The sequence below is a fragment of the Duganella alba genome, from assembly GCF_009674495.1.
Classification (GTDB): Bacteria; Pseudomonadota; Gammaproteobacteria; order Burkholderiales; family Burkholderiaceae_D; genus Rugamonas; species Rugamonas alba.
Map to the genome: position 1 here is coordinate 1 of NZ_WKJN01000018.1, position 57004 is coordinate 57004.

Consider the following 57004-nt stretch of genomic DNA (forward strand, 5'->3'; position numbering starts at 1 on the left):
CGGCAGCCCAGCGTCCCGCACCCCCGGCGCCTGCGCCGCAAGCCCGCCCGTCCGCGCGTGCGGCCGCCGCAGACGACGTTGCCGCGCCCGATGAAGAATCGACCGCCTGGTTCGACGACGCCCCGGCGCCATCGCGTCCCGCACCGGTCAGCGACGAAGCCATCGCCACCATGGACTGGACCGCCCTGAAGGCCGCCGTTTCCAGTTGCACCCGCTGCACGCTCTGCGAAACCCGCCGCGCCGCCGTCAACGGCCGTGGCGCCGACAACGCCACCTGGATCGCCATCGGCGCCGCCCCATCGCGCCTGGACGAAAAGGAAGTCCAAACCATCTCCGGCGAATCCGGCCAACTGCTGGACAACATGCTGAAGGCCATCGAACTCAAGCCGAAAGCCGACGTCTATGTCACCAGCCTGGTGAAGTGCCGCCCAGCCAATCCGGACGGCACCGACCGCGCGCCAACCGCCGAAGAATTCCTGGCCTGCCGTCCCTACCTGGACCGCGAGCTGGCGCTGACCGGCGCCAACATGGCCATGACCTTCGGCCAACTGGCCGCCAAAGGCCTGATGATGGGCCCGGCCGCACGCGGCAAGGTCATGCGCTACGGCGCCGCCAACCTGCCGGTGGTGGCGACTTATCATCCGGACGATCTGCTGCGCAAGCCGGAAGACAAGGCCAAAGCCTGGGGCGACCTGTGCCTGGCGAAAGCCAGCCATGGCTGACCAGCCGCCCGGCGCGCCAGCCACGCTGCCGCCGGGCGCTTCCTGCCAGGCCATTTTCGAAAGTCGCTGGCCGCACCTGCACAATCCGCACGTGCGTGCGCTGGCATGGCTGCTGGACGCGCCCGACCTGCTCGATCCCGCTGCGCCGCACTGGCAAGGCCGCATCGCCACGCTCGGCGCGCTGCCGCCAGCCACCGTCGCCTGGCTGGCCGCGCTGGAGCAAGATCCGTCGCCACTGGAGGCGGCACTCGGCGGCAAACACTATTCGCGCCTCGGCCTGTACGCTGAAAAGCTGATGGCGTTCTACTTCGCCGAGCGAGGCCAACTGGTCGCCCACGGCCTGCAAGTGCGCGCCGACCGCACCGACACCATCGGCGAATTCGACTTCCTGCTGCGCGAAGGCGAAGACCTGGTCCACATCGAATTCGCCACCAAGTTCTACCTGCTCGACGCGGGCAGCACCGGCGGCGACTTCAACGGTCTGATCGGCCCTAACCTGGCCGACACGCTGGGTGTCAAGATGCGCAAGATTTTCGACAAGCAGTTGTCGCTGTCGCAGCATCCGGCCGCACAGGCCTTGCTGCCGCAGCCGGTCGCGCGCGCGCAGGCGCTGGTCAAAGGCTGGCTGTTCTATCCGGACGGCGCACCGCCGATGCGGGGCATCTCGCAGCAGCACTGCCACGGCTTCTGGATGACGCAGGAACAGGCGCAAGACCTGCCGGCGCAGCGCTACGCCATCATGCCGCGCCTGCAATGGCTGGCGCCGCTGAAGACCGTCGACAGCATCGGCAAGGACGAACTTTTGGCCGCAGTGCAAGACGCCGCCGCGCCAGTCATGGTCGCGGCGCTGCGGGAAATGGGGGAGTGGCTGGTGGAAGAACGCCGGGGATTCATCGTCCCCGACAGCTGGCGCGCGCAAGCCGCGCAGCGCCGCCAGGACGGCGTGCTGCCGCCTTAGTGCTTGGCTTCGCCGATCAGCGCGACCGAGTCGAACTCGCGCTGATTGCGTTGATGGCGACGCAGGATGTACAGCATGGTGCCGGCCAGGAACAGGCCGAACAGCAGAATGATGATGTCCAGGTTCAGGTGGGCGCGCAGCATCAGCGAGTACACCGCCAGCATCGTCAGGATCGACAGGTTCTCATTGAAGTTCTGCACCGCGATGGAATGGCCGGCGCTCATCAGCACGTGGCCGCGATGTTGCAGCAGCGCGTTCATCGGCACCAGGAAGAAGCCGCCCAGCAGCCCCACCAGCACCAGCAGCGGATAGGCCAGCTTGACCGAGGTCACCATCGTCATGCTCATCACAATCACGCCCATGGCGATGCCGACCGGGATCACCGTCAGCGACTTGCGCAGCGAAACGAAGCGCGCCGAAATCACCGCACCCATGGCGACGCCGATGGCGACCACGCCAACCAGGCTGGTCGATTGCTCGTAAGTCAAATGCAGGGTGCGGTTGGCCCATTCCAGCACAATGAATTGCAGCGTCTGCGCGGCGCCCCAGAACAGCGTGGTGACGCCCAGCGAGATCTGGCCCAGCTTGTCCTTCCACAGCATGCCGAAGCAGTTGGCGAAGTCGGTGATCAGCTTGACCGGATTGCGCTCCTGGTGGCCGTACACACAGCCGGTGTCGGGAATACGCGTATTGAACAGCGCCGCCAGCATATAGATGCCGACCACCACGCACAGCGCGGCCTGGGTTGGCGTCTCGATGCCGGTGTCGATCAGCGGCATGTCAAAGCCCAGCAGCACCGACGACACGCGGTCGCCCACCAGCGCGCCGCCCATAACGGTGCCGAAGATGATAGAAATAACCGTCAAGCCTTCCACCCAGCCATTGGCCGCGACCAGTTTTTCCGCCGGCAGCAATTCCGTCAGGATGCCGTACTTGGCAGGCGAATACACCGCCGCGCCAAAACCGACGATGGCATAGGCCAATAATGGATGGACGTGGGCGAAAATCAGCAGGCAACCGCCAACCTTGATCAGGTTGGAGATGAACATAACCTTGCCTTTGGGCATCGAATCGGCAAAAGCGCCGACAAATGCAGCCAACAGCACGTAAAAAAGGGTGAACGACAGCTTCAGGAGTGGCGTGATCCACCCTGGAGATTTCATGTTGATTAACAGGTCGATCGCAACAAAGAGCAGCGCATTATCCGCCAGAGACGAAAAGAACTGCGCTGCCATGATGGTATAGAAACCACGATTCATTCTGGGATATGCCTGGAAAACTTATCTGGCTTGCTTTATACCATGCTTTGATCGTAACCCCCAAGAATTGAGCAGTGCGGCTACGGCCGCAGGCGTTAAAATAGCGGCTTCGTTTATTCCGCAGAAAAAGTCGTATGCCGAGGCCGATCTTAGCAACTATTCACGTTGATTCCATGAAGCAAAACTTGGCGCTCGCCAAGGCCAAATCACCGGGCGCCAGGGCGTGGGGCGTGCTGAAGGCAAATGGCTACGGTCACGGTCTGGAACGCGCGATGCGCGGTTTCGCCGACGCCGACGGCCTGGCGCTGATCGAATTCGACAACGCCATCAAGCTGCGCGAGCTGGGCTGGAAGAAGCCGATCCTGTTATTGGAGGGGTTCTTCGGCCCGGCCGATCTGCACACCATGGCCGGCTATGATCTGCAGGCGGCGGTGCACTGCAACGAGCAGCTGGAATGGCTGGAAGCGGCGGCGCCGCAACTGGCCGAGCGCCGCATCCGCTTCGACCTGCATCTCAAAATGAATACCGGCATGAACCGCCTCGGCTTTACGCCGGACGCGTTCGCGGCGGCGCATGCGCGCTTGAGCGCGATTGCCTGCGTCGGCAGCATCACGCTGATGACGCACTTTGCCAATGCCGACGACATCGACCATCCGCTGCTGCCGATCGGCGAGCAGATCCGCCGCTTCGAGCAGGGCGCGGCCGGCTTGCCGGGCCTGCGCAGCCTGTCCAATTCGGCCGGCGTGCTGCTGCACCAGGATCTGAAGAGCGACTGGGTGCGTCCCGGCATCATGTTGTACGGCGGCTCGCCGGGCGGCGGCACTGCCGATGCGTTCGGCCTGCAGCCGACCATGACCCTGACCAGCGAGATCATCGGCGTGCAGGACATCGCCGCCGGCGAAGCGGTCGGCTACGGCAGCCGTTTCCAGGCCGAAGGCCCGATGCGGGTGGGCGTGGTGGCGTGCGGCTATGCCGACGGTTATCCGCGGGTGGCGCCGGCCGGCACGCCGGTGCTGGTCGATGGCGTGCGCACCCGCCTGGTGGGCCGCGTGTCGATGGATATGCTGACCGTCGACCTGACCGACCTGCCGCAGGCGCGCCTTGGCAGCAAGGTCACGCTGTGGGGCCAGGGCTTGCCGATCGATGAGGTGGCCATTTCCGCCGGCACCATCGGCTACGAGCTGATGTGTGCGCTGGCGACGCGCGTGCCCGTGGTCGAGGGCTGAACGCATGGCCAAGGCTAAAACCAATTACACCTGCACCGAGTGCGGCGCCATTGCCAATAAATGGACCGGCCAGTGCACCTCCTGCCATCAATGGAACACGATGGTGGAGACGCTGGCGGAAACCGTCAGCAACAACCGATACTCGCAGCCGGCGCATCTGTCGCTGGCGCAGACCGCGCCGGTGCTGTCGCTGTCCGATATCGACGCCATCGATGTGCCGCGCTTCGGCACCGGCATCGAGGAGTTCGACCGCGTGCTGGGCGGCGGCCTGGTGGCCGGCGGCGTGGTGCTGATCGGCGGCGATCCCGGCATCGGCAAGTCGACGCTGCTGTTGCAGGCGCTGGCCAATGTGTCGCACCTGAAGAAGGTGCTGTACGTGTCCGGCGAGGAATCCGGCGCGCAGATCGCCTTGCGCGCCAAGCGGCTGCAGGTCGATGCCCGCGACCTGAAGTTGCAGGCCGAGATCCAGCTGGAGAAAATTCTCGGCACGCTGGCCGACCTGAAGCCGGAAGTGGCGGTGATCGACTCGATCCAGACCGTGTATTCGGACGCCTTGAGTTCGGCGCCCGGTTCGGTGGCGCAGGTGCGCGAGTGCGCGGCGCAGCTGACCCGCGTGGCCAAGCAGACCGGCATCACCATCATCCTGGTCGGCCACGTGACCAAGGAAGGCGCGCTGGCCGGCCCGCGCGTGCTGGAGCACATTGTCGATACCGTGCTGTATTTCGAGGGTGACAACCATTCCAGCTTCCGCCTGGTGCGGGCGATCAAGAACCGTTTCGGCGCGGTCAACGAGCTGGGCGTGTTTGCCATGACCGAGAAGGGCTTGAAGGGCGTGTCGAATCCGTCGGCCTTGTTCCTTTCGCAACATGACAACCAGGTGCCCGGTTCCTGCGTGATGGTGACGCAGGAGGGCACGCGGCCGCTGCTGGTGGAAATCCAGGCGCTGGTCGACGCCAGCCATCAACCGAACGCGCGCCGGTTGTCGGTGGGCCTGGAGCAGAACCGGCTGGCGATGCTGCTGGCGGTGCTGCACCGGCACGCGGGTATCGCGGCGTTCGATCAGGACGTGTTCATCAACGCGGTAGGCGGCGTGAAGATCACCGAACCGGCGGCCGATCTGGCGGTTTTGTTGGCAATTAATTCATCGATGCGTAACAAGCCGCTGCCGCGCGGCTTCGTGGTGTTCGGCGAGGTGGGCCTGGCGGGCGAGATCCGGCCGGCGCCGCGCGGGCAGGAGCGTCTGCGGGAGGCCGCCAAGCTGGGCTTCTCAACGGCGATGATACCGACCTCGAACGCGCCCAAGCAGCCGATTGAGGGCATGACCATCATCGGTGTTGACCGAATCGATGATGCGTTCAATAAGCTGCGCGAAATCCAATAACGTTGTATTGTTACGTGTTGTAATCGGTAATAGTATAAATTGTGTAACTAGAAGGAAGAGAAAGTGTTAGTCGATCAAAGGTCAGGGGCGCGCAAGATCGTGCGTTCGAAGGCAGTCGTGGTGATGGATGGCATGCCGCCCATGCAGGGGCGCACGCTCGACATCAACGGAAGTGGCCTGTCGCTCACGTTTGACCACAAACTGGCGGCCGGGGACGTTGGCATGGTGTCGTTTGAGCTGTTCGTCGAGGGCAAGGCCCAGGTGCTGAGCTGCCGCTCGCGGGTGAATTACTGCATTTTCAGCGGTGACCACTTCAAGATCGGATTCCAGTTCATGAATCCAGACATGGCCACCATGGCCACCATCAATAAATTCCTGCGTTAAAAACCAAACCGGGGTCAGAGCCGACATTCGGACACGAGCACAACCGTAGCGACCGCTACGGTTGTGCTCGTGTCCGAATGTCGGCTCTGACCCCGGTTGCGGGCCCGGTGTAGCGGGCGCGTGGCCGGATCAGGCGGTTGGCTTGCACTTGCTCCAGGGCGTGTGCCAGCCAGCCGACGCAGCGACCTGCAGCAAATAATACAAACGGTGCATCGGAGGGCAGGCCGCAGGCGGCGGTCAGGACGGCCAGCGCGTAATCGATGCTGGGCAGTTCGCCGGCCTGTTGTTCTGCTGCGACAGCCAGTTGTTCATGTGGTTGAACTTTCGGTAGCAGCTTGAGCAGGGCCTTGGCGCGTGGGTCGCCGTCCGGGTAGAGCGGATGGCCGAAGGCGGGCAGGGTTCGCTGGCTGGCCAGCCAGTGGCGGACGGCGTCGTCGGCGTTGCTGGCCCTTGCCTGAGCGACCAGTTCGGCGAAGGCGTTGGCGGCGCCGCCGTGCAAGGGGCCGGTCAGCGTGGTGAAGCCGGCCAGCACGCCGGCCGCCAGCGAGGCGCCGGTGGAAATGGCGACGCGGGTGGCGAAGGTGGAGGCGTTCAGCTCGTGATCGGCCATCAGCACCAGCGTGCGGCGGATCAGGTCTAGGTGCGCTTCGGCATGCCAGGCGCGGGCCAGGCGGGTGCTGACGGGCGCGTCCCGGCCAGCGGCGGACGACTTGCCGACCATGGCATCCACCAGCGTGGCAAGCACCTCTGCCGCTTCGGCCCGCAACGCGGCCGCAGGACGGCCTAGCGACGGCGCATCGACAGCGCTGCGACGGGCAAGCGCAAACAGCCCGGCCGCCAGCGCGCCATCCACCAGCTCGCCGCCGCCCGCACCATTGCTGCTTGCCGCCGCTTTGCCCGTGTCCGTGCAGCCCGCTGCCGCATCGCCGACGGGCGCCGCCGTCACACCGCGACTCGCCGTGGCCACATCGTTGCCGGCGCTGGCGGGCCAGATGGCGGCGGCTTCGCCTGGCGCGCATTCCCAGAGCAGGGCGGCGATGTCTTCCAGGCTGGCGCTGTCGGCCAGCGCGGTGGCGTCGCGACCGCGATAAAACAGGCGGCCGTCGGCGACGGTGGAGATGGCGGACGGCAGCACCGGATCGCCATACTGCATCGCCTCGCTGGAGACAATCTCCACCTTGCGCCGCCCATTGGCCCGGCGCGCCATGCGCAGCACGTCGTCACGATGGTAAAGACTGCGCCGCACATCCACTTCATCCGGCTTGGCGCGGATCTTTCCCCGGCTGACGTTGGCGTACAGCGTCTGCGGACGGACGTTGAGCACATCCAAAGCCTCTGCGGCGGTCATCCAGGCCATCTGCGCTTCCTATGTTGACACTTCAAGTCAAGATTGACGCTGCCGGACCGGCAGTCCTAAGCTGGCGCCAAGGATAACTTACCCGGAGCCGATATGCCTGATTCCCTGCTGAACACCGCGTGGTCCGCACTGGACCTGCCCGTCGCATCGCTGGACGCCGTGCAACTGGCAGGCGAGGGCGACCTGGCGTCATACTTTCCGGTGACGGACCTGGCGGCCGCCTCGGTCGGCGTCGCCGCGCTGGCGATACGCCAGCTGATGACAGCACAGGGCGTCCCGGCGGGACCGGTAACGGTGGACCGGCGGCTGGCGTCGCTGTGGTTCGGCTGGTCGATCCATCCGATCGGCTGGGAGCGTCCGCCATTGTGGGATGCGGTGGCCGGCGACTACGCCACCGCCGACGGCTGGATACGCCTGCACACCAACGCGCCGCATCACCGCGCCGCAGCGCTGGCGGTGCTCGGTGGCGCCGAGGAGCGCGAGGCCGTCGCCCGCGCGGTGGCCGGCTGGCACGGCCTGGCGCTGGAGGAGGCCGTCGTCGCCCAGGGCGGCTGCGCGGCGATGATGCGCTCGATGGCCGAATGGCAGGCGCATCCGCAAGGCATCAGCGTTGCCAACGAACCGCTGATGGCGTTCGCGCAAGCGGAAACGGCTGGCCGCCGCGAGTGGGCCTGGGCCAGCGGCCGCCCGCTGGCCGGCCTCAAAGTGCTGGACCTCACGCGTGTGCTGGCCGGCCCGGTGGCGACGCGCTTCCTGGCCGGCTACGGCGCCGACGTCCTGCGCATCGATCCGCCTGGCTGGAACGAACCCGGCGTGATTCCCGAAGTCACCCCCGGCAAGCGCTGCGCCCCTCTGGACCTGAAGCAGCCAGCGGACCGCGCCATCTTCGAAAGCCTGCTGGCCGAAGCGGACGTGCTGGTCCACGGCTACCGCCCGCAAGCATTGGAACGGCTGGGCTTTGGCGAACAAGTCCGCCGCCAGCTGAATCCCGGCCTGATCGACGTATCGCTGGACGCCTACGGCTGGACCGGCCCGCTCGCCGGCCGGCGCGGCTTCGACAGCCTGGTGCAGATGAGCTGCGGCATCGCCGAATACGGCATGCGGATGCAAGGCGCCGGCAAGCCGGTGCCGTTGCCGGTGCAAGCGCTCGACCACGCCACCGGCTACCTGATGGCCGCCGCCGTGGTGCGCGCGCTGATCGCCCGCCTCGCCGAAGCGCGCACGCTGCACGCCTGGCTGTCACTCGCCCGCACCGCTTGCCTGCTGACCGAAGCGCCGGCCGCCAGCCTGCCCGGGCGCGCGCTGACGCCGCCCAACGACCACGACCTCGCGCCGCACCTGGAACAAACCGAATGGGGGCCGGCGCGCCGCTACCTGCCGCCGGTGACGATTGACGGCGCGGAGATGGCGTGGCAGCGGCCGGCCAGCAGCCTCGGCTCGTCCGCGGCACACTGGCGCCGGGATTAGGGGTAAAATCCCTGCTTATTCACTGCTTTGGTGCAAGCGCTCATGTTGCATACTATGTAACCACCAACATGGCGGACCCAACATGACTACTATCAGCAATACGACCAGCTCAACCAGCACCGGCGTAACGACCGACGTCTACAACCGCGTCGCGCAAACCATGGCCCCGGCAACCACTGCGGCCAACAAGATCAACGCGTCCATCACCAAGGACCAGACCAAGCTGTCCGCGCTGGGCCAATTGCAAAGTGCGCTGGCCAGCTTCCAGAAGATCGCCGCCGGTCTGACCGGCGCCGGCCTGAGCACCACGGCCGCCAGCTCGGCCAAGAACGTGCTGAGCGCCACCTCGACCGGCACCGCCAAGGCCGGCACCTACGCGCTCGACGTCAAGCAACTGGCCCAGGGCCAGTTCCTGACCAGCGAAGAATTCGCCACCGGCACCGACGGCAAGGTCGGCAGCGGCGCCACCACCACCGTCAAGATCGATTTCGGCACCACCGGCGGCGACAAGGGCTTCGTCACCGGCGCCGCCAGCGCCAGCGTCACCATCGACAGCAGCAACAACACGCCGGAAGGCATCGCCGCCGCGTTCAAGGCGGCTGGCGTGGATGTCAGCGTGGTCAAGGGCGACAACGGCAAGTATTCGCTGTCGATCGACGGCAAGGACGGCGCCGCCAACAGCATGCGCATCAGCGTCAGCGGCGACGCCGCACTGAAGAACCTGCTGACCTACGATCCGACCGGCACGCAGAAAATGAAGCAGACCACCGCCGCCCAGGACGCCATCCTGACCGTCGACGGCAAGCAGATCACCAGCGCGAGCAACACCATCAAGGACACCGCGATCGGCGGCGCCACGCTGAATCTGGTCGGCGCGGGCAAGAGCGACGTCACCATCGCCGCCGGCGCCAGCCAGATCGGCGACAACCTGAAATCCTTCGTCGCCGCCTACAACGACCTCAACGCCAAGATGCTCAAGCTGCAAAAGGGCGATCTGAAGTCCGACACCGCGATGAACCAGGCCGTCAGCCAGATGAGCATGCTGCTGAAAACCGGCGGCGGCACCGTCTCGGTGAGCAAGCTGGCCGCCGCCGGCATCACCCAGGACAAGGACGGCAATATGGTGCTGGACGACAAAAAGCTGCAAGCCGCGCTGACCACCGATTCCTCGGCCGTGGCTGGCCTGTTCACCACCACCGACGGCCGCGGCATTGCCGACCTGCTGTCGGCCAAGGCCAGTGCGCTGACCTCGTCGAGCAGCGTGCTGACCCGCGAAACCTCGCTGACCACCAACGAAATCACCAACCTGAACACCAAGAAAGCCAGCATGACCAAGGCCCTGACGGCCCAGGCCAACGCCCTGGCGGCCCTGTACACCGCCCAGGCCCAGACCGGCGCCGGCAGCGCGCTCAACGGCACCGGCAGCGGCACCCTGTTCGACATGCTGGGCTGATTTCTAACGAACTCCTTGCATCCGGACGGGCTATGCCCGATCATCACGGCTTGTGTATGAATCCCATCTCGGAGGTGTTATGGCAGGGAAGTTCGTTGGTGCGGTGCTGGTCGCGGCTGGCTTGATGGCTGGCGCAGGGCAGGTGGCCGCGCAGGAGGAAAAAGTCCTCAATATTTATAACTGGTCGGATTACATCGCCGACGACACAGTGAAGAATTTTGAGAAAGAGACCGGCATCAAGGTCCGCTATGATCTTTTCGATAACAACGAAATCCTGAACTCCAAACTCGTCGCCGGCAAGTCCGGCTACGACATCGTGGTGCCGACCGCGCAATGGGCGCGCCTGCAAATCGACGGCAAGCTGTTGCGCAAGCTCGACAAGTCCAAGCTGACCAACCTGAAGAACCTCGATCCGGCGATCCAGGCCAAGCTGGCCAACATCGATCCGGGCAACGATTACCTGGTCGACTGGCTGTGGGGCTATACCACCGTCGGCATCAACGTCAACAAGGTCAAGGCCGCGCTGGGCAATATGCCGATGCCGGACAACGCCTGGGAGCTGATCTTCAATCCGAAGTACGCGGCCAAGCTGAAATCGTGCGGCGTGTCCTTCCTTGATTCGCCGTCCGAGGTGCTGCCGGCCGCGCTGATGTACGCCGGCAAACCGGCCTACTCGAAAAACGCCGCCAACTACGCCGAGGCAGGCAAGGTGCTGCAGGCGATCCGTCCTTACGTCACACTGTTCAGCTCGTCCGGCTACATCAACGACATGGCCAACGGCGCCGTCTGCGTGGCGCTGGGCTGGTCGGGCGACATCAACATCGCCCGTCAACGTGCGATCGACGCCAAGAACGGCAATGTGATCGAGGTGCTGGTGCCGAAGACCTCGGCCGCGCTGGTGTTCGACACCATGGCGATTCCGGCCGACGCGCCGCACCCGAACAACGCGCACCTGTGGATCAACTACATCATGCGTCCGGAAGTGCACGCCAGCCTGACCAACAAGGTGTTCTACGCCAATCCGAATGCGGCCAGCGTCAAGTTCGTGCGCAAGGATATCGCCGGCAACAAGACGGTGTTCCTGTCGGACGACGACAAGAAGCGCATGGCGGCGCCTGAAGCGGTGCCGGCGGACATCCGCCGCAATATCACGCGCATCTACACCAAGTTCAAAACCGGCGTGTAAACGATGAACGGCGCGAGGGGCGGTGTCCTGGTAGGGCACGCCACTGGCGCCGTAGGCTTCCGTGAAGCGGATTGCTATTCGTGATAGCGGTCGATCAACCTGTCTTTACTGCCGCGCATTTCCTGTATCAGTTCGTATACCACCAGGGCAATCATGCCCCCGAACATCCCCATGGTGAGCAAGGTGAACATCATGATGGCCTCCCCCGAGAGTTGATGCAATTAAACTTTAGCAGATGCGGGGGGCTTTGCAAGGCTATTTCACCACCAGGTCGGCCGCCATCACGGCCTTCAGGTACACACTCATCGGATCGCCCGGATCGCGTTGCGCGAACCACCAGGCGCTGGCCTTGCGGATGTCCCATTCCAGGTCGTCGCCGGTCAGCAGCATCGAGGCGACCTGGCCCAAGGTCGGCTGATGGCCGACCACCAGCACCGAATCCTTGTTGCCCGGCCAGTTGACCGCCTTCAGGATGTCGGCCGGGTCGGCGCCCGGCGCCAGGTCGGTGTGGATCTTGAATTTGCGGCCCAGCGCCTCGACCGTCTGCAGCGTGCGTACCGCCGGGCTGGACAGGATGCGGCAGCTGTCCGGCAATTGCGAGTTGAGCCACTGGCCCATGCGCCGCGCCTGCTTCTGGCCCTTGACGGTCAAGGCCCGCTCCAGATCGGTCATGCCGGGCCCGGCATCCTCGGCCTCGGCGTGCCGCCATAAAATGAGATCCATGCTTTTCTCCTGAGTCACATTTGAAAACAGATCCCGGCCGCGCACCTCCCGGCGCGCGTGATGGTCATTCACCCAGATGCGCGTTGGGCGTGCCCAGCGTCTCCATCAAATGCTGCTGGGCGCTGAAGCTGGTCTGCTTGCCGCGCGCCTTGCGGCGCTGGTAGTGACCGTCCGCTTCCAGTTCCCAGGCGTTGATATTGTCCTTCAAGTACGGGTTCAGGCCTTCGGCCAGCACCCGGCGCTTGAGCGCCTTGTCCAGGATCGGGAAGGCGACTTCGATGCGGCGGAACAGGTTGCGGCTCATCCAGTCGGCGCTGGCCAGATAGGTGTCATGCGCCAGGTCGTTGCGGAAGTAATAGATACGGCTGTGTTCCAGGAAGCGGCCGATGATCGACCGCACCTTGATGTTTTCCGACAGGCCCGGCACGCCCGGCTTCAGGGTGCAGGCGCCGCGCACGATCAGGTCGATCTTGACGCCGTCCTTGGAGGCCGCGTACAAGGCGCGGATCACCGATTCGTCCACCAGCGCATTGATTTTAACAATAATCCGGCCCGGTCGCCCGGCGCGCGCGATGCGTGCCTCGTTGCGGATGGCCTTGATGATTTCGTTCTGCAGCGCGAACGGCGCCAGCCACAAATGGTTGAGGCGGTGCGGCTTGGTCAGGCTGGTCAGGTGGATGAACACCTCGTTGACTTCCTGCGCTAGGCCGGCGTGGCAGGTCAGCAGGCCGAAGTCGGTGTAGAACTTGGTCGTCGTCGGATGGTAGTTGCCGGTGCCGAGGTGGGCGTAGTAGCGCAGCTTGTTGTCTTCGCGGCGTATCACCAGCGCCACCTTGGCGTGGGTCTTCAGGCCGACCACGCCGTACACCACCTGCGCGCCGGCCTGTTCCAGCTTGTCGGCCCAGTTGATGTTGGCTTCCTCGTCGAAGCGCGCCTTCAGTTCGACGATGACGGTGACTTCCTTGCCGGCGCGCGCGGCGACGATCAGCGCTTCCATCAGGTCCGAGTTCATGCCGGTGCGGTAAATCGTCTGCTTGATGGCGACCACGGCCGGATCGAGCGCGGCGCTGCGGATGAAATCGATCACCGTCTGGAACGACTGGAACGGGTGGTGCAGCAGGATGTCGTTCTTGCGCAGCGCGCTGAAGATGTCCTGGCTGCCGGGTTTCTGCGCGAAACCGGGGAAGAAGGGCTGGAAGCGCAGCGCCGGATTGTCGACGTGGTCCATGATCTCGTTCAGGCGCACCAGGTTGACCGGGCCGTTGACCGCGTACAGCCGGCTCTGGTGCAGGCCGAACTGGTCGAGCAGGAACTGCGACAGCTCCGGCGGGCAGTTCATCGCCACCTCCAGCCGCACCGAGGCGCCGAACTGGCGGCCCAGCAGCTCGCCCTTCAAGGCCTGGCGCAGGTTCTTGACCTCGTCCTCGTCGACCCACAGGTCGCTGTCGCGGGTCACGCGGAACTGCGAATAGCCGATCACCTCGCGGCCGGCAAACAGGTCCGAGATGTGCGCATGGATCACCGACGACAGCAGGCAGAACGAAATGCCGCCGTTCTTCGACAGGTGGTCCGGCAGGCGGATCACGCGCGGCAGCACGCGCGGCGCCTTGACGATGGCGATCGCCGTGCCGCGCCCGAAGGCATCCTTGCCGGTCAGCGACACAATAAAATTGAGGCTCTTGTTAACCACCTGCGGGAACGGGTGCGCCGGATCGAGGCCGATCGGCGTCAGCAGCGGCCGCACCTCGTTGTCGAAGTATTCCTTGACCCAGGCGCGCTGCGCCTCGTTGCGCTCGTTGTGGCGCACCAGGTGGACGCCGTTGGCGGCCAGTTCGGGCAAGACTTCGTTGTTCAGGATTTCATATTGATGCGCGACCAGCAGGTGGCATTCATTGCTGATGCGCGACAGCGTGGCCACCAGGGCAGGGTGGGCGGCCAGCGAACCGTCGGCGGCGCCGGCCGCCAGCAGGCTGGCCACACGCACCTCGAAGAACTCGTCCAGATTGCTGCTGGCGATGCACAGGTAGCGCAGCCGCTCCAGCAGGGGAATGCTTTTGTCTTCCGCCTGCGCCAATACGCGGCGGTTGAACATCAGTTGCGACAGCTCCCTGTCGAGGAACGCCGAGTTCTTATTTACTTCCGCATGCAAGTCAGGCTTCATGTCTTTTTGATCACTTTGCAGGTTACCCCATTCTATCCTGTTTAAGGGGAGAATGATTGCAACAGTGTAAAGAAGAAATATGACAAGCCCGTGACAAATCATGTCATAAATGGCTGCCGATTATGACAAGCGGGCGTAACATAGAGTGGCAACGCGGCCTGTTTACAGAGGGAAGCGGGGTCCTGGCGAATATTTTTGAAATATTTTGGACATGTCATAAACATGTCATATTCGACCGTTAGACTGCGCAGCATCCTAACCTGTCATAACAAAGGACTTGAAATGCGACTGAAACAATTGATCTCTTCCCTGGTGGTTGGCGCAGCAGCTGTAATGGCTTTCTCGTCGGCTGCTCACGCCGCCGATATGACCGGCGCCGGCGCTACCTTCCCATACCCAATCTACGCCAAGTGGGCCGAGTCGTACAAAGCCGCCACCGGCAACGGCCTGAACTACCAGTCCGTCGGTTCGGGCGCTGGCATCAAGCAGATCAAAGCCAAGACCGTCGACTTCGGCGCGTCCGACATGCCGCTGACCGCTGCTGAACTGGACGCTGAAGGCCTGATGCAGTTCCCAGCCATCATGGGCGGCGTTGTGACCGTGGTTAACCTGGACGGCATCACCCCAGGCCAACTGAAACTGACCGGCCCGGTCGTGGCCGACATCTACCTGGGCAAGATCACCAAGTGGAACGATGCCGCGATCGCCGCACTGAACCCAGGCGTGAAACTGGCTGCCGAAGACATCACCGTGGTGCACCGCGCCGACGGTTCGGGCACCTCGTTCCTGTTCACCGACTTCCTGTCGAAAACCAGCCCTGAATTCAAAACCAAGATCGGCGCTTCGACCGCTGTGAAATGGATCGTCGGCGTGGGCGGCAAGGGCAACGAAGGCGTCGCCGCCAACGTGCAGCGCATCAAGGGTTCGATCGGCTACGTCGAGTGGGCCTTCGCCAAGAAAAACAAAATGCAGCACACCCAGCTGAAAAACAAGGACGGCAACTACCTGCAGCCTGACGACGAGTTCTTCAAGGCGGCTGCCGCCAATGCCGAGTGGACCAAGACCCCAGGCTTCGGCGTGGTGCTGACCGACCAGGCTGGCAAAAACTCGTGGCCGATCACCGGCGTGTCGTTCATCCTGATGCACAAGGCACAGGCTGACGCAGCCAAAGGCAAGGAAGTCGTCAAGTTCTTCGACTGGGCCTTCAAAAACGGTGGCGCCGCTGCTACCGAACTGGACTACGTTCCACTGCCAGCATCGGTGGTCAAGCTGGTCCAGGATTCCTGGAAAGCTAACCTGAAAGACGCTTCGGGCAAGGCAATCTACTAATCCCGACTGTCCCTTCGCCTCTCGCAGCACCGAGGCGAGGGGGTTAGCCTGCGCCGCCCAACCGGGCGCCGCAGGCTAGCTACCATCCACCGAGACAACAATATGAGCGCAGATATCACTTCCACGCCACTACCTAAACCGGAGCCGGCCATGCACATCAGCACCGCGCAAGCGACTGCTGCCGAGCAGGCCGCCATGCAAGCCATGCTGCGTACCATGCGCAAGCAGCGCATCCAGGATTTCTTCTTCCACAAGACCACCATGGTGTTCGCACTGTCCGTGCTGGCGGTGCTGCTGGGGATTATCATTTCGCTGATGGTCGGCGCCTGGCCGGCCTTCAAGGAGTTCGGCCCGGCCTTCATCACCACCGTCGAGTGGGACCCGGTCAACGACCAGTACGGCGCGCTGATCGCCATCGTCGGCGCCCTGGCCACCTCCGGCATCGCGCTGCTGATCGCCTTCCCGGTGTCGTTCGGCATCGCGCTGTTCCTGACCGAGATCTGCCCGGCCTCGCTGCGCCGCCCGCTGGGCACGGCGGTCGAGCTGCTGGCCGGCATCCCGTCCATCATCTACGGCATGTGGGGCCTGTTCGTGTTCGCGCCGCTGTTCGGCGACTACGTGCAGCCGTTCCTGAAAAACACCATCGGCCACGTGCCGCTGATCGGCCAGTTCTTCAGCGGCCCGACCATGGGCATCGGCGTGCTGACCGCCGCGCTGATCCTGGCCGTGATGATCATCCCGTTCATCTCCTCGGTGATGCGCGACGTGTTCGAGATCGTGCCGGCCGTGCTGAAGGAATCCGCATACGGCCTGGGCTGCACCCGCTGGGAAGTGGTGCGCAAGATCGTGCTGCCCTACACCAAGACCGGCGTGGTCGGCGGCGTCATGCTGGGCCTCGGCCGCGCGCTGGGCGAAACCATGGCCGTGACCTTCGTCATCGGCAACGCCAACAAGCTGTCGTGGTCGCTGTTCGCGGCGGGTAACTCGATCGCCTCGACGCTGGCCAATGAATTCGCCGAATCGGATACGCCGCTGCACACCTCGTCGCTGTTCGCGCTGGCGCTGATCCTGTTCGTGATCACCTTTATCGTTCTGTCCGCCGCCAAGCTGATGCTGGCCGGCATGTCTCGCAAGGAAGGCGTCAAATAATGAGCGCAACTCTGGAAAAAGCCGCGATGAACCCGGTGTACCGCAAGCGCCTGCTGATGCACCGCGTCGGCATCGCGCTGTCGGTGGCCGCCATGTCGGTTGGCCTGCTGGTGCTGGCCTGGATTCTGATCACCCTGATCATCAAGGGCTTCGGCGCGCTGAGCATCAACCTGTTCACGCAGACCACGCCGGCGCCGGGCAGCGAAGGCGGCGGCTTGCTGAACGCCATCTTCGGCAGCCTGATGATCGTCGGCCTGTCGACCGTGATCTCGACCCCGATCGGCATCCTGGCCGGCATGTACCTGGCCGAATACGGCGAGGACAACAAGGTCGCCAGCATCACCCGCTTCGTCACCGACATCATGCTGTCGGCACCATCGATCGTGATCGGCATGTTCGTCTGGGCCATGTACGTGGCCACCGCCAAGCACTATTCGGGCTACGCCGGTTCCGTGGCGCTGGCGCTGATCGCCGTGCCGGTGGTGGTGCGCACCACCGACAACATGCTGCGCCTGGTGCCGAACAGCCTGCTGGAAGCCGCGTTCGCCCTCGGCGCGCCGCGCTGGAAAGTGGCGATGATGGTGCGCCTGCGCGCCGTCAAGGCCGGCGTCATCACCGGCGTGCTGCTGGCCGTGGCCCGCGTCTCCGGCGAAACCGCGCCGCTGCTGTTCACCGCGCTGAACAACCAGTTCTTCAGCTCCGACATGAACGCGCCGATGGCCAACCTGCCGGTGGTGATCTACGGCTACGCCATGAGCCCGTATGACAACTGGCGTGAACTGGCCTGGGGTGGCGCGCTGCTGGTCACCTTCAGCGTGCTGGCGCTGAATGTTGTCTCGCGCACCCTGTTTGCCCAAAAAGCCCCGAACTAATTAAATAAAGCGAATCCATACAATGAATACGCAACTGAACCAGGAAAACGTCATCGCCATGAACGGCAAACGCAAAACCATCGAGATTTCGGGCCTGAATTTCTTCTACGGTAAAACCCAGAGCCTGCACAATGTCAGCCTGGACATCCACGAGAAACAGGTGACGGCCTTCATCGGTCCGTCTGGCTGCGGCAAATCGACGCTGCTGCGCACGCTCAACCGCATGTACGACCTGTACCCGGGCCAGCGCGCCGAAGGTTCGATCATGTACCGCGGCCGTAACATCCTCGAAGGCGGCCAGGATCTGAACATGCTGCGCGCCAAGGTCGGCATGGTGTTCCAGAAGCCGACGCCGTTCCCGATGTCGATCTACGACAACATCGCCTTCGGCGTGCGCCTGTACGAAGACCTGTCGAAAGGCGAGATGGACGAGCGCGTCGAATGGGCGCTGAAAAAGGCCGCGCTGTGGACTGAAGTGAAGGACAAGCTGAGCAAGAGCGGCCTGTCGCTGTCGGGCGGCCAGCAACAGCGCCTGTGCATCGCGCGCGGCGTCGCCGTGAAACCGGACGTGCTGCTGCTCGATGAGCCGACCTCGGCGCTGGACCCGATCTCGACCTCGAAAGTGGAAGAACTGATCTCCGAGCTCAAGCAGGACTACACCATCGCCATCGTGACCCACAACATGCAGCAGGCCGCGCGTTGCTCGGACTACACCGCCTATATGTACCTGGGCGAGCTGGTGGAATTCGGCGAGACCGACCAGATCTTCATGAATCCGGCCCGCAAGGAAACCCAGGATTACATCACCGGCCGCTTCGGCTGATCACCTTTATAATATTAGAATTGAATTGGAGAGCAGCATGATCGGTGAGCATTCATCCAAACAGTACGACAACGAACTCGAAGCCATCCGCAGCAAGGTGCTGCTGATGGGCGGCATCGTCGAGACCCAGTTCCTCGACGCCATGACCTGCTTCCGCATCGGTAACTCCGAGCGCGCCGACCGCGTGATGCGCGAAGACGACGCCGTCAACCAGCTGGAAGTGTCGCTGGACGACGCCTGCAGCCACCTGATCGTGCGCCGCCAGCCGGCCGCCAACGACCTGCGCACCATCATGGCGACCATCAAGGTCATCACCGACCTCGAGCGCATCGGCGACGAGGCGACCAAGATCGCCCGCGTGGCCAAGGCGCTGCACGGCCGTGGCGCGGTCACCGTCAACCATTACGAAATGGTGCGCGGCATCGCCAACAACACCAGCGACATGCTGCACGACGCGCTGGACGCGTTTGCCCGCAACGACGGCAAGCAGGCGCTGCAACTGATCGCCCAGGACGCCGTGATCGACCACGAGTTCCGCTCGATCATGCGCAACCTGATCACCTTCATGATGGAAGATCCGCGCACCATCTCGGCCGCGCTGGACACGCTGTGGGTGGCCAAGGCCATCGAGCGCATCGGCGACCACGCCAAGAACATCGCCGAGTACGTGATCTACGTGGTGGAAGGCAAGGACATCCGCCACACCAAAACCACCGCGCCGGTGCTGGAAGACGAGCCTGAGCAAGCTAAGTAATTACAAAAAATCTAATGGCATCTGATAAAACTACTGTATTGATCGTAGAAGACGAACCGGCGATTGTCGAACTGGTGACGTTTTCGCTGCGCGAAGCGGGCTGGAACTGCTGCGCGGTGCAAAGCGCCGGCGAGGCCTGGGACTTCATCCAGACCAAGACCCCGCAGCTGATCCTGCTGGACTGGATGCTGCCGGATTCGACCGGCCTGCGCCTGCTGGCGCGCATCCGCTCCGACCGCCAGTTCAACGAAATCCCGGTCATCATGCTGACCGCGAAGAGCATGGAAGAAGACAAGCTGGCCGGCCTGAACAGCGGCGCCGACGACTACGTCACCAAGCCGTTCTCGCCGCGCGAGCTGCTGGCCCGCGCCAAGGCGCTGCTGCGCCGCAAGGCGCCGGAGCACGCGCAGTCGACCATGCGCGCCGCCAACATCATGCTGGACCCGGTCAGCTGCACCGTCTCGATGGACGACCAGAAGATCGACATCGGCCATGCCGAATACAAGCTGTTGAAGTTCCTGCTGGCGCATCCGGAACGCGTGTTCTCGCGCAGCCAGCTGCTGGACAAGGTGTGGGGCGACCACGTGGTGATCGAAGAACGTACCGTCGACGTCCACGTGCTGCGCCTGCGCAAGGCCTTGAAAGAGGCCGAACACCTGATCAAAACCGTGCGTAGTGTAGGCTACATGCTGTCGGAAAAAAACTGAGTTTCAAATGAATCCAAAACTGGTGTTCTGGGTGCCTGCCGCGCTGCGCACCGCCATTATCCTGGCGGCCTGCGCGCTGGCCGGCTGGATGTTCGGCTGGAAGACCGGCCTGGTGCTGGCGCTGCTGGCGATGATCGCGCTGGTGTTCACCCAGCTGTCCTATCTGTACCAGTTGAGCAACTGGATGGACGATCCGCAGAGCGCCAAGCTGCCCGATGGCTGGGGCGAGTGGACCAACATCTTCGCGCGCCTGTACCGCATGCGCCGCGACGACGAAAAAAACCAGACCGAGCTGACCGAATGGCTGGCGCGCTTCCGCCAGGCCATGCACCTGCTGCCGGATGGCGTGGTGATCATGGACGACGTGCTGTTCCTGGAATGGTGCAATCCGGCCGCCGAACAGCATCTGGGCCTGAGCAACGACCGCGACAAGGGCATGCGCGTGACCAACCTGGTGCGCAACCCGGACTTCATGGATTACATCATCCTCGGCCGCTACGAGCAGCCGCTGACGATCAGCTTCCGCGAGCGCAAGCTGATCGTGCACATCATCCCGTTTGAAAACCGCCGCCAGATCCTGGTGACGCACGATGCGACCGAAACCGAGCGCATCGAGGAAATGCGCCGCGACTTCATCGCCAACGCCTCGCATGAGCTGCGCACGCCGCTGACGGTGATCGTCGGCTTCCTGGAAATCGCCGCGCAGGAGGGCCTGGACGCGGCCACCCGCGCCTCGCACCTGAAGCTGATGACCGAGCAGGGCCACCGCATGCAGCACCTGATCGAGGACATGCTGACCCTGTCGCGCCTGGAGTCGGTGGATTATCCGATGCGGCCGGAATCGGTCGACGTGCACCAGCTGATGGAGCAGGTGCTGCGCGATGCGCGCGCGCTGTCGGCCGGCAAGCACGAGATCACGATGTCGGTGAACGGCCCGAATGTGCTCGGGTCGTATGAAGAACTGCACAGCGCCTTCGGCAACCTGGCGTCCAACGCGGTACGCTACACGCCGGCGGGCGGCAAGATCCACCTGGTGTGGAAAGAGTACGACGGCGGCGTCAAGTTCATGGTGGAGGATACCGGCATCGGCATCAGCCCGGAACACATCTCGCGCCTGACCGAGCGCTTCTACCGCGTCGACAAGAGCCGCTCGCGCGAAACGCAGGGCACGGGCCTGGGCCTGGCCATCGTCAAGCACGTGCTGCTGCGCCACAGCGGCACGCTGCAGATCAAGTCGGAGGCAGGCAAAGGCAGCAGCTTCATCGTCTGCATTCCCAAGACCGCCGTCGTGGCGCAGCAGCCGGAGCTGCTGCCGGGTTAATCCTTCAGATCGGGCGGCACTTTGCCGCCGTTCTGCGCCAGCTTGGTCATCACCTGGCGGTGCAGCCAGACATTCATGCTGGCCGGGCTGTCGGCGTCGCCGGAATAATACAGCTCGCGCGCCAGCGCTTTACGCGATTGCAAACTGCTATCCAACTCCAGCAAATGCAGCAGGTCGACGATGGACGTGCGCCAGCTCAACGGCGTCATGGCGTGGTCCGCCTTGTCGTTGAAGAGTGCCTCCACGTCCACCGCCATCGCTGGCGATGGCGTGAACACCTTCTGCAAGATCTGGTTCAGCATGTTGCTAGGTTCGGGCGAGTTCCGAATTAAAAAACGCGGTGACGCGCTCGACCACGCCAGGCGTGTGTTGCTCGGCGGTGGCGGCGATTTCTTCCATCTGCGCCGGTGTGATTTTTTCCGTTTGCTCGGGCGTGACGCGCGGATGCTGGTCGTCGCCGAAGTCGCCGATGCTGGCGGCCAGCGAGGCCACCATGTCATGGCTGACATTGCCAAGCAGGCGATTGACGATATCGGCCCGTTGCGTGGCGTTGCTGAGCAAGAACAACTGGCTGATGGTGTGGTCGGAAGTGACGGTCATGTTTGGCTCCTTGGGGTCTATGGAAAGAAGCTAACCGTCGCGCCGGAAACAGTCTGTTCGCGGCCTAACGCAGGTCCGTCATGGTAAATTAGCCATCCATCGTCACGGAGCGCCAACCATGCCCGTTTTTACTCCTGATCAGCTAGTCACCGAGGTCAGTCCGGTCCAAGGTTCCGCCGAACCGAACCAGACTCTGTGGATCAGCGAGGCTGGTGAACTGACGCAGTTTGGCGCGTTCATTGAAGTGCTTCAGCCGGGCAGCAGATCGTCCATCAAGCACTGGCACAGCGCGGAAGACGAGATGGTCTACGTCCTGGCCGGCGAAATCACGGTAATCGAAGGCGCGACCGAGACCGTCCGGGCAGCCGGCATCCAGCCCGTATTAAAAGGAGGCGCGTCATGAGCAAATACCTGATCTCTTTCCCCAGCGCGGCGATGGACGTTCCTGATGGCGAACTGGAGGAGGTGGGCCGCGCGGCGCACGCCGTGGTCGAGGCGGCCAAGGCCGCCGGCGTCTATGTGTTTGCCGGCGGCATCAACGAAAGCGTGCCCCCGGCGCTGGTTGCGGCCGACGGCACGGTCACCGAAGGCGGCTATCCATGGGCGCCGACGCTCAACGGTGGCTTCACCGTGCTGGAACTGCCATCGCGCGAGGAAGCCGTCGCCTGGGCCGCGCGCATGGCGCAAGCCTGCCGCTGCGCACAGGAACTGCGCGTCTTCCAGTTCGATCCGCAATCCTGACCGCACCGGGCCGATCAAACAGTCGGCAGAACGCTGAAGGAGTCGGCGCTGGACTCCGCTTCCTCAACCGCAACGCCATCGATGCGCGAAGCCGGCGGTCCCTTGCGCGCCCAGACAATGATCGCCTCGACCGCCGCCGCATCGCCATCCACCTCGGCCTCCACCGAACCATCGCGCCGATTGCGCACCCAGCCGCGCAAGCCAAGCGCCTCCGCCTGCCGCCTAAACGCAGCGCGATACCCCACGCCTTGCACCAAGCCAGTAATCACCAAACGTTTAGCCATGTCATCTAGCCCTTTTATAAAGTACTGCGTCCCTTCATCGCCAACTGGCAGCTGTGCAAGACATCGTCATACGAACGTGAGACGTGATCGGCGTTGGGGAAGACGCAGGTTTTCAGATCGGGATTTTCGAATGGGCTAGGCAGCAGCAGGGCGAAATGCTTGGCGTGCGGCAGGCGCTCGTGCAGCGCCGCCAGCATGGTGGTCATCTGCTCGCAGTCGTTGAGCGGATCGACGCTGACCAGCACGACGATCGAGACCAGTTCCGGCGAGGCGCCCGGCGGTGCCGGCTGGTCCAATTCGTCAAGATTGCGGCTGCGGGCGTCGATCTTTTGCTCGCGCAGGATGCGCACCAGGATCTCCGTCGCCAGCTCGGCATAGGAAGAACCCAGGCCGATGCTCAGCACCACGCTGCCGGCCGGCACATCGAACGATCCCTGCCACTCGCCGCTGGCGGAGATCCGCTGTTCGCGCAGTTCGCGGCCGATGCCGCCGCGCTTCAGCACGGTATTGCGCTTGCGCTTCCTCCACCACTTGACGCTGCCGCTCAACGCTTCGATCACGGCGATGACCGAGTTGGAGACTTTTTCCTCTTCCTGCGGCGTGATCGACCCATCCTTGAAATCGAAACTGGCCAGGTGCAGCGCCGGCAGCAGCACGCCATCGCAATATTCGGCCAGCGACTTGTGCTGCATGTAGCGCTTGGCGCTGGTGACGATTTCATGCGCGTCGCCCGATAGCGCGCGCTGGTAGAAATTCTGCGGCATGGTCAGCGCCGGCAGCTCGCCGAACATGATCTCCAGCACCTTCAGCGCGCGGATGTAGCGGCCCGCCACCACCAGGCACAGGGTCAGCGGCGTCGACAGCACCAGGCCGACCGGTCCCCAGATCCAGCTCCAGAAGATCGCCGACACCACCACCGACAACGGCGACAGGCCGGTGGTGTGGCCGTACAGCTTGGGCTCGATGGTCTGGGCGACGATGATTTCCACCGCCAGGAACAGGCCGAGGGTCATCAGCGCCGTGGACCAGCCCGGATCGATGGCCGCCGCCAGCAGCGTGGCGCAGAAAGCCGCCATCCACACGCCCACGTAAGGGATGAAGCGCAGCACCGCCGTCATGGTGCCCCACAACAGCGCCTGACCGAGACCCAGCAGGCTCAGGCCCAGCCAGATCGCCAGCCCGGTCGCCAGGTTCACCAGGAACTGCGAAATGAAGAAACGCGACAGGCGCTCGCCGGCGTCGTTGACGGCAATCGTGGTGGCGCGCAAATCGCCGCCGCCGGCCAGGCGGATGAAGCGGTCGCGCAGCGATTCATGTTCCAATAGTACGAAGATCAGCACCACGAACACGATGCCGGCGGTTTCCAGCGGCGGCCATACCGACGCCGCCACCTTGCCCAGCAATTGGAACGGCTTCAGCGCCGGCTCGTGGATTTCCACCAGCACCGGCGTCTTGGCGCTGCCGTCCGCTTGCAGCACCGGCGCCGGACCGTCGGCGTTCTCGCCGGTGAGATGATCGATCAACTGGCCCGCCGGACCGCCCAGGCTGCCCAGCGTGCCGCGCGTCAGTTCGTCGAGTGTCTCGATCTTGCTGGCGATGGTGTCCTGGTACTGCGGCAGGCTGGCGCCCATCACGCCCACCTGCTGCACGATCACCGCGCCAATTGCCAGCAGCGTCACCGTCACCACCAGCACGCCGGTGCAGACCGATGTGGTCTGGCCCAGTCCGAGATGCCGCAGCGCCCGCACGAACGGCGCGATCAGGAAACTGAAGATGAAGGCCAGCGTAATGGGAATCAGCACGTCGCGGCCGAAATAGAGCAGGGCCAGCACGGTGGCGGTGCCGACCAGGCCGGCCACGGCGTTCGGCAAACTACGGGAGGTAAGGGAATCAGACACCGTCAATCCTAGCCGGATAAGTAAAGCAGATAAAGTGCACCACGTTGAGCGTGATGTGGACCAGTATGGCGGCCTCGATGCGTTGCGTGCGGTGGTAAGCCCAAGCGTAGCCGAGACCTGCGATGGCAGCGAGTATGCCATATCGCACGCCGCCGCCAAGGTGAGCCGCGCCAAACAGCAGCGCCGACACGGCCACCGCCAGCCACGGTCCCCAGCGGAAGCGGTTCAGCGCATCCGCCAGGCAGGCTTGCAGCAGGCCGCGGAAGAAAGCTTCCTCCGCAATCACCGTGAACAGCAGGTTGACCGCCACAAAGGTCAGCGTTGGCCGGGGCAGCTTGACGTCGACGCCGACTACGCCGGCCATCAGCGCGAAGCCCAGGGTGGCCGCCACCGTCAGCGTCAGGATCGGCAGGGTCCGGCGCAGCACCGCGCCCAGTTCAGCCCAGGACGTCACGCGCCTGCACAGCAGGGCCAGCAGGATCAGTCCGACCGCGCCCTTGTCGAAATTCGCGTACAGCGTGAACGGCAGCGCGCCCGTCGACAGCAGCACGTGGTCCAGCAGCATCGGATTATTAAAGCCGGGCAGCTTGTGCATGGCCAGCGCCAAGGCCAGCACAACCGTCAGCACACCATAGACCAGGCGCAGCCAGCCGCGTGGCGCGCTGGTGCTGGCCCAGGCGGCGCCGGTCAGCACCAGCAGCGCGCTGATCGCCACCGGGTCCAGCACGCCGCCGACCAGGCCCCAGGCCATGGCCATGACAAAGAACAGCAGCCACAGCGGAGCAGGGCGCCTGCCGATCGATAACGGCGGCGCCCAGACCGTAGCCAGGGCCAGCGCCAACAGGAGAAATGCGGGGAATTGGAGTGTCATTGATTCAACGATTCGTTTTCAGCAATGATACTCCATGGCAGCTTAGAACCTGTAGATCAGCGCCGTCATCACCGTCGGCGTCACGGTGCGCCTGGTCAGCGGGCTGTCGGCCGCGTCCGAGGTCAGGCGGGTGATGCCGACGCCGCTGCGCACCGACCAGTTGGCGTCCAGCACATGGTTCCAATGGAAGCCGCCGGTGATGCTCTCGACGCCGCCCTTGGCCGTATATTGCCGGTAGCCGGACGCGGCGCTTTGCGCGGCGGTGACGCCGAAGTACGTCTGCATATGCTTGTTGTCGCCGTAAACTACCGAGGCGCCAAAGCCGACCTGGTCGGTGGCGCTGGTATACAGCGGCACGTTGGCGCCGAAGATGTAGGTGGAGCCGTATTCGCGATGGTTGATGTTCTGCTTGGTGGTCAGGCTCAGGCCGACCGTGCCGACCTGGTAGCCGACGCTTAACACCGCCTGCGCCGAGCCGTTGATGTTGCCCATGCCCTTGAGGTCATCCGAGCCGGAGAAGTAGTTCTTCTTGTGGTCCTCGCGGCCGCCATCGTAGCCCAGCGCCGCGCTTAGTGTGAAATCGCCGACCCTGGCCTGGTAGCCGATGCCGCGCTGGGTGCTGAGGAAGATGCCGTTGCTGTAGGTGCGCTCGAGGAAGGGCAGGGCCACCACGTGGCGCTTGTCGCTGCCGGCGTATTCCGGCACATAGGCCAGGCCGACACCGGCCGAGAAACTGTCGCCGGCGGCTGCGGCTGCGGCTGCGGCGTCTTCGGCAAAGCTTTTGCTGCTGAAAGCGCATAAGGCAAGGAGGGATAAGGCAAGGGCGTGGCGCATGAGGATTCCCGTTCAGTGGTCCGCCGGCGCGAGGGGCCGGCGCAGACGGGCGGAAGTTTCCCAGCAAATACGTCCCGCCGCTATCGGCGTAGCTGAAGTATCATCTGCTGGAATCTTTGGTATCGCGAGACGCACTTTGGAGCCGACTATGTCCCTGACCCTGTACTACCACCCGCTGGCCTCGTTCTGTCACAAGGTGCTGATTGCCCTGTATGAAAACGGCACCGACTTTGAGAAGCGCATCATCAACCTGGGCGAGGAAGCCGACCGCGCCGAGCTGGAGGCGATCTGGCCGCTGTGCAAATTCCCCGTGCTGCGCGATAACGCCCAGCACCGCGACGTGCCGGAAACCTCGATCATCATCGAATACCTGGACCGCCACTATCCCGGCGCCCAGCTGATGATACCGGCCGACTGGGACGATGCGCTGGACGTGCGCCTGTGGGACCGCTTCTTCGACAACTACGTGCAGGGACCGGTGCAAACCATCGTCAGCGCGCATCTGACGGGCCTGAGCTGCGACCAGACCAAGGAGCGCACCAAGCTCAAGACGGCCTACAAGATGATCGAGAAGCGCATGGCCACGCGCAGCTGGCTGTGCGGCGAAGCGTTCAGCCTGGCCGATTGCGCGGCGGCGCCGGCGCTGTTCTATGCCTGCACGCTACTGCCGTTCCCCGAGGAATACCACCACCTGCAAAGCTACTTCGAGCGGCTGGTGGCGCGGCCATCGGTCAAGCAGGTGCTGGACGAGTCCAAGCCGTATTTCTCGCTGTATCCGTTTGCCCAGGAGATACCCGAGCGCTTTCTGTAAGCGCAGTGCCGCACGGTAGCGTGCGGCGAATCCGTGAATCATGTCCTTTCCCCATCAAGAAAGGACATGCCATGGATAATCCCAATTCCTCGCGCCGGGCGCTGGTCGGCGCAGCCGCCACCGGCCTTCTGGGCGCCGCGGTGGGCCCGGCTGGCGCGCAGGGCAGCGCAGCGGCTGGCGCAGACGTGCCGCCCAAAAATCCGCTCGACGCCTATCCGGCGCCGCCGTTCCCCAAGCAGCAGCAACCCTGGCCGGGCTTGGCCAGCAAGATGAATCCGCGCCCGGACCACGGCGAAACCAGCTACAAAGGTTCCGGCCGCCTGAAGGGCCGCAAGGCGCTGCTGACAGGCGGCGATTCCGGCATCGGCCGCGCCGCCGCCATCGCCTTCGCGCGCGAGGGCGCCGATGTGGCGATCAACTATCTGCCGGCCGAGGAAGCCGATGCGCGCGAGGTGGTGGCGTTGATCCGCGCCGAGGGCCGTAAGGCGGTGGCGATTCCGGGCGATATCAAGGATGAGGCGTTCTGCAAGAAACTGGTGGCGGACGCCGCGCGCCAGCTGGGCGGTCTGGACATTCTGGTCAACAACGCCGCGCGCCAGTTTTCGCGCGATTCGATCCTGGATATGACTACCGCCGATTTCGACGAGACCTTCAAGACCAATGTGTATGCAATGTTCTGGATCACCAAGGCGGCCGTGCCTTTGCTCAAGCCCGGATCGACCATCATCAATACCGCTTCGGTGAATGCCTACGATCCGGGCGAGAATATTATCGATTATGCCGCCACCAAGGGCGCGATCATAATCTTTACCAAAGGGCTGGCCAAGCAGCTGGCGTCCAAGGGAATCCGGGTGAACGCGGTGGCGCCGGGGCCGTTCTGGACGCCGTTGCAGGTGACGGGCGGGCAGCCTGCGGACAAGCTGCCGCAGTTCGGCGCGGATACGCCGTTGAAGCGGCCGGGGCAGCCGGCCGAGCTGGCTGGTGTGTATGTGCTGCTGGCGTCGAACGAATCCAGCTACGCCACCGGACAGGTGTATGCCGCCGTTGGCGGCCACGGCGGACCATAACGAACCCCGTCATTCCCGCCTGCGCGGGAACGACGGGGTTTAGTTTTTGTTGCCCTCGTTGGCGCTCTGCACCGAGGCGGCTTGCGGGAAGGCCTGGTTTTGCGCCGCGACGTTGGCAAAGCGGCTGGCCTCGTCGACCTGCTTGCGCGCCGCCTGCCGGCCAGCATCGGCCAGTTCGCTGACGGTGCGCGCCGCCTCCGGCACATGCTGCTCGGCCACGCTCTTCAGCTCGGCCTGGAACTCGGTCGCCACCTGCGCCAGTTGTTGCTGGTAACTCTGCAGTTTCTGCAGCAGCGCGCCGGCCTGCAGCGACGAATTGTCCGCGCCGCGCTCGTTCAGCGGCGTCTGCACCGCGCGTTGCAGCACTGCCGACGATTCCTCCAGCCATTCGCGGCCAAACTGCACGTTCACGTCGGCCAGCTGGCGCAGCGAGCGCAGTACCGCCTGGTTCAGGTCGGCGTAATAATCGATACGGGCTTCCGCATGCTTGCGGGCTGCCGGGGTCAGCGTTTCAACAAACGAGTTCATGGGATTGCTCCTGGTGAGGTAGTGGCCAAAGCGGGGGAAGCGGACGTTTTGGCCTGGCGTCCGCTGCAATATGATCGCAAATGTCGCCGCTTTGTGGCACTCCAGAGCTTGCTGGAACTATTTGTTTTCCTTACTCAACAGATAATGAAGGCCGTGGCAGGAGCAGCAGCTGGCGCTGCCGTCCGTTGATGTAGCGCACGCCACTTGCATCGAAGTAGGCATCCTCCTCCAGCATCATGCGCACCGGCTCGCGCCAGCCCGGCAAATCGCTGGCCGCGTTCAGCTCGATCGAGTAGGCGGTGCGCGGACGCAGCATGTCGTCGCCGCTGCCCGGCACGCCGCCTTGCGCGTCCCACATGCCGATCGCCGGCCCGGCCGCGTGGCCGTGGTAGCCGATCGGATGGGTGTAGATGGTCGGCTGCAAGCCTTCGGCCCTGGCCTGTTGTAGCGAGGCCGCCAGCACCGCATTGCCGCTGCGGCCTTCCTTGAAGTGGGACAGCAGGATGTCCTGCACGCGGTTGGCGCGGACGAAAGCCTGGGCCAGCGCGGCCGGCGCGGCGGTCTCGCCGGGCTTCAGCACATAGGCGTGCTGCTGGATGTCGGTGTTCAGGCGCAGATAGGTGATGCCGATGTCGACGTGCAGCAGATCGCCGGGCGTGATCACGTCCGGATTGGCGCGCTGCGTGTCCTGGCGCTGGATCTCCACCGACGGGTGGAACCAGGTGTCATAGCCCAGGTCACGGATCTTCTGGCGGAACCACCACACCACGTCCTCGCTGGTGGTGATGCCGGGCGTGATCACGCGTTCGGAAAAGCCTTCCTCGATAATCTTGTGCGTGGCGCTGATCAGCTGCGGGTAGATCTGCATTTCGCGCTCGGTGCGCGTTTCCAGCCAGCGCACCGCCAGCGGCTCGGCCGACACCACGCGCGGCTTGAATGCCGCCGGCAGCGCCGCCAGCAGCTCGCTGTACTCGGTGTGGTCGATGCCGTCGGCATGGCCGAAGTGGGCCGAGGTGTTCAGGCCGATCCTGTTCGGATTGCGCGTCTTGATGATGTCGACCAGCGCGTCCCACTGGTTGGGGAACTTCTTCATGTCCCAGGCGGCCTTGATGCTGTTGCCGACGTTGTAGCGCGCCACCGCCAGCCGTTCCACCTTGCCGCTGGCGCCGTCGCGGTAGAACACCAGGATGGTGCGGCGGCGGGCGTTCAGCCATTCCGCCGGCAGCATGGTTTTCAGCACCGGATCTTCGTTATACTCGCGCGACACCACCACCCACATATCGATGCCGGTTTGCGCCATGGCGGCCGGCAGCACCGTGTCGAAACGCTCGGCCAGCAGTTCGTTGACGACGGTGGCCTGCGCGCGCAGCGGCAGCACCTCGGCCTGAGTGGCTGCGGCCAGCAGCAGGGAGAAGGCAAGCAGGAATTTTTTCATTGGTCGATGGTGATACGGCTTTTTACCAATGTCAATCAACAATATTTATAATGCTCGTTGCATACGCAAAGGAGAGAACATGGCAGCACCTTCGGTTTTTTATCTGCACGGCGGTCCGGCGCTTGGTCCGGTGTTTGAGCGCGCCCGCTTTCCGGACGCGACGCACGTTCACTGGTGGCACCAGCCGCTGGCCAAACCGTGCGCGGCGCGTCCCTATCTGGACCTGCTGGAAGCCACATTGACGGAATTCCGTCGCGTGGCGGCCGAAGCCGGCCAGCCGCTGACGGTGATGGCCAGTTCTTTCGGCGCCCACCTGGCGGTGCATCTGGCGCGCCAGGCGCCGGAGCTGATCAAGGACATCGTGCTGCTGGGGCCTACCTTCAATCCCGAGCAGGCCGCGCTGCGCCTGGCGCGCCGCGCCTTCCGCGTGCACACCGACCACCAGCACGCCGGCAAGCTGGCCACCGCGCTGGCGATGTATGAGGATGATCCGGGCCGGCCGCGTTTCTGGGACGTGTTCGGCGCGCTGTCGCTGCTGCCGGATGTGACGGAGCTGTACTTCGGCCCGAACGCCGGTCCGGACGCGGCGCGCTCGTTCTCGGAGCTGATCCAGCAGCCTGGCGCCTTCGACGGCCCGACTTCGGTCGCCACCTCGGACGATTTCTCGGCGCTGGACCACACGCCGGTGCAAAGCCCGTTCACCGGCCCGGTGTCGGTGCTGTTTGGCGCCTACGATCCGATGATCGACGCCGAACAGGATCGCACCGTGTGGGAAGCGATCTTCCCGCAGGCCGCCTTTTTCAAGGTGGAGACGGGCCACTTCCCGCTGCTGGAGCTGACGCTGGAGCAGTGCCTGTCGCCGGCTTAACGGGAGAAGTGCGCCTCGATTTCTTCCAGCGTCTTGCCCTTGGTTTCGGGCAGCAGGAAGGCGGCCGTCAGGAAGTACAGCAGCGTGCAGCCGGCGCCGTAGAAGAACATGGTCGCATAACCGTACTGCCCCACGGTGGGCAGGAACACGGCGGCGATCATGGTCGACACGAACTGGTTGATCAGCAGCGCGATGCTCATGCCGTTGGAGCGGATGCGGGTCGGCATCAGCTCCGACAGCGCCAGCCACACGCACACGCCGGGACCGACGGCGAAGCTGGCCACGAACATGCACATCGCCAGCATCACCTGCCAGCCATGCGCGGACGACGGCACCGCCGCCATGTCGGCGCGCTCGATGTGCAGCGGCGCGTTCATGCCTTCGGCCGGATCGGCGAAGGGATTCAGATGCAGCTTGCGGAAGAATACGCCGATCACGCTGTCGGCCTGCACCGTGTCTTCGCGGTTCATGCGCAGCACCGGCAGGGCCGGATCGTCGCTGCGGCGGCTTTGCACGTTGGTGAACGGGCCGTAGGAGTAGGCCACGGTCAGTTGTACCGGCGCGCCGCCCGGGCCGGCCGCCGCGCCAAATGATTGCAGCGTTTCGGCGTCGAGGCGCAGCGCCAGGCTGTCGGATTGCATGCGTGCTTGCAGCATCGGACGCACGTCGCGTTGTTCGCCTTCGACGCTGCGGAACAGCAGGCCGGCCGCCAGCAGGGCGATGACGATGCCGGCGGTGCCCAGCATCAGCAGGAACTTGCGGCCCTTGCGGTCCACCAGCACCACGGCGACGATGGTCATCAGCGCGTTCAGCACCTTTAGCGCTACGTCGGCGCTGTTGGCGGTGGCGCCGGACAGGCCGGCCTGGTTCAGGATATTCACCACGTAGGCCAGCACGGAGTTGATGCCGGTGGCCTGGTTCAGCGCCAGGATCAGGCAGGCCAGCAGAAAGGGCAGCACATAGCGGCGGCTCAGCAGCGGGCCGTCAGCCGCGCGGCCGGTGGCGCCGGGCTCAGCGGCGGACGATGTGTCGGCTGGCGTCGGCGCGGCCGGCGCATCGGGCGAGGCCAGGGCCTGCCGGATCTCGCGCAGCTCGGCCTCCGCCTCATCGGCGGGGCGGGTGCGCAGCAGCGCGGTGCGCGCTTCCTCGATGCGTCCACGGCGCGCCAGCCAGCGCGGCGATTCGGCCAGCAGCAGCGCGCCCGCGCTGAAGACGATCCCCGGCGTCAGACACCACCAGAAGATGCTGCGCCACGCATGATCCTTGGCCGCAAACACCGCCGCCGCGCGCGCCGCTTCGTCCAGATGCTGCGCAGCCGCCGTCGCGCCTTCCACCGAATTCGCCTGCATCAAGCCAATCAGCGCCGCCGCCACCAGCCCGACCGTCAGCAGCAGCTGAAACAGCGCCGCACCTCGTCCACGCTGGCGCGCATGCAGGCACTCCGCCAGATACAGCGGCACCACCACGCCAATCAAACCGCCGCTGACGCCTTGCAGCAAGCGCCCGAGCAGCAGCGGCACATAACCATCCGCCAGCGCAATCAGCGGAATGCTCAACGTGAACAGCACGCCGGACAGCACCATCGCCAGGCGCCGGCCGATCCAGTCCGCCAACGCGCCCGCAAACAGCGATGACAGCACGGACCCGAGCAACACCGCCGCCACGATAAAACTCAACTGCTGCGCACTCAATCGCCACGCCACCGACGCCGTGGATTCCAGATACGGCAGCGCGCCGGCAATGATGCCGACGTCGATGCCATATAACAGCCCACCCATCCCTGCAATGAACAACAAAAATCCCATGGCGCGAGCTTGCATCGGGTCTCCGGCTAGTTGGTGGATAGATCGATGGCTTCGCCTTCAACGAAGACGGCCACCGGTTGTAAGTCCGCATTCAATACTACGATGTCGGCCCAGCCGCCCGGCGCCAGGCGACCGCGTTCGGTCTCGCCCAGATAATCGGCAGGGTAGAGCGACAGCCGATGCGATGCATCGGCCAGCTCCAGCCCGAGGCCGACGAAATTGCGCAAGGCCTGATCCATGGTCAGCACGCTGCCAGCCAGGGAACCGGTCGCCAGCCGCACGCAACCCAGGCATTTGTACACACGCTGGCTGCCAAGGCCATACTCGCCGTCCGGCATGCCGGTGGCCGAGGTGGCGTCGGTCACGCCGTACAGGCGCGGAATCGCCCGCAGCGCGGCGCGGATCGCTCCCGGCGCCACGTGCTGAAGATCGGGAATGATCTCCGCGTACTCCGCATGCGCCAGCGCCGCGCCAACGATGCCGGGCTTGTAGTGGTTCAGCCCCGTCATGCCGTTGAACAGATGCGTAAAGCCCGCCGCACCGGCTTCCAGCGCGGCCACGCCGTCTTCATAAGTGCCGTTGCTATGGCCGATCTGCACGCGGATGCCCAGTTCATTCAGTTGCGGGATCAGGGCCAGATGGTCGGCCACCTCGGTGGCCAGGGTCATCGCGCGGATCGGCGCCAGTTCGTGATAGCTGCGTACCAGGTCCATGCTGCCGACCGCGATCGCATCCGCAGGTTGCGCGCCGAGGCGGTGGATGCTGAGGAACGGGCCTTCCAGGTGCACCCCCAGCATGCGCGCGCCGCCTGCCGGCCGTTCGGCGATCACCGGCGCCAGGCCGCGCAGCGCGCGGCGGATGGAATTGTCGGTGGCGGTCATGGTGGTGCCCAGCATGGCGGTGGTGCCGTGCTTCGCATGCGCGCGCGCCACCGTGGCGCCGGCGTCGCCGCCCTGCATGATGTCCACGCCGGCCGCGCCATGCACGTGCAGGTCGATAAAGCCGGGCAGGATGGTCAGCGTCGCGTCCACGCCGTGGTCCTCGCGGATGTGCAGGATGCGGCCGCTGTCGGAATCGAAAGCGATGCTGCCGGTGATCCAGCCTTCAGGGGTAAGAATACGTCCACTCAGCACGGCGTCACTCCGCAATCACCAGTTCGATGCCTGCCTGCAGCAGGCCTTCGCGGTATTCGTCGCTGACGGAGGCGTCGGTAATCACTGTATGCACGCGGTCCAGCTGCACGATGCGGTGCAGGCTCACGCGGCCGAACTTGGAGGCGTCGGCCAGCACGATGATCTTCTTGGCCCGTTCCACCATCTTGTGATTCAGGCTGGCCTCCGCCTCGTGGTGGGTGGTAACGCCGAACTGCAGGTCGAAACCGTCGACGCCGAGGAACAGCTTGTCGAAGCTGTAGGCCTGCAAACAGGCTTCGGCCTGCGTGCCCTGGATCGACAGCGACTGCTTGCGCAGCAGGCCGCCGGTGAGGATCAGGTCCACGCCCGGCGCCTCGGCCAGCTCCCAGGCGATATTCAGGCCGTTGGTCATCACCGTGATGTTCTGCGCCTCGCGCAGATGGCGCGCCAGCGAAATGGTGGTGGTGCCGGAGTCGATGATGATGTTGTCGCCCGGTTGCACCAGCCGCGCAGCACAGGCGCCGATGCGTTCCTTCTGCTCGTGGTTGATGGCGTCCTTCTGCGGCACCGTCTGTTCTGGCGGCGGCGTGCGGGCTAGCGTGGCGCCGCCGTGGCTGCGCGTGGCCAGACCCTGCGATTCCAGCACGCTGAGGTCGCTGCGGATCGTCACTGCCGAGACGCCCAGTTGCTCCACCAGTTCGTTGACCTGCACCGAACCGTGCTGGGTGAGCGCTTGCAAAATCATGGCGCGGCGTTGACCGGTATGTCGCATGTGTTGTGCTGTTGATTTGTCAAAAATGGCAGCTTACCAGATCGCGGCCCACCTGCCATCCATCATAGGAAAGTCACACCACAAATATCTTTCGTTTCAATGTAAAACAAAGATATTTCATGCTAAAACGAAAGAAAACGTAAAAACAACAGGTAAAACAAATAATTCGAAAGATTATTGTGTTTTCCTTCTTTGCTTATTACTATCCATACATAAGTCACAACAGTGAAACAACACCAGGCACAGACACGGGAGATTTGATATGGGTAGCAGAATCGAAAAAGGACTTCGGCGCAGCCTGATCGCGGCAGCGGTGGAGATGGCGGTATGTGGCGCGGCGTTTGCGCAGACCGAGCCGCCGGCCGCGGATGCGCCGCCGGTCGTGGTGGTGAGCGGCGCGCGCGCCGCGCTGGCCAAGTCGCTGGAACTCAAGCGCAACGCCGATGTGATTCAGGATTCGATTTCGGCCACGGAGCTGGGCCGCTTCCCCGACGATAACGTCGCCGATTCGCTGACCCACATCTCCGGCATTTCGGTGTCGCGCACCCGTGGCGGTGAAGGGCAGTACATCAATGTGCGCGGCCTGGGGTCCGGCTACAACATCGTCACCCTGAACAAGCGCATCCTGGCGACCGACGGCGATGGCCGCGATTTCGCCTTCGACGTGCTGCCGTCGGAAGTAATCAGCGGCGCCGACGTGATGAAGTCGGCCGAAGCGGCGCAGATGGAAGGCAGCATCGGCGGCTCGGTCAACCTGCGGTCGGCGCGGCCGATGGACAATCCCGGCTATCACGCCTCGGTGCGGTTTGAAGCGGACCACAACGACCTGTCGCGCAAGGATGGCGGCAAGCTGTCGGGCGTGGTGAGCAACACCTTCAATAACAACACCATGGGCGTGCTGATTGGCGCGGTGGTCTCCAAGCGCAAGGTGCGTACCGACTCGCTGGGCTACCAGACCTACAATCCGGACGCGCCGGGCAGCTACGACGTCAATGGCGACGGTGTGATCGGGCCTGGCGAGAGCAATCTGCTGGCGCCATGCTGCATCTCCTTCGGTTCCGTGTTCGAAGAGAAGAAGCGCGCCGCGCTGTCCGGCGCCTTTGAATGGAAGGTGTCGCCGACCTTCAAGATGACGGTCGACGGCCTGGCCACGCGCCTCGATTCGCCGCAAGTCGGCTACCAGCAATCCTATTATGTCGAGAATGCGCCGGGCCGCTGGTCCGACGTGGTGGTCAAGGACCGCCTGATCACCAGCATGACGGTAAAGGATCTGATTCCCGAGATGTCGAATGTGACCACCGATCGCGTGGTCGACACCATGCAGTTCGGCTGGCGCGGCGAATGGAAGCCATCCAACGACCTGAAACTGACCGGCGACCTGTATCGCTCGACCTCCAAGCGCAACTCCGGCGGCAAGGACACCTTTGTGGTGGCGGGTATCGCCGGCCATAACACCGGCTACTACAAGGCCAATAACGGCGCCTTCCCGGACATCCGCGTGACGCTGGAAGATGGCCGCGACCTGGCCACCGAACTGGCGGCGGGCCGCCTGGGCAACAATGACTACGGCGTGCACTTCACCGGCCTGACCGGCACCGACATCAAGGACACCGTGGATGGCGCCTCGCTCGATGGCCGTCTGGTACTGAGCGGCGCATGGCATGTGGAAGCCTTGCAGTTCGGCGCCAGCGCCACCAACCGCAAGAAGGACCGCAACTCGATCGGCAACGAGAAGAGCGGCGGCGCCTGCCAGTACTGCGATATGTATTCGACCACCTTCGCTTCGCTGGGCGCCAACGTGGTCTCGCCGATGACGCTGCCGAATTATATGCGCAACGCCGGCGGCAGCTTCCCCGGCAGCTTTATCAAGTTCGACGTGCCGGCCTACCTGGCGGCGCTGAAAAAACTGGATGGCAAGCCGATACTGGACTCCGACGGCAATCCGACCGGCGACACCTTCGACGTCAGCAAGACGCAGCCGGTGTTCGTGCCGACCGATTCGTATTCTGTGACGGAAAAAACCGCCACGCTGTACGGCCAGCTGGAACTGGCGGGCGAGAACTGGAACGGCAATGTCGGCGCGCGCCTGGTGCGCACCAAAACCACGTCGCGCAGCGCGATCGACCAGATCGTGGCCATCGACGATCCGACGCCGAACATCCCGACCAGCAGCCCGACCGTGACCTACAGCCCGGCGGTGCCGGTGTCGGAAGACGGCAGCTACACCAAGCTGCTGCCGTCGGCGAACATCAGCTGGTGGGCGCGTGACGATTTCGTGGTGCGCGGCGCTGTCGCCAAGGTGATGGCGCGTCCTTCGCTGGACAAACTGGCGCCGACCCGCACCGACCAGACGCTGGATCGCAGCTACATCCTGAACATCGTCGGCGATCCGAAGCTCAAGCCTACCGAGGCGGTGCAGCAGGACCTGTCGGTGGAATGGTACTACCGTCCCAAGTCGGCCATCACGGCGGCCGTTTTCGCCAAGCAGATCAAGAATTTCGTCACCTACCAGACCGACGAGCATGTGGACATCGGCGTGCCGGGCTACCTGTACACCGTGACGCACCCGGTCAATGGCGACAAGGCCAAGGTGCGCGGCGTGGAACTGGGCGTGCAGCACCTGTTCGACAACGGCTTCGGCTTCAACGCCAAATTCGCCAAGACCTTCACCAAGGCTTACCAGAACGGCGAATACGTCGGCCAGCTGGAAGGTGTGGCGCCTACCGCCTCGTCGATCGGCTTCCTGTACGAGAAGAACGGCATCAATGCGTCGATCTCGTTCGACTACACCGGCGAGTACACGCAGAGCACCCACGTGGTGGCGGGCTTCCCAAGCAAAGTGGATGCGCTGACCTGGGTGACGGCATCGGCATCGTGGGATATCACGCCGCATGTCACCGTCTTCGTCGAAGGCAAAAACCTGGGCGACGCCGTGATGCGCTCGAACCTGGGCCGCGCCGATGCGCTGAACGGCTTCGAAACCTGGGGCCGCACCTACGTGGCCGGCATGAGCGTGAAATTCTAACGGATGGACATGAACACAACGACGATACCAATCACCGCGCGCCGCGCCGGCTGGCTCACGTATGCGCTGGCGACCACGCTGCTGTGGGGCGTGTGGGGCGCGTTTGCCGGGCTGCCAAGCGAGCATGGCTTTCCTGAAACGCTGATTTACGTGGTGTGGGCGCTGACCATGGTGCCGCCGGCGCTGTTCGTGCTGGCGCGCGCGGGCTGGCGCGTGCGGCGCGACGGCCGCTCCATCGCCTACGGCCTGACCATCGGCCTGCTGGGCGCCGGCGGACAGATGATTCTGTTCTACGCGGTGAAGGCCGGACCCACCTATCTGATCTTCCCGCTGATTTCGCTGTCGCCGGTGATCACCATCGCGCTGTCGTTCCTGTTCCTGCGCGAGCGCACCGGCGCGATGGGACTGGCCGGCATCGTGCTGGCGGTGTGCGCGTTGCCGCTGTTCGATTACACGCCGGGCGGCGCGCCGCAGCAGTATGGCCTGTGGTTTGTGCTGGCGCTGGGTGTATTGGTGGCCTGGGGTTTGCAGGCTTACTTCATCAAGCTGGCCAACGCCAGCATGGACGCCGAGAGCATCTTCTTCTACATGACCGCCAGCGCGCTGCTGTTTATTCCGGTCGCGCTGGCGATGACGGATTTTTCGCAGCCGATCAACTACGGCCCGTCGGGGCCACTGCTCGCCGCCGCCACGCAGATCTTGAACGCGGTCGGCGCGCTGACGCTGGTGTACGCCTTCCGCCACGGCAAGGCGCTGATGGTGTCGCCGCTGGTGAATGCCGGCGCGCCGCTGCTGACGACGGTCATCGCGATGGCGCTGGCGGCGTCGCTGCCCACCGGTTACCGGCTGGCCGGCATTGGCCTGTCGCTGGCGGCGGCGCTGTTCCTCGCGCTGCAACCGGACGAACCAACACAAGGAAACTGACGATGGATTATCTTTTGAATCTGGTTCAACGCCACAAGGCGGGCGAGCCAGTCGGCATACACTCGGTCTGCTCGGCGCATCCGCTGGTGATCGAGGCCGCGATGGAATCGGCGGCAGCGCGCGGACTTCCGGTGCTGATCGAATCCACCTCCAACCAGGTGAATCAGGATGGGGGCTACACCGGCATGACGCCGGCCGCCTTCCGCGACTTCGTGTTCGGCATCGCCGACCGCAGCGGCATGGCGCGCGAACGCATCCTGCTGGGCGGTGACCATCTCGGGCCGAACGCGTGGCAGGACCAGCCGGCGAATGACGCCATGGCCAGGGCCGAAGTGCTGATCGGCCAGTATGTGACGGCGGGCTTCCGCAAGATCCACCTGGATTGCTCGATGTCCTGCGCCGGCGACCCGGTGCCGCTGCCGGATGCGGTGGTGGCGGAACGCGCCGCCCGCCTGTGCGTGGTCGCCGAAAACGCATGGCGTACTGCCGGCGGCGAGGCGCCGGTGTACGTGGTCGGCACCGAGGTTCCCGTGCCCGGTGGCGCGCATGAAGACCTGGAAGAACTGAGCGTCACCACGCCGGAAGCGGCGGCGCAGACCATCAAGGTTCACCGGCAGGCGTTTGCCGCCGCCGGACTGGAAGCGGTGTGGCCGCGCGTGATCGGCCTGGTGGTGCAACCGGGCGTGGAGTTCGACCACCACAAGGTAATCGACTACAAGCCGGAACGCGCGGTCGCTCTGAGTCGCCTGATCGAAGGCGAGCCGACGATGGTCTATGAAGCCCATTCGACCGATTACCAGACGCCGTCCAGCCTGGCCGCGCTGGTGGCCGGCCACTTCGCGATCCTGAAAGTAGGCCCGGGCCTGACCTTTGCGCTGCGCGAAACGCTCTGGGCGCTCGCCGATATCGAAGAGCAGATGATTGGCATCGGCAAGGAATCCGATTTCAAGAACACGGTGCTGGAAGTGATGCGCGCGGAGCCGGAATACTGGCGCAAATACTATGTTGGCGATCCCCAGCGCGCGCGCTTTGACCAGCAGTACAGCCTGAGCGACCGCATACGCTACTACTGGCCGCATCCCGACATCCAGGCCGCGCAGGCACGCCTGATCGAGAACCTGGAGCGCGAAGCGCCGCCGCTGACGCTATTGAGCCAATACCTGCCGTCGCAGTATGAAGCGGTGCGCGAAGGGCGCGTGCGCAACCTGCCGGCTGATTTACTGAAAGAGGGCGTGGCCAAAGTGCTGCGCCAGTACATGGACGCCTGTGCAGGCGCCGCAACAAAGGAGTTGGAAACATGCTAGTAGTAGACAAGGATATTTTGGGCATCAGCGCGGCGCGTCTCGATGAAGCAGGAGCCGGCCTGACCGCGCGCGAGATCGCGCAGCAGCCCGCCGTCTGGCCGCAGATCGATACGCTGGTGTCCGACCACCGCGTGGCGCTGGACGCCTTCCTCGCTCCGTTGCTGGCGCGCGCCGATGTGCGCATCGTGCTGACCGGCGCCGGCACCTCGGCCTTCATCGGCGAATGCCTGACGCCGGCCATGCTGGGCAAGGGCTGGCGCGCGGAGGCCGTGGCGACCACCGATCTGGTGTCCGGCCCGCAGCAGTTCCTGCAGCCGGCGGTGCCGACCTTGCTGGTGTCGTTCGCCCGCTCCGGCAGCAGTCCCGAAAGCCTGGCTGCCGTCACGCTGGCCGACCAACTGGTGGGCGAGGTGTACCACCTGGTCATCACTTGTAACGCGGACGGCGAGTTGTATCGCATGGCGCAGAGCCGCAGCAATGCCTTCGCCATCCTGCTGCCGGACGCCACGCATGACCGTGGCTTTGCCATGACCACCAGCTTCACCTCGATGCTGCTGGCGGCATCGCTGGCTTTTGGTTTGCTGGCCCCGGGCGCCACCGCCGCGCCATCGGCGGCCGCTGCGGAACTGCTGACAGGCGCGCTGCCGCTGCTGCAGGCGCTGGTGGCGCGCCGCTTCAAGCGCGTGGTCTACCTCGGCAGCAATGAGCTGCGCGGACTGGCGCGCGAGGCTTCGCTCAAGCTGCTGGAGCTGACCGACGGCCAGGTGGTGGCGCTGTTCGACTCGCCGCTGGGCTTCCGTCACGGCCCGAAGACCATTGTGGATTCGGACACGCTGGTGGTGGTCCTGCTGTCCAATGATCCGCATGCGCGCCGCTACGACCTCGATCTGCTGCGCGAACTGCGCAACGACGGCCGCGCGGGGCAGGTGCTGGCCCTGAGCGGCCGGGCCGCGCCGGAACCGGGCGCCGATGTGCTGGCGCTGCAAGGCACGGAGGATGCCGGCGAACTGGCGCTGGCGCTGCCGTACATCCTGTTCTGCCAGTCGTTTGCGCTATTGCAGTCGCTGGCGCTGGGCCTGCGCCCGGACACGCCGAGCGTGTCGGGCACCGTCAACCGCGTGGTGCGCGGCGTGACCATCTATCCTCTCGCCGGAGAAGACCATGTTCCTCGGGGTTGACGGCGGCGGCACCAAGACCGCCTTCGCACTGATCGACAGCGACGGCAAGGTGCTGGCGCGCCATGAGGATGGCAGCGCCTACTATCTCGAAGTTGGCATGGACGGTGTCGCCGCCATGCTGGCACGCGGCTGCGGCGCGCTGCTCGCCGCGGCCGGCGTGACGGCTGGCGATATCGGGTTTGCCTTTTTCGGCCTGCCGGCCTACGGCGAAGACCGTGCCGTCCAGCCGCAGCTGGACGTGTTGCCGCGCGCGCTGCTGGGCCACGGCCGCTACTTGTGCGGTAACGACATGGTCTGCAGCTGGGCCGGATCGCTGGCTTGCGCCGACGGCATCAGCGTCATCGCCGGCACCGGCTCGATGGCCTATGGTGAATTCGCCGGACGGCGCGCGCGTGCCGGCGGCTGGGGAGAGCTGTTCAGCGACGAAGGTTCGGCGCACTGGATCGCGCGCGCCGGCCTGGCGCTGTTTTCGCGTATGAGCGATGGCCGCGCGCCACGCGGGCCGCTGCATGCGCTGGTGCGTGAGCGCCTGGCATTGGAAGAGGATCTCGATTTGTGCGAAGTGGTCTACGGCGAACTGAAAGGGGAGCGCAGCAAGGTGGCGGCCTTGTCCCGCCTGGTAGCGGAGGCGGCCGGACAGGGTGACGCGCAGGCGCAGGCGATCATCGAAGCCGCCGCTGCCGAACTGGCAGCGCTGGTCGATGCGGTGCGCGGAACGCTTGGCATCGCGGCCAATACGGAGGTTGCCGTGTCACGCACCGGCGGTCTGTTTGGCGCCGACGGGCCGCTCCGCGAGCCGTTCGAGCGCGCACTGGCGGCGCGTGCCGGTTCGTACCTGCTGTCGCCACCACGCCTGGCGCCGGTGCTGGGCGCGGCGCTGTACGCCGCCCGCAGCGCGGGCACACCGCTGACCGCCGCCGCGCTGGAGCGCCTCGCGGCCGCGCACTGACAACAAGGAGACAACACATGCGTTGGACCGCTATATCCGCCATCCTTGCATCGCTGCTGGCAACGCCGTTTGCCGGCGCCGCCGACGGCTACACCATGCGCGACTTCGACAAGGTGGCGAAGATCGACGCGCACCTGCATCTGCATGGCGAGAACCAGGACGCCTGGCTGGCGCTGGCACGCAAGGACAACTTCCGCGCGCTGACCATCAACGTCGACTATCCTGACTTTCCGTCGCTGGCGCAGCAGCGCCGCGTCGCCATTGCGGCAGCCCGCCAGCATCCGCGGCAGATCGCCTGGGCCGCCACCTTTTCCACCGAAGGTTTCGAAAAGCCCGACTGGAGCGCGGCCACGCTGAAAGACCTGGACGGCGCGGTGGCCAACGGCGCGGTCGGCGTCAAGGTGTGGAAGAACCTCGGCATGAGCCTGCGCGACAGCCAGGGCAGGCTGGTGATGGTTGACGATCCGCGTTTCGACACGCTGTTCGACGGCCTGGCGCAGCGCGGCGTGATGGTGCTGGGCCATCAGGGCGAACCGCACAACTGCTGGCTGCCGCTGGCGCAGATGACGGTGGAGAACGACCGCGAATACTTTGCGGCCCATCCGGCCTACCACATGTACAAGCATCCAGAGATGCCAAGCTATGAACAGCAGATGGCCGCGCGCGATCATCTGCTGGCCAGGCATCCCAAGCTGCGCTTCACCGGCGTGCACCTCGCTTCGCTGGAATATGACGTGGACCGGCTGGGGCGCTTCCTCGACACGCATCCCGGCGTGAACGTGGACGTGGCCGCGCGCATCGGGCAACTACAATACCAGTCGCAGCGCGACCGCGAGAAGATGCGCGCCTTCTTCATCAAGTACCAGGACCGGCTGATGTACGGCACCGACCTGGCGCAATCGACGGAGCAGGACGATGCCGGCTTCGTCAAGGACATGGATACGGTGTGGCGGCGCGACTGGCGGTACTTCGTCACCGCCGACAGCTTCGCCGTGCCGGAGCTGGACAAGCAAGTGCGCGGCCTGTCGCTGCCGCGCGCCGTGGTCGACAAGCTGTATCGGATCAATGCGGAAAAAGCCTATCCGCAAGCCTGGCATTAAAAAAAGGAGACAGATGAACAACCAATATGACCAACGCCGCCGCACCTTGCTGCAATGGCTGGCCGGCGCCGCCGTCGCGACCACCGTGGGCGAGGCCGGCGCCGCCGCCAAGGGCCAAGATGTGGCGCGCATCGGCGATACCGCCATGGCGCTGGAATTCGACAGCCAGCTGCGCTGCCGCGTGATCTCGCGGCGCGGACCGCGCCCGGCGGCGGTGACGGCCTTCGCCGCCAGCGAACGGCTGCAACTGCCGAACGGCCGCTGGATCGAGCGCTTTGCGCTGGTGTCGCAGGCGGCCGACCGCGTCGATGGGCCACATGGCTCCGGCGTGCGTCACCGGCTGACCGGGATGTCCCCCGAAGGCATCGAGAAAACGGTGACCATCACTTTCCATGAACGCCAGCCCGGCTTCGCCGTTATCCGCGTCTCCTACCGCAACACGACCGGCAAGCCGCTGCTGATCGCGGCGTGGGCCAACAGCGCGCATACGTTGCGTCCCGCGGCCGGCCGCAAGGCGGAATTCTGGACCTTCTCCGGCGCCACGCATCCCGACCGCCGCGACTGGGTGCAGCCGATGGTGTACGGCTTCGAACAGCGCAATTTCATGGGCATGAACGGCTCCGATTACGGCGGCGGCACGCCGGCGGCCGACGTCTGGCAGCGCGACTGCGGCCTGGCGGTCGGCCATCTGGACACCGTGCCGCGCCTGGTCGAACTGCCGGTGCGCGCGGTCGACGGCGGCGCCGCGCTGGCGGTCGAATTCAAACGCGAGGCGACGGTGCAGCCGGGCGACACGCTCGACACGCTGGAAACCTTCCTGGCGGTGCACACCGGCGACTATTTTGCCGCGCTGGACCAGTATCGCCAGCTGATGGCCGAACGCGGCCTGCGCTCGCCCGATGCGCCAGCAGAGTCCTATGAGCCGATCTGGTGCGCCTGGGGCTACGAGCGCGACTTCACCGTGCCGCTGATGGTGGGTACGCTACAAAAAGCCAAGGAGCTCGGTCTCGAATGGGCGGTGCTGGACGACGGCTGGCAGAACAACGAAGGCGACTGGAAGCTGGACGCCAAAAAATTCCCCAACGGCGAAGCCGACATGCGCGGCCTGGTGCAGACCGTCAAGGACGCCGGCCTGAAGGCGCGGCTGTGGATCACGCCGCTGGCGGTCGATCCCGGCTCGGACCTGCTGCACGACCACACCGACATGCTGTTGCTGGACAAGGAGGGCGCGCCGCAGCTGATCAGCTGGTGGAACAGCTTCTACCTGTGCCCGGCCTATCAGCCCACCATCGACATGACGCGCGACTGGATACGCAAGATCTTCGGCGAGTGGGGCTACCAGGGCCTGAAGATCGACGGCCAGCACCTGAATGGCGTGGCGCCGTGCTACAACCCCGCGCACAAGCACGCGCGGCCGGAGGAGTCGTTCGAAAAGCTGCAGGATTTCTGGAAGATGGTGTACGACACGGCGCGCGAGATCAATCCGAAGGCGGTTGTGGAACTGTGCCCGTGCGGCACTTCGTATGCCTTCCATAATTTCCCGTACATGAACCAGGCGCCGGCCTCGGACCCGCTGTCGTCCTGGCAGGTGCGCCACAAGGGCAAGACGCTGAAGGCGCTGATGGGACGTTCGGCGCCATACGCCGGCGACCACGTGGAACTGAGCGACGGCGGCGACGACTTCGCCTCGACGGTCGGCATCGGCGCCGTGCTGTCGACCAAGTTCACCTGGCCGGTCGATCCCAAGCCGAAGGACAGCTTCCTGCTGACGCCGGAACGCGAAGTTGTCTGGCGCAAGTGGATTGGCATCTACCGCGACAAGATGCTGGCCAACGGCGTGTATCGCGGCGAACTGTACGACATCGGCTTCGACAAGCCCGAGGGCCACGTGGTCGAGAAGGACGGTAAGACGTATTTCGCCTTCTTTGCGCCGCGCTGGGATGGGCCGGTCGAGATTCGCGGCCTGGGCCCGGGGCGCTGGCGCTTGCGCGACTATGCCAACGGCCGGGACATCGGCGAAGTCGAGGGCGGCCGCAGCCGCCTGACGCTGCGCTTTGAGCACGCGCTGCTGCTGGAGGCATCGCCCAAATGATGTGTCAGGCGTAGGGAGGGCGGGGCGGTGTACAATCTGGACGCTTAAATCAGTCCATACGTCCACATGCCCACTCGCCGTCTCGTCCTTGCCAGTTTAGCCATTCTCTCCGCGGCCGCCATCGTCGGCTGCAAAACGACTCCCGTGGCGGAGACGCCGATCCTGCAACCGCCTGTGGTTGAACCGCTGCCTCCCAAAAAGATCAAGATCGGCCTGGCGCTGGGCGGTGGCGCCGCGCGCGGTTTCGCGCACATCGGCGTGATCAAGGCGCTGGAGGCGCAGGGCATTTATCCGGACATCGTGGTCGGCACCAGCGCCGGCAGCGTGGTCGGCGCCCTGTACGCGGCCGGCAATACCGGCTTCCAGCTGCAAAAGCTGGCCATGGAAATGGACGAGGCATCGATTTCCGACTGGGCCGTGCCGCTGTTCCGCAAGAATACCGGTGTGCTGAAGGGCGAGGCCTTGCAGGCCTACGTCAACAAGTCGGTCAACAACCTGCCGATGGAAAAGCTGAAGATTCCGTTCGGCGCGGTGGCCACCGATCTGAAGGACGGCAAGCCGATCCTGTTCCAGCGCGGGAACACCGGCATGGCGGTGCGCGCGTCGTCGGCGGTGCCGGGCGTGTTCCAGCCGGTGACCATCAACGGCCACACCTATGTCGACGGCGGCCTGGTGGCGCCGGTGCCGGTGCGCTTTGCGCGCGACATGGGGGCGGACTTCGTCATCGCCGTCAACATCTCGACCCAGGCCGACGTCCAGGCCACCGTCAGCTCGCTGGACGTGATCATGCAGACCTTCTCCATCATGGGCCAGCGCATCAACGACTACGAGCTGCGCGACGCCGACATCGTCATCACGCCGCCGCTGGGCAAGATGGCCAGCAACGATTTCAATGGCCGCAACCAGGCGGTGCTGGCGGGCGAACAGGCCGCCGCGCAGGTGATGGCCCAGATCAAACAAAAACTCGAAGCGAAACGCAAACCATAAGGAAGCATTATGCAAACCAAGCCATACCTCACTCTCGCCGACGTCAAGAAAATCGCTGTGGCCGCAGAAGCGGAAGCCGTGGCCAATAACTGGGCGGTGAGCATCGCCATCGTTGACGACGGCGGCCACCTGCTGTGGCAACAGCGCCTGGATGGCGCCAATGCGCTGTCGTCGCACATCGCCCCGGCCAAGGCGCGCGTATCGGCGCTGGGCCGCCGCGAGTCCAAGCTGTATGAAGACGTGATCAACAACGGCCGCGTTTCCTTCCTGACCGCGCCGGCGCCGATGGCGGATGGCATGCTGGAAGGCGGCGTACCTGTCATCGTGGACGGCCACATCATCGGCGCCGTCGGCGTCTCGGGCGTCAAATCGAACGAAGATGCACAAATCGCCAAAGCCGGCATTGCTGCACTGAACTAAGCCGCGCTCCCCGCAAGACAAGAATGCCGTTTGGCTCAAAGCCAAGCGGCATTTTTTATTGTTCTCGCTTTGCTCTGTAAGATAATGAGGCGTGAGTCCTGAGCGCCGAGGAGAGGGGCATGAATACAAAATTTGATCTTTTTGTTAAGGAGCATGCTGGCGCTCTGGCTGAAAATAGCGCAGACCTTGAGGAAGAGAAAAAGATTTGGCTTAACAAGCTCGATGAGTTGTATGCCTTGGTCAAGGCGAGCCTGTCTGGTCATCTGGAAAATGGCGGTGGAGTCAAGTTTGATTTATCGGAGGTGGACATATACGAAGATCAGCTAGGGACGTATGCTGTGCCTTTTGCGACAATCACAATAGGTAGGCAGGTCGTCAAACTGATTCCCAAGGGTACTTTCTTAATCGGAGTGGCAGGGCGCGTGGATATGACGGGACCGCGCGGTGTAGTCCGGTTTGTCATCGTTCCGCGTGATGCTGTCGAGCCAAGGTTTCGCGCGCTTGATAACATTGCTAGCCTTGAATTGCCGAGGGACTGGATCTGGAAGATTTCAAGTCCTCCACCTCGCATCACTTAATGGACTTAACCGAAGACGCCTTCAGGGATGCGTTGATGGGGGTTGTCAATGGTTGATCGGCTCAGTTTCTCTCACCAAGAGTTGAGCTTGGATGAGATCGCCATCTACCATGAAGATGTTGAGACTGCGCTCTTTGATTTTTTCTCAGGGACTTCGCAAGCCTTGCTTGATCGTTATGCCGACGTCGGAAGGGAGGAGGCGCGTGACCGCTCATTGGCAGAGTTGGACTATTCAAGTTCGCTAGCAGATTACTTGCGCCGGGCATATGATCGTTGGCGAGATCCGCTATCCAAGGCAATGCGGAAGGTGTATCAACGCAAAGGCAGCAGAGCTCGCCTAGAGGAGGAGCTGATTTATCTCTGGGGTGATGTTGCGGCTTTGCCGAAGGTGCTGATATCTGGCCTGTTGGACGCATTCCAGTACCGCCACTGGTTAGCACATGGCCGTTACTGGACACCCAAGTTTGGCCGCCAATATGACTATGTTACGGTATTTATCATTGCTCAGAACTTCATCTGCGAAATGGATGCTTATAATGCGGCGAAGAGGTAGCGCAGACAAATAAACTGCCTGTGCCGCCTTGTCAGGCAGGGTGGATTTGGTTATAATTCAAAGGTTTAGCCAAATCACATCTCTACCGTAGCGACTACCACTCAATCCATCTTCAATCTGACCCTCACCCCCGGCGCGGCTTTGGCCTGGGTTGCTTGACGGTCGTCTGACGTGGCGCAGCTACGGTAACTTTATCAGGAGTTGCCCTTGCCGCCATTTTTTTCTGGCCCCGCCGTTCCAGCCATACTGGCCCTCGCTGACGGAACCATTTTCAAAGGTTTTTCGATCGGCGCCGCCGGCCATACCACCGGTGAAGTGGTCTTCAACACTTCCATGACCGGCTATCAGGAAATCCTCACCGATCCTTCCTACAGCCGCCAGATCGTCACGCTGACGTATCCCCACATCGGCAACTACGGCATCAACGCCGAAGACGTCGAAGCCTCCAAAGTGCACGCTGCCGGTCTAATCATCCGTGACCTGCCGCTGATCGCTTCCAATTTCCGCTCCACCCAATCGCTGGGCGACTACCTGAAGGCCGAGAACATCGTCGCCATCGCCGGTATCGACACGCGCAAGCTGACCCGCATCCTGCGCGAGAAGGGCGCCCAGTCCGGCGCCATCCTGGTCGGCACGCAAGGCAACGAGCCGTCGGCGTCGCAGGCGCTGGATCTGGCGCGCTCCTTCCCTGGCCTGTCCGGCATGGACCTGGCCAAGGTGGTGACCGTCAAGTCGGCCTACGAATACACCGAAACCGAGTGGACGCTCGGCGAAGGCTACGGCAAGCTGGCCGAAGCCGACACCAAGTTCCACGTGGTGGCCTACGACTTCGGCGTCAAGCGCAACATCCTGCGCATGCTGACCGCGCGCGGCTGCAAAGTCACCGTGGTGCCGGCGCAGACCAGCGCGGAAGACGTGCTGGCGCTGAATCCGGACGGCGTGTTCCTGTCGAACGGTCCGGGCGACCCTGAACCGTGCGATTACGCGATCGCCGCCGCCAAGGTCTTCATGGACAAGAAGCTGCCGCTGTTCGGCATCTGCCTCGGCCACCAGATCATGGGCCTGGCGTCCGGCGCCAAGACCCTGAAGATGAAATTCGGCCACCACGGCGCCAACCACCCGGTGCAGGACCTGGACAGCAAGAAGGTCATGATCACCTCGCAGAACCACGGTTTTGCGGTGGACCCGAACACGCTGCCGGCCAACTGCCGCGTAACCCACGTGTCGCTGTTCGACGGTTCGCTGCAAGGCTTCGCCCGCACCGATACGCCGGCCTTCTGCTTCCAGGGCCACCCTGAAGCATCGCCTGGCCCGACTGACGTCGCTTACCTGTTTGACCGCTTCATCGGCCTGATGGAAGCTACGGAGAAAAAATAAATGCCAAAACGTTCTGATATTAAAAGCATCCTGATTATTGGCGCTGGTCCGATCATCATCGGCCAGGCCTGCGAATTCGACTACTCCGGCGCCCAGGCCTGCAAGGCCCTGCGCGAAGAGGGCTACAAAGTCATCCTGGTCAACAGCAACCCTGCGACCATCATGACCGACCCGGAAATGGCCGACGTCACCTACATCGAGCCGATCACCTGGCAGATCGTCGAAAAGATCATCGCCAAGGAAAAGCCGGACGCGATCCTGCCGACCATGGGCGGCCAGACCGCGCTGAACTGCGCGCTGGACCTGCACCGTCACGGTGTGCTGGACAAGTACAAGGTTGAACTGATCGGCGCGACGCCGGAAGCCATCGACAAGGCCGAAGACCGCTCCAAGTTCAAGGACGCGATGACCAAGATCGGCCTGGGTTCGGCGCGCTCCGGCGTGGCGCACTCGCTGGACGAGGCATGGGCGGTACAGAAGGAAGTCGGCTTCCCGACCATCATCCGTCCATCGTTCACCATGGGCGGCAGCGGCGGCGGCATCGCCTACAACGAAGAAGAATTCGAAGCGATCTGCAAACGCGGCCTGGAAGCTTCGCCAACCAACGAGCTGCTGATCGAAGAATCGCTGCTGGGCTGGAAAGAGTACGAGATGGAAGTGGTGCGCGACAAGGCGGACAACTGCATCATCATCTGCTCGATCGAAAACCTGGATCCGATGGGCGTGCACACCGGCGACTCGATCACCGTGGCGCCGGCGCAAACGCTGACCGACAAGGAATACCAGATCATGCGCAACGCCTCGCTGGCGGTGCTGCGTGAAATCGGCGTCGACACCGGCGGCTCCAACGTGCAGTTCTCGATCAACCCGGCCGACGGCCGCATGATCGTCATCGAAATGAATCCGCGCGTGTCGCGTTCGTCGGCGCTGGCGTCGAAAGCCACCGGCTTCCCGATCGCCAAGGTGGCGGCCAAGCTGGCCGTCGGCTTCACGCTGGACGAGCTGCGCAACGAGATCACCGGCGGCGCCACCCCGGCCTCGTTCGAACCGTCGATCGACTACGTGGTCACCAAGATCCCGCGCTTCACGTTCGAGAAATTCCCGACCGCCGACCACCACCTGACCACCCAGATGAAATCCGTCGGTGAAGTGATGGCGATCGGCCGCACCTTCCAGGAATCGTTCCAGAAAGCGCTGCGCGGCCTGGAAGTGGGCGTCGATGGCCTGAACGAGAAAACCAAGGACCGCGAGAAGATCGAAGAGGAACTGGGCGAGCCGGGCCCGGAGCGCATCTGGTACGTGGGCGACGCCTTCGCGCAAGGCTTCACCATGGAAGAAGTGCACCAGCTGACCAAGATCGATCCATGGTTCCTGATCCAGATTAAAGAGATCGTCGACCTGGAGCTGTGGATGGACACGCAGAAGCTGGAACAGCTGGACAAGACCACGCTGTACAAGCTGAAACAGAAGGGCTTCTCGGACCGCCGCCTGGCCTTCCTACTGCAAACCACGCCAGCCGAAGTGCGCAAGTACCGCCATGGCCTGGGCATCCGTCCGGTGTACAAGCGCGTCGACACCTGCGCGGCGGAATTCGCGACCAACACCGCGTACATGTACTCGACCTACGATGAAGAGTGCGAGTCCAATCCGACCGACAAGAAGAAGATCATGGTGCTGGGCGGTGGCCCGAACCGTATCGGCCAGGGTATCGAATTCGACTACTGCTGCGTACACGCGGCGCTGGCGATGCGCGAAGACGGCTACGAGACCATCATGGTCAACTGCAATCCGGAGACCGTGTCGACCGACTACGATACCTCGGATCGCCTGTACTTCGAATCGCTGACGCTGGAAGACGTGCTGGAAATCGTCGAACTGGAAAAACCGGTCGGCGTGATCGTGCAGTACGGCGGCCAGACCCCGTTGAAACTGGCGCTGGACCTGGAAGCCAACGGTGTGCCGATCATCGGCACCTCGCCGGACATGATCGACGCCGCCGAAGACCGCGAGCGTTTCCAGAAGCTGCTGCAGGACCTGGGTCTGCGTCAGCCGCCTAACCGCACCGCGCGCACCGAAGCCGACGCCCTGGCGCTGGCGCAGGAAATCGGCTACCCGCTGGTGGTGCGTCCTTCCTACGTGCTGGGCGGCCGCGCGATGGAAATCGTCCACGAGCAGCGCGACCTGGAGCGCTACATGCGCGAAGCGGTCAAGGTGTCGAACGATTCGCCGGTGCTGCTGGACCGCTTCCTGAACGACGCCATCGAGTGCGACGTCGACTGCATTTCGGACGGCGAAACCACCTTCATCGGCGGCGTGATGGAACACATCGAACAGGCCGGCGTCCACTCGGGCGACTCGGCATGCTCGCTGCCACCGTACTCGCTGTCGCAGGAGACCATCGATGAGCTGAAGCGCCAGACCTCGCTGATGGCCAAGGGTCTGAACGTGGTCGGCCTGATGAACGTGCAGTTCGCGATCCAGAAGCAGGACGGCCAGGACGTGGTCTACGTGCTGGAAGTGAACCCGCGCGCATCGCGCACCGTGCCTTACGTGTCGAAGGCCACCGGCCTGCAGCTGGCGAAGATCGCCGCGCGCTGCATGGTCGGTCAGAAGCTGGCGGACCAGGGCGTGACCAAAGAAGTCGTGCCGCCGTACTACAGCGTCAAGGAAGCCGTGTTCCCGTTCGTGAAATTCCCGGGCGTGGACACCATCCTCGGCCCTGAGATGAAATCGACCGGTGAAGTGATGGGCGTCGGTAAAACCTTCGGCGAAGCCTTCGTCAAGTCGCAGATGGGCGCCGGCGTCAAGCTGCCGAAGTCGGGCAAGGTGTTCCTGTCGGTGAAATCGTCGGACAAGCCGCGCGCCGTGAAAGTGGCGCGCGACCTGGTCGACATGGGCTTCACGCTGGCGGCCACCAAGGGCACCGCTGCGGTGATCGCGGCGGCCGGCATTCCGGTCACCGCGGTGAACAAGGTGGTCGAAGGCCGTCCGCACATCGTCGACATGATCAAGAACCATGAAATTGTCCTGGTCATCAACACGGTGGAAGAGAAGCGCAACGCCATCATCGATTCGCGCGCCATCCGCACCTCGTCGCTGGCGTCGCGCGTGACCACGTACACCACCATCGCCGGCGCCGAGGCGGCGGTCGAAGGCATCCGCCATCTGGACGATTTGCGTGTGTACGATTTACAAGGGCTGCATAAAACCTTACACTAAGGCTTAGAGGTTTAGGTAGTACCCATTAACCACAGAGCTCGCGCTGCAGGTTGGCGTGGCCTCTGTGGTTTTCCATTGTAAAAACAGAGTAAATAAACAACATGACTTCAGTTCCACTTACCAAGTTCGGCGCAGAACTCCTGAAAGATGAGTTGCACCAGTTGAAGACCAAAGAACGCCGTATCGTGATCGACGCGATTGCCGAAGCACGCTCGCATGGCGACCTGTCGGAAAACGCCGAGTACGATGCCGCCAAGGAGCGCCAGGCGTTCGTGGAAGGCCGCATCGCGGAACTGGAAGGCAAGTTGAGCGCCGCGCAAATCATCGACCCGGCCACGCTGGACGCGGAAGGCCGCGTGGTGTTCGCGTCGACGGTGGACCTGGAAGACCTGGAATCGGGCGCGAAAGTGACCTACCAGATCGTCGGCATCGATGAAGCCGACCTGAAACTGAGCAAAGTGTCGGTGACCTCGCCGATCGCCCGCGCGCTGATCGGCAAGTCGGCCGGCGACGTGGTGGAAGTGCAGGCCCCATCGGGTCCGCGCGAATACGAGATTCTGGAAGTGCGCTACATCTGATGCTACTCGCCCGCACACGTTTGCTGGTCGCGACCCTGTGGGCCGGCAGTTTATGGGCGGTGGGCTATCTGGCCGCGCCGACCCTGTTCGCCACGCTGAGTGATCGCGTGCTTGCCGGCACCCTGGCCGGCCAATTGTTCACCAACCAGGCCTGGCTGTCGATCGCCTGCGCGCTGGTGATGCTGGTGTTGCTGTGGGCGACCCAGACCAGCACCGGCGGCATCTTTGCCGGACCGGCCGCCAATATGGCGGCCAAGTCGCGCCGGACCTTGCTGATTATCGTGCTGGTGATGTTGGCGTGCACGCTGGTGTCGCACTTCGGCCTGCAGCCGATGATGGCGACGCTGCGCGCGGCGGCAGGGCCGGGCGGCGTGATGGAAGGCGCCGCGAAGAACGAATTCGGCATCCTGCACGGCATTTCCAGCGTCATCTACCTGGTGCAAAGCCTGCTGGCCGCGTGGCTGGTGGTGAAACAGTAATAACACTTCGCTCCCGCTGGCGCGGGAGCGATCGCTCTTTCAATCTTACTTCGAGCCGAGTGCGCTTTTCTTGGCAGACTTCTGCAGTGGCTTGGCGCGCTTGATGTTGCCGCCCTGGGTCACGCGTTCATTTCCCTTGAGCAGGACTTTGGTCACCGACGGACGCTTGGTGCCGCTGGCGCTGGCCTTGACGATGGTCACTTCGCGCAGGCCCTTGCCGGACGAGCTGCGGGCTTTCTCGGTTTCCACTTTCGGGCGGTACAGCACGAACAGCTTGCCGATGTGCTGCACCGGCGCCGCTTTCAGCTGCTCGGTGATGCTCTCGTACATGGCCACACGGGCTTCGCGGTCGTCACCGAACACGCGCACCTTGATCAGGCCATGGGAATCGAGTCCCAGCGAGATTTCCTTGAGGACGTTGGCGGTCAGGCCGTCAGCGCCGATCAGGACGATAGGTTTCAGGCCATGGGCCTCGGCGCGCAGCGCGCTGCGCTCAGCGGGTGTAAGTTTGATCATAAAATTTCTTTTTGTAGGTTCCTTAAAGGCAGTATTCTACGCGAATGGCTAAGAACAAAATAAACAAAAACTGGATTCACGATCATATTAACGATCCTTACGTGAAATTGGCCCAGAAAGAGGGCTATCGCGCCCGTGCGGCTTTCAAATTGAAAGAGATAGACGAAGAGGAGAAGCTGATCAAACCCGGCCAGGTCATTGTCGACCTGGGCTGTACGCCGGGCAGCTGGGGCCAGTACGCCCGGCGCAAATTGTCGGGCAAGGAGGGCGGCGGCATCAACGGCACCCTGATCGGCCTCGACATGCTGCCGATGGAGCCGATCGCCGATTTCCACTTCATCCAGGGCGATTTCCGCGAGGCCGACGTGCTGCAGCAGCTCGAAGCCGTGGTGCAGGGCCAAAAAGTTGACCTGGTGTTATCGGATATGGCGCCCAACCTGTCCGGCATCCACGATTCCGACGCCGCCCGCATGGAACATCTGATCGACCTGGCGATCGAGTTTTCCCAGGCCCATTTGAAACCGGGCGGCGCCTTGCTGGTCAAATGTTTTAAAGACATGGGCTTCAACGACATCGTGCTCAAATTCCGTGCCGAATTTAAAACAGTGACGCAAAAGAAACCAAAAGCCAGCCGCGACAAATCGTCCGAGATATTCCTGCTGGGCCGCGGCCTGAAAAACCCCACCGATGGGATGGCCTCGGCACAACCGCTGGATTCCGAGGGCTGGCGCCCTTGATATTTGACGAACAAGCCGCACATCGACCCTGGGAAAGCGGTTTTTTGACTTGATTGCAGCCTTAATTTAGTCAAATAATGTGATTTTCAGCCGGTTTTTGACCGGCGCACGGCAGGGTTCTGGCACCGCCTGCCTATTGCGAGTAAAATCGAATGAATATCAGCCAGGTTTATCGATGCGTCTCGCATCCAAGGAGTTTTCGTGAATAACATGTTTTCCAAATCAGCCATCTGGGTAGTCGTGGTACTGCTCCTGCTTATGCTGTACAAGCAGTTTGATAGCCATGGCGTAACCGGTGGAGCCAAAACCATCGCTTATTCCGACTTGCTGGATGACGTGAAAGCCAAACGCATCAAGGACGTCGTGATTGAAGGCGGCAGCATCACCGCCACCCGCAGCGACGACACCAAGGTCCGCACCACGGTAACCGTGCTCGACCGCGGCCTGATCGGCGACCTGCGCGACAACGGCATCCATTTCGACGTCAAACCGCCTGAGGAACCATCGTTCCTGTCGCAGGTGTTTGTCTCCTGGTTCCCGATGCTGCTGCTGATCGGCGTGTGGATCTTCTTCATGCGCCAGATGCAGGGCGGCGGCAAGGGCGGCGCGTTCTCCTTCGGCAAGTCGAAGGCGCGCATGATGGATGAAACCAACAACACCGTCACCCTGTCCGACGTGGCGGGCTGCGATGAAGCCAAGGAAGAAGTCGGCGAGATCGTCGACTTCCTGAAAGACCCGAGCAAATTCCAGAAACTGGGCGGCCGCATTCCACGCGGCGTGCTGATGGTCGGTCCGCCAGGCACGGGTAAAACCCTGCTGGCGCGCGCCATCGCCGGCGAAGCCAAGGTGCCGTTCTTCTCGATTTCCGGTTCGGACTTCGTTGAAATGTTCGTCGGCGTCGGCGCGTCCCGCGTGCGCGACATGTTCGAGAACGCCAAGAAGCATTCGCCGTGCATCATCTTCATCGACGAGATCGACGCGGTCGGCCGTCACCGTGGCGCCGGCATGGGCGGCGGCAACGACGAACGCGAACAGACGCTGAATCAGCTGCTGGTGGAAATGGACGGCTTTGAAGCGCAGTCCGGCGTGATCGTCATCGCCGCCACCAACCGCGCCGACGTGCTGGACAAGGCGCTGCTGCGTCCGGGCCGTTTCGACCGCCAGGTCAACGTTGGCCTGCCGGACATCCGCGGCCGCGAACAGATCCTGAACGTGCACATGCGCAAAGTGCCGATCGGCACCGACGTCAAGGCCGACATCCTGGCCCGTGGCACGCCAGGCTTCTCGGGCGCCGACCTGGCCAACCTGGTCAACGAGGCTGCGCTGTTTGCCGCCCGTCGCTCGAAACGCCTGGTCGACATGGCTGACTTCGAAGACGCCAAGGACAAGATCTACATGGGTCCGGAGCGCAAGTCGATGGTCATCCGCGAAGATGAACGCCGCAATACCGCGTACCACGAATCTGGCCACGCGGTGGTCGCCAAGCTGCTGCCGAAGGCCGATCCGGTCCACAAAGTGACCATCATGCCGCGCGGCTGGGCACTGGGCCTGACCTGGCAGCTGCCGGAGCACGACAATATCTCGGGCTACAAGGACAAGATGCTGGAAGAGATTTCCATCCTGTTCGGCGGCCGTATCGCGGAAGAGATCTTCGTCGGCCAGATGTCGACCGGCGCCTCGAACGACTTCTCGCGCGCCACCAAGCTGGCCCGTTCGATGGTCACCAAGTTCGGCATGTCCGATGCGCTGGGCGTGATGGTGTACGAGGATACGCAGAACGACGGCTTCATGGGCGGTTCGAATAAAACCATCTCGGAAGCCACGCAGCAGAAGGTGGATGCGGAAATCCGCAACATCCTGGACACGCAATACGCGCTGGCCCGCAAGCTGCTGTCGGAGAACCGTGACAAGGTCGAAGTGATGACCAAGGCGCTGCTGGAATGGGAAACCATCGATGCGGACCAGATCAACGACATCATGGCCGGCCTGGAGCCGCGTCCGCCGAAAGCTGGCGTGACGATCCGCAAACAGCCTCCTGGCGATGGCGGCAGCGGCGTATCGCCTAGCGTGACCGCACCGGCCTAAGCGGCGCCCGCGTAGCCATCAGCGT

53 protein-coding genes are annotated in these 57004 nt (G+C 63.7%); 37 read left to right on the top strand and 16 right to left on the bottom strand.

The features are described 5' to 3' along the window. Positions 1–722, top strand: a 722-nt coding sequence (locus GJ695_RS17705) for a uracil-DNA glycosylase (RefSeq protein ID WP_154367023.1), incomplete at its 5' end; no start/stop codon positions are given. Continuing rightward, the gene (locus tag GJ695_RS17710) at positions 715–1680 is read left to right on the top strand and encodes a DUF1853 family protein (protein WP_154367025.1); all 966 of its coding nucleotides are present in this window, start codon (positions 715–717) and stop codon (positions 1678–1680) included. The genes GJ695_RS17705 and GJ695_RS17710, both read left to right, overlap by 8 nt. Here the strand turns inward: GJ695_RS17710 and lplT are convergent. Beyond that, positions 1677–2939, bottom strand: a complete 1263-nt coding sequence (gene lplT, locus GJ695_RS17715; protein ID WP_154367027.1) for a lysophospholipid transporter LplT — start codon at positions 2937–2939, stop codon at positions 1677–1679. The genes GJ695_RS17710 and lplT overlap by 4 nt on opposite strands. 134 nt (positions 2940–3073) lie before the next feature. Here lplT and alr point away from each other — a divergent pair, with 134 nt between their 5' ends. The 3 genes from alr to GJ695_RS17730 all read left to right on the top strand — a co-directional run bounded on the left by alr (position 3074) and on the right by GJ695_RS17730 (position 5930). Then, the gene (alr, locus tag GJ695_RS17720; RefSeq protein WP_154367030.1) at positions 3074–4165 is read left to right on the top strand and encodes an alanine racemase; all 1092 of its coding nucleotides are present in this window, start codon (positions 3074–3076) and stop codon (positions 4163–4165) included. 4 nt (positions 4166–4169) lie between these two features. Beyond that, on the top strand, positions 4170–5546 hold the full coding sequence (radA, locus tag GJ695_RS17725) for a DNA repair protein RadA (protein ID WP_154367032.1): 1377 nt from the start codon (positions 4170–4172) through the stop codon (positions 5544–5546). A gap of 63 nt (positions 5547–5609) precedes the next feature. After that, entirely contained in the window at positions 5610–5930 is a 321-nt protein-coding gene (locus GJ695_RS17730; RefSeq protein WP_166455272.1) for a PilZ domain-containing protein, read from the top strand. A 55-nt stretch (positions 5931–5985) separates the two neighbouring features. Here the strand turns inward: GJ695_RS17730 and GJ695_RS17735 are convergent, their stop codons facing one another. Beyond that, positions 5986–7254: a citrate synthase gene (locus tag GJ695_RS17735; protein ID WP_371866553.1), complete on the bottom strand. Its 1269-nt coding sequence runs from the start codon at positions 7252–7254 to the stop codon at positions 5986–5988. Positions 7255–7380: 126 nt separating this feature from the next. Between GJ695_RS17735 and GJ695_RS17740 the strand changes: the two genes are divergently transcribed. From GJ695_RS17740 to GJ695_RS17750, 3 genes are all read left to right on the top strand, one after another. Further along, positions 7381–8754 (top strand): CoA transferase, encoded by a 1374-nt coding sequence (locus GJ695_RS17740; RefSeq protein WP_154367036.1) that lies wholly within the window; start codon positions 7381–7383, stop codon positions 8752–8754. A gap of 82 nt (positions 8755–8836) precedes the next feature. Continuing rightward, positions 8837–10207 carry a flagellar filament capping protein FliD gene (gene fliD, locus GJ695_RS17745; RefSeq protein ID WP_154367038.1) on the top strand — a complete coding sequence of 457 codons (1371 nt, stop codon included), beginning with the start codon at positions 8837–8839 and terminating at the stop codon, positions 10205–10207. Positions 10208–10286: 79 nt separating this feature from the next. Next, positions 10287–11393: a polyamine ABC transporter substrate-binding protein gene (locus GJ695_RS17750; RefSeq protein WP_154367040.1), complete on the top strand. Its 1107-nt coding sequence runs from the start codon at positions 10287–10289 to the stop codon at positions 11391–11393. A 255-nt stretch (positions 11394–11648) separates the two neighbouring features. On the opposite strand, the gene sixA is transcribed toward GJ695_RS17750, so the two are convergent. Beyond that, on the bottom strand, positions 11649–12116 hold the full coding sequence (gene sixA, locus GJ695_RS17755; RefSeq protein ID WP_154367041.1) for a phosphohistidine phosphatase SixA: 468 nt from the start codon (positions 12114–12116) through the stop codon (positions 11649–11651). 64 nt (positions 12117–12180) lie between these two features. Further along, positions 12181–14277: a polyphosphate kinase 1 gene (ppk1, locus tag GJ695_RS17760; protein WP_154367043.1), complete on the bottom strand. Its 2097-nt coding sequence runs from the start codon at positions 14275–14277 to the stop codon at positions 12181–12183. 282 nt (positions 14278–14559) lie between these two features. Between ppk1 and pstS the strand changes: the two genes are divergently transcribed. The 7 genes from pstS to phoR all read left to right on the top strand — a co-directional run bounded on the left by pstS (position 14560) and on the right by phoR (position 21232). Continuing rightward, the gene (gene pstS / locus GJ695_RS17765; protein WP_154367045.1) at positions 14560–15606 is read left to right on the top strand and encodes a phosphate ABC transporter substrate-binding protein PstS; all 1047 of its coding nucleotides are present in this window, start codon (positions 14560–14562) and stop codon (positions 15604–15606) included. 150 nt (positions 15607–15756) lie between these two features. Then, entirely contained in the window at positions 15757–16755 is a 999-nt protein-coding gene (gene pstC / locus GJ695_RS17770; RefSeq protein ID WP_154367212.1) for a phosphate ABC transporter permease subunit PstC, read from the top strand. Continuing rightward, positions 16755–17627 carry a phosphate ABC transporter permease PstA gene (gene pstA, locus GJ695_RS17775; protein WP_154367047.1) on the top strand — a complete coding sequence of 291 codons (873 nt, stop codon included), beginning with the start codon at positions 16755–16757 and terminating at the stop codon, positions 17625–17627. The genes pstC and pstA overlap by 1 nt, the downstream gene beginning before the upstream one ends. 22 nt (positions 17628–17649) lie before the next feature. After that, on the top strand, positions 17650–18450 hold the full coding sequence (gene pstB, locus GJ695_RS17780) for a phosphate ABC transporter ATP-binding protein PstB (protein ID WP_154359866.1): 801 nt from the start codon (positions 17650–17652) through the stop codon (positions 18448–18450). 37 nt (positions 18451–18487) lie between these two features. Continuing rightward, positions 18488–19204, top strand: a complete 717-nt coding sequence (phoU, locus tag GJ695_RS17785) for a phosphate signaling complex protein PhoU (RefSeq protein ID WP_154359867.1) — start codon at positions 18488–18490, stop codon at positions 19202–19204. A gap of 14 nt (positions 19205–19218) precedes the next feature. Beyond that, on the top strand, positions 19219–19911 hold the full coding sequence (locus GJ695_RS17790; protein WP_154359868.1) for a response regulator: 693 nt from the start codon (positions 19219–19221) through the stop codon (positions 19909–19911). Between the two features lie 7 nt (positions 19912–19918). After that, positions 19919–21232 carry a phosphate regulon sensor histidine kinase PhoR gene (gene phoR / locus GJ695_RS17795; RefSeq protein ID WP_154367049.1) on the top strand — a complete coding sequence of 438 codons (1314 nt, stop codon included), beginning with the start codon at positions 19919–19921 and terminating at the stop codon, positions 21230–21232. Here the strand turns inward: phoR and GJ695_RS17800 are convergent. Then, the gene (locus GJ695_RS17800; protein ID WP_154367051.1) at positions 21229–21534 is read right to left on the bottom strand and encodes a DUF3597 domain-containing protein; all 306 of its coding nucleotides are present in this window, start codon (positions 21532–21534) and stop codon (positions 21229–21231) included. The two genes, phoR and GJ695_RS17800, sit on opposite strands and share 4 nt — an antisense overlap. A gap of 4 nt (positions 21535–21538) precedes the next feature. After that, positions 21539–21832, bottom strand: coding sequence for a hypothetical protein (locus tag GJ695_RS17805; protein ID WP_154367053.1), 294 nt, complete (start codon positions 21830–21832; stop codon positions 21539–21541). A gap of 118 nt (positions 21833–21950) precedes the next feature. On the opposite strand from GJ695_RS17805, the gene GJ695_RS17810 reads away from it, so the two are divergent. Together GJ695_RS17810 and GJ695_RS17815 are read left to right on the top strand one after the other, a co-directional pair. Continuing rightward, positions 21951–22235, top strand: a complete 285-nt coding sequence (locus GJ695_RS17810; RefSeq protein WP_154367055.1) for a cupin domain-containing protein — start codon at positions 21951–21953, stop codon at positions 22233–22235. Continuing rightward, on the top strand, positions 22232–22573 hold the full coding sequence (locus tag GJ695_RS17815; RefSeq protein WP_154367057.1) for a YciI family protein: 342 nt from the start codon (positions 22232–22234) through the stop codon (positions 22571–22573). The genes GJ695_RS17810 and GJ695_RS17815 overlap by 4 nt, the downstream gene beginning before the upstream one ends. Before the next feature lie 14 nt (positions 22574–22587). On the opposite strand, the gene GJ695_RS17820 is transcribed toward GJ695_RS17815, so the two are convergent. From GJ695_RS17820 to GJ695_RS17835, 4 genes are read right to left on the bottom strand one after another with little or no spacing between them, the layout of a single operon-like run. Then, the gene (locus GJ695_RS17820; protein WP_154367058.1) at positions 22588–22857 is read right to left on the bottom strand and encodes an acylphosphatase; all 270 of its coding nucleotides are present in this window, start codon (positions 22855–22857) and stop codon (positions 22588–22590) included. Positions 22858–22871: 14 nt separating this feature from the next. After that, positions 22872–24755, bottom strand: coding sequence for an AI-2E family transporter (locus GJ695_RS17825; protein WP_371866554.1), 1884 nt, complete (start codon positions 24753–24755; stop codon positions 22872–22874). Further along, entirely contained in the window at positions 24748–25626 is an 879-nt protein-coding gene (locus GJ695_RS17830) for a CPBP family intramembrane glutamic endopeptidase (protein WP_154367060.1), read from the bottom strand. The genes GJ695_RS17825 and GJ695_RS17830 overlap by 8 nt, the downstream gene beginning before the upstream one ends. A gap of 42 nt (positions 25627–25668) precedes the next feature. Further along, complete coding sequence (locus GJ695_RS17835) at positions 25669–26460, bottom strand: MipA/OmpV family protein (RefSeq protein WP_154367062.1); 792 nt, start codon at positions 26458–26460, stop codon at positions 25669–25671. Between the two features lie 148 nt (positions 26461–26608). Between GJ695_RS17835 and GJ695_RS17840 the strand changes: the two genes are divergently transcribed. Continuing rightward, complete coding sequence (locus GJ695_RS17840; RefSeq protein WP_154367064.1) at positions 26609–27271, top strand: glutathione S-transferase family protein; 663 nt, start codon at positions 26609–26611, stop codon at positions 27269–27271. Positions 27272–27342: 71 nt separating this feature from the next. Then, positions 27343–28338 carry an SDR family oxidoreductase gene (locus GJ695_RS17845; RefSeq protein WP_154367066.1) on the top strand — a complete coding sequence of 332 codons (996 nt, stop codon included), beginning with the start codon at positions 27343–27345 and terminating at the stop codon, positions 28336–28338. 39 nt (positions 28339–28377) lie between these two features. Here the strand turns inward: GJ695_RS17845 and GJ695_RS17850 are convergent, their stop codons facing one another. Continuing rightward, positions 28378–28866, bottom strand: coding sequence for a phasin family protein (locus GJ695_RS17850; RefSeq protein ID WP_154367068.1), 489 nt, complete (start codon positions 28864–28866; stop codon positions 28378–28380). Between the two features lie 130 nt (positions 28867–28996). Next, positions 28997–30301 carry a M24 family metallopeptidase gene (locus GJ695_RS17855; protein WP_154367070.1) on the bottom strand — a complete coding sequence of 435 codons (1305 nt, stop codon included), beginning with the start codon at positions 30299–30301 and terminating at the stop codon, positions 28997–28999. A gap of 79 nt (positions 30302–30380) precedes the next feature. Here GJ695_RS17855 and GJ695_RS17860 point away from each other — a divergent pair, with 79 nt between their 5' ends. Continuing rightward, the gene (locus tag GJ695_RS17860; RefSeq protein WP_229260104.1) at positions 30381–31169 is read left to right on the top strand and encodes an alpha/beta fold hydrolase; all 789 of its coding nucleotides are present in this window, start codon (positions 30381–30383) and stop codon (positions 31167–31169) included. Here GJ695_RS17860 and GJ695_RS17865 read toward each other — a convergent pair. Genes GJ695_RS17865 through GJ695_RS17875 form a run of 3 tightly spaced genes read right to left on the bottom strand, consistent with a single transcriptional unit; the run spans position 31166 to position 34906 of the window. Further along, positions 31166–32989, bottom strand: coding sequence for an MFS transporter (locus GJ695_RS17865; RefSeq protein WP_229260579.1), 1824 nt, complete (start codon positions 32987–32989; stop codon positions 31166–31168). The genes GJ695_RS17860 and GJ695_RS17865 overlap by 4 nt on opposite strands. An 11-nt stretch (positions 32990–33000) precedes the next feature. After that, positions 33001–34107, bottom strand: a complete 1107-nt coding sequence (locus GJ695_RS17870) for an N-acetylglucosamine-6-phosphate deacetylase (RefSeq protein ID WP_166455273.1) — start codon at positions 34105–34107, stop codon at positions 33001–33003. Positions 34108–34111: 4 nt separating this feature from the next. Continuing rightward, a complete protein-coding gene (locus tag GJ695_RS17875) occupies positions 34112–34906 on the bottom strand; it encodes a DeoR family transcriptional regulator (protein ID WP_503826180.1) in 795 nt (264 codons plus the stop codon). Positions 34907–35141: 235 nt separating this feature from the next. Here GJ695_RS17875 and GJ695_RS17880 point away from each other — a divergent pair, with 235 nt between their 5' ends. The 15 genes from GJ695_RS17880 to GJ695_RS17950 all read left to right on the top strand — a co-directional run bounded on the left by GJ695_RS17880 (position 35142) and on the right by GJ695_RS17950 (position 53641). Further along, positions 35142–37904, top strand: coding sequence for a TonB-dependent receptor (locus tag GJ695_RS17880; protein WP_154367075.1), 2763 nt, complete (start codon positions 35142–35144; stop codon positions 37902–37904). Between the two features lie 9 nt (positions 37905–37913). Further along, positions 37914–38828 (top strand): EamA family transporter, encoded by a 915-nt coding sequence (locus GJ695_RS17885; protein WP_154367077.1) that lies wholly within the window; start codon positions 37914–37916, stop codon positions 38826–38828. Positions 38829–38830: 2 nt separating this feature from the next. After that, positions 38831–40132 (top strand): D-tagatose-bisphosphate aldolase, class II, non-catalytic subunit, encoded by a 1302-nt coding sequence (locus GJ695_RS17890; RefSeq protein WP_154367079.1) that lies wholly within the window; start codon positions 38831–38833, stop codon positions 40130–40132. Further along, a complete protein-coding gene (locus GJ695_RS17895; protein ID WP_154367080.1) occupies positions 40126–41310 on the top strand; it encodes an SIS domain-containing protein in 1185 nt (394 codons plus the stop codon). The genes GJ695_RS17890 and GJ695_RS17895 overlap by 7 nt, the downstream gene beginning before the upstream one ends. Beyond that, positions 41294–42259 (top strand): N-acetylglucosamine kinase, encoded by a 966-nt coding sequence (locus tag GJ695_RS17900; protein ID WP_154367082.1) that lies wholly within the window; start codon positions 41294–41296, stop codon positions 42257–42259. The genes GJ695_RS17895 and GJ695_RS17900 overlap by 17 nt, the downstream gene beginning before the upstream one ends. A 17-nt stretch (positions 42260–42276) precedes the next feature. Next, the gene (locus GJ695_RS17905) at positions 42277–43359 is read left to right on the top strand and encodes an amidohydrolase family protein (RefSeq protein ID WP_154367084.1); all 1083 of its coding nucleotides are present in this window, start codon (positions 42277–42279) and stop codon (positions 43357–43359) included. A 13-nt stretch (positions 43360–43372) separates the two neighbouring features. After that, complete coding sequence (locus tag GJ695_RS17910) at positions 43373–45451, top strand: glycoside hydrolase family 36 protein (RefSeq protein WP_154367086.1); 2079 nt, start codon at positions 43373–43375, stop codon at positions 45449–45451. Positions 45452–45517: 66 nt separating this feature from the next. Continuing rightward, positions 45518–46438: a patatin-like phospholipase family protein gene (locus tag GJ695_RS17915; protein ID WP_154367088.1), complete on the top strand. Its 921-nt coding sequence runs from the start codon at positions 45518–45520 to the stop codon at positions 46436–46438. Between the two features lie 9 nt (positions 46439–46447). After that, the gene (locus tag GJ695_RS17920) at positions 46448–46858 is read left to right on the top strand and encodes a GlcG/HbpS family heme-binding protein (RefSeq protein ID WP_110848394.1); all 411 of its coding nucleotides are present in this window, start codon (positions 46448–46450) and stop codon (positions 46856–46858) included. A gap of 119 nt (positions 46859–46977) precedes the next feature. Next, complete coding sequence (locus GJ695_RS17925; RefSeq protein WP_154367090.1) at positions 46978–47436, top strand: hypothetical protein; 459 nt, start codon at positions 46978–46980, stop codon at positions 47434–47436. An 87-nt stretch (positions 47437–47523) separates the two neighbouring features. Beyond that, entirely contained in the window at positions 47524–47988 is a 465-nt protein-coding gene (locus GJ695_RS17930) for a hypothetical protein (protein WP_154367092.1), read from the top strand. Between the two features lie 207 nt (positions 47989–48195). Next, positions 48196–49365 carry a glutamine-hydrolyzing carbamoyl-phosphate synthase small subunit gene (gene carA / locus GJ695_RS17935; RefSeq protein ID WP_154367094.1) on the top strand — a complete coding sequence of 390 codons (1170 nt, stop codon included), beginning with the start codon at positions 48196–48198 and terminating at the stop codon, positions 49363–49365. Then, positions 49366–52584: a carbamoyl-phosphate synthase large subunit gene (gene carB / locus GJ695_RS17940; RefSeq protein ID WP_154367096.1), complete on the top strand. Its 3219-nt coding sequence runs from the start codon at positions 49366–49368 to the stop codon at positions 52582–52584. Positions 52585–52685: 101 nt separating this feature from the next. Then, on the top strand, positions 52686–53162 hold the full coding sequence (greA, locus tag GJ695_RS17945) for a transcription elongation factor GreA (RefSeq protein ID WP_154359891.1): 477 nt from the start codon (positions 52686–52688) through the stop codon (positions 53160–53162). Next, complete coding sequence (locus tag GJ695_RS17950; protein WP_154359892.1) at positions 53162–53641, top strand: DUF4149 domain-containing protein; 480 nt, start codon at positions 53162–53164, stop codon at positions 53639–53641. The genes greA and GJ695_RS17950 overlap by 1 nt, the downstream gene beginning before the upstream one ends. A gap of 45 nt (positions 53642–53686) precedes the next feature. Here the strand turns inward: GJ695_RS17950 and GJ695_RS17955 are convergent, their stop codons facing one another. Then, positions 53687–54157 (bottom strand): YhbY family RNA-binding protein, encoded by a 471-nt coding sequence (locus GJ695_RS17955; protein WP_154359893.1) that lies wholly within the window; start codon positions 54155–54157, stop codon positions 53687–53689. A gap of 44 nt (positions 54158–54201) precedes the next feature. On the opposite strand from GJ695_RS17955, the gene GJ695_RS17960 reads away from it, so the two are divergent. Both GJ695_RS17960 and ftsH read left to right on the top strand, forming a co-directional pair. After that, the gene (locus GJ695_RS17960; protein ID WP_154367098.1) at positions 54202–54894 is read left to right on the top strand and encodes an RlmE family RNA methyltransferase; all 693 of its coding nucleotides are present in this window, start codon (positions 54202–54204) and stop codon (positions 54892–54894) included. Positions 54895–55095: 201 nt separating this feature from the next. After that, positions 55096–56979, top strand: a complete 1884-nt coding sequence (ftsH, locus tag GJ695_RS17965; protein WP_166455274.1) for an ATP-dependent zinc metalloprotease FtsH — start codon at positions 55096–55098, stop codon at positions 56977–56979. Positions 56980–57004 lie beyond the last annotated feature (25 nt).

Bases quoted from the DNA above. Each gene is read 5' to 3' on its own strand.
- GJ695_RS17710 (WP_154367025.1), top strand. From the start codon at position 715: ATGGCTGACCAGCCGCCCGGCGCGCCAGCCACGCTGCCGCCGGGCGCT.
- lplT (WP_154367027.1), bottom strand. From the start codon at position 2,939: ATGAATCGTGGTTTCTATACCATCATGGCAGCGCAGTTCTTTTCGTCT.
- alr (WP_154367030.1), top strand. From the start codon at position 3,074: ATGCCGAGGCCGATCTTAGCAACTATTCACGTTGATTCCATGAAGCAA.
- radA (WP_154367032.1), top strand. From the start codon at position 4,170: ATGGCCAAGGCTAAAACCAATTACACCTGCACCGAGTGCGGCGCCATT.
- GJ695_RS17740 (WP_154367036.1), top strand. From the start codon at position 7,381: ATGCCTGATTCCCTGCTGAACACCGCGTGGTCCGCACTGGACCTGCCC.
- fliD (WP_154367038.1), top strand. From the start codon at position 8,837: ATGACTACTATCAGCAATACGACCAGCTCAACCAGCACCGGCGTAACG.
- GJ695_RS17750 (WP_154367040.1), top strand. From the start codon at position 10,287: ATGGCAGGGAAGTTCGTTGGTGCGGTGCTGGTCGCGGCTGGCTTGATG.
- sixA (WP_154367041.1), bottom strand. From the start codon at position 12,116: ATGGATCTCATTTTATGGCGGCACGCCGAGGCCGAGGATGCCGGGCCC.
- ppk1 (WP_154367043.1), bottom strand. From the start codon at position 14,277: ATGAAGCCTGACTTGCATGCGGAAGTAAATAAGAACTCGGCGTTCCTC.
- pstS (WP_154367045.1), top strand. From the start codon at position 14,560: ATGCGACTGAAACAATTGATCTCTTCCCTGGTGGTTGGCGCAGCAGCT.
- pstC (WP_154367212.1), top strand. From the start codon at position 15,757: ATGCACATCAGCACCGCGCAAGCGACTGCTGCCGAGCAGGCCGCCATG.
- pstA (WP_154367047.1), top strand. From the start codon at position 16,755: ATGAGCGCAACTCTGGAAAAAGCCGCGATGAACCCGGTGTACCGCAAG.
- pstB (WP_154359866.1), top strand. From the start codon at position 17,650: ATGAATACGCAACTGAACCAGGAAAACGTCATCGCCATGAACGGCAAA.
- phoU (WP_154359867.1), top strand. From the start codon at position 18,488: ATGATCGGTGAGCATTCATCCAAACAGTACGACAACGAACTCGAAGCC.
- GJ695_RS17790 (WP_154359868.1), top strand. From the start codon at position 19,219: ATGGCATCTGATAAAACTACTGTATTGATCGTAGAAGACGAACCGGCG.
- phoR (WP_154367049.1), top strand. From the start codon at position 19,919: ATGAATCCAAAACTGGTGTTCTGGGTGCCTGCCGCGCTGCGCACCGCC.
- GJ695_RS17800 (WP_154367051.1), bottom strand. From the start codon at position 21,534: ATGCTGAACCAGATCTTGCAGAAGGTGTTCACGCCATCGCCAGCGATG.
- GJ695_RS17805 (WP_154367053.1), bottom strand. From the start codon at position 21,832: ATGACCGTCACTTCCGACCACACCATCAGCCAGTTGTTCTTGCTCAGC.
- GJ695_RS17810 (WP_154367055.1), top strand. From the start codon at position 21,951: ATGCCCGTTTTTACTCCTGATCAGCTAGTCACCGAGGTCAGTCCGGTC.
- GJ695_RS17815 (WP_154367057.1), top strand. From the start codon at position 22,232: ATGAGCAAATACCTGATCTCTTTCCCCAGCGCGGCGATGGACGTTCCT.
- GJ695_RS17820 (WP_154367058.1), bottom strand. From the start codon at position 22,857: ATGGCTAAACGTTTGGTGATTACTGGCTTGGTGCAAGGCGTGGGGTAT.
- GJ695_RS17830 (WP_154367060.1), bottom strand. From the start codon at position 25,626: ATGACACTCCAATTCCCCGCATTTCTCCTGTTGGCGCTGGCCCTGGCT.
- GJ695_RS17835 (WP_154367062.1), bottom strand. From the start codon at position 26,460: ATGCGCCACGCCCTTGCCTTATCCCTCCTTGCCTTATGCGCTTTCAGC.
- GJ695_RS17840 (WP_154367064.1), top strand. From the start codon at position 26,609: ATGTCCCTGACCCTGTACTACCACCCGCTGGCCTCGTTCTGTCACAAG.
- GJ695_RS17845 (WP_154367066.1), top strand. From the start codon at position 27,343: ATGGATAATCCCAATTCCTCGCGCCGGGCGCTGGTCGGCGCAGCCGCC.
- GJ695_RS17850 (WP_154367068.1), bottom strand. From the start codon at position 28,866: ATGAACTCGTTTGTTGAAACGCTGACCCCGGCAGCCCGCAAGCATGCG.
- GJ695_RS17855 (WP_154367070.1), bottom strand. From the start codon at position 30,301: ATGAAAAAATTCCTGCTTGCCTTCTCCCTGCTGCTGGCCGCAGCCACT.
- GJ695_RS17860 (WP_229260104.1), top strand. From the start codon at position 30,381: ATGGCAGCACCTTCGGTTTTTTATCTGCACGGCGGTCCGGCGCTTGGT.
- GJ695_RS17865 (WP_229260579.1), bottom strand. From the start codon at position 32,989: ATGCAAGCTCGCGCCATGGGATTTTTGTTGTTCATTGCAGGGATGGGT.
- GJ695_RS17880 (WP_154367075.1), top strand. From the start codon at position 35,142: ATGGGTAGCAGAATCGAAAAAGGACTTCGGCGCAGCCTGATCGCGGCA.
- GJ695_RS17885 (WP_154367077.1), top strand. From the start codon at position 37,914: ATGAACACAACGACGATACCAATCACCGCGCGCCGCGCCGGCTGGCTC.
- GJ695_RS17890 (WP_154367079.1), top strand. From the start codon at position 38,831: ATGGATTATCTTTTGAATCTGGTTCAACGCCACAAGGCGGGCGAGCCA.
- GJ695_RS17895 (WP_154367080.1), top strand. From the start codon at position 40,126: ATGCTAGTAGTAGACAAGGATATTTTGGGCATCAGCGCGGCGCGTCTC.
- GJ695_RS17900 (WP_154367082.1), top strand. From the start codon at position 41,294: ATGTTCCTCGGGGTTGACGGCGGCGGCACCAAGACCGCCTTCGCACTG.
- GJ695_RS17905 (WP_154367084.1), top strand. From the start codon at position 42,277: ATGCGTTGGACCGCTATATCCGCCATCCTTGCATCGCTGCTGGCAACG.
- GJ695_RS17910 (WP_154367086.1), top strand. From the start codon at position 43,373: ATGAACAACCAATATGACCAACGCCGCCGCACCTTGCTGCAATGGCTG.
- GJ695_RS17915 (WP_154367088.1), top strand. From the start codon at position 45,518: ATGCCCACTCGCCGTCTCGTCCTTGCCAGTTTAGCCATTCTCTCCGCG.
- GJ695_RS17920 (WP_110848394.1), top strand. From the start codon at position 46,448: ATGCAAACCAAGCCATACCTCACTCTCGCCGACGTCAAGAAAATCGCT.
- GJ695_RS17925 (WP_154367090.1), top strand. From the start codon at position 46,978: ATGAATACAAAATTTGATCTTTTTGTTAAGGAGCATGCTGGCGCTCTG.
- carB (WP_154367096.1), top strand. From the start codon at position 49,366: ATGCCAAAACGTTCTGATATTAAAAGCATCCTGATTATTGGCGCTGGT.
- greA (WP_154359891.1), top strand. From the start codon at position 52,686: ATGACTTCAGTTCCACTTACCAAGTTCGGCGCAGAACTCCTGAAAGAT.
- GJ695_RS17950 (WP_154359892.1), top strand. From the start codon at position 53,162: ATGCTACTCGCCCGCACACGTTTGCTGGTCGCGACCCTGTGGGCCGGC.
- GJ695_RS17955 (WP_154359893.1), bottom strand. From the start codon at position 54,157: ATGATCAAACTTACACCCGCTGAGCGCAGCGCGCTGCGCGCCGAGGCC.
- GJ695_RS17960 (WP_154367098.1), top strand. From the start codon at position 54,202: ATGGCTAAGAACAAAATAAACAAAAACTGGATTCACGATCATATTAAC.